This window comes from Streptomyces sp. A0592 (assembly GCF_004795115.1).
Classification (GTDB): Bacteria; Actinomycetota; Actinomycetes; order Streptomycetales; family Streptomycetaceae; genus Streptomyces; species Streptomyces erythrochromogenes.
In genome coordinates this window covers 1-56786 of record NZ_SSBM01000030.1, presented here as the reverse complement: position 1 = coordinate 56786, position 56786 = coordinate 1, and the positions used below count along the sequence as shown (strand labels likewise).

Annotated in this window: 50 protein-coding genes and 2 pseudogenes (1 of these 52 running past the window's edge); 15 read left to right on the top strand and 37 right to left on the bottom strand. The window is 73.4% G+C overall.

The window, feature by feature from the left end; translation table 11 throughout:
- On the top strand, window positions 1-426 hold the final stretch of the coding sequence (fxsT, locus tag E6U81_RS30740; protein WP_136233299.1) for an FxSxx-COOH system tetratricopeptide repeat protein. It extends 3594 nt beyond the left edge of the window; 426 of the gene's 4020 nt are visible here — the last part of the coding sequence; its start codon lies beyond the left edge, outside the window; the stop codon is at window positions 424-426.
- A gap of 63 nt (window positions 427-489) precedes the next feature.
- On the top strand, window positions 490-1398 hold the full coding sequence (locus E6U81_RS30735; protein WP_136233298.1) for a DUF4231 domain-containing protein: 909 nt from the start codon (window positions 490-492) through the stop codon (window positions 1396-1398).
- A gap of 37 nt (window positions 1399-1435) precedes the next feature.
- Here the strand turns inward: E6U81_RS30735 and E6U81_RS30730 are convergent, their stop codons facing one another.
- From E6U81_RS30730 to E6U81_RS30720, 3 genes are all read right to left on the bottom strand, one after another.
- Entirely contained in the window at window positions 1436-1915 is a 480-nt protein-coding gene (locus E6U81_RS30730) for a hypothetical protein (protein WP_136233297.1), read from the bottom strand.
- Window positions 1916-2010: 95 nt separating this feature from the next.
- Entirely contained in the window at window positions 2011-2895 is an 885-nt protein-coding gene (locus tag E6U81_RS30725; RefSeq protein WP_136233296.1) for a S1 family peptidase, read from the bottom strand.
- Between the two features lie 789 nt (window positions 2896-3684).
- Window positions 3685-5055, bottom strand: a complete 1371-nt coding sequence (locus E6U81_RS30720) for a DUF5685 family protein (protein WP_136233295.1) — start codon at window positions 5053-5055, stop codon at window positions 3685-3687.
- 285 nt (window positions 5056-5340) lie between these two features.
- On the opposite strand from E6U81_RS30720, the gene sepF reads away from it, so the two are divergent.
- Window positions 5341-5790, top strand: coding sequence for a cell division protein SepF (gene sepF, locus E6U81_RS30715; RefSeq protein ID WP_030030440.1), 450 nt, complete (start codon window positions 5341-5343; stop codon window positions 5788-5790).
- A 9-nt stretch (window positions 5791-5799) separates the two neighbouring features.
- Here the strand turns inward: sepF and E6U81_RS30710 are convergent, their stop codons facing one another.
- The gene (locus tag E6U81_RS30710; protein ID WP_136233294.1) at window positions 5800-6969 is read right to left on the bottom strand and encodes an acyl-CoA dehydrogenase family protein; all 1170 of its coding nucleotides are present in this window, start codon (window positions 6967-6969) and stop codon (window positions 5800-5802) included.
- Window positions 6970-7094: 125 nt separating this feature from the next.
- On the bottom strand, window positions 7095-8735 hold the full coding sequence (locus E6U81_RS30705; protein ID WP_136233293.1) for an MFS transporter: 1641 nt from the start codon (window positions 8733-8735) through the stop codon (window positions 7095-7097).
- Between the two features lie 289 nt (window positions 8736-9024).
- Here E6U81_RS30705 and E6U81_RS30700 point away from each other — a divergent pair, with 289 nt between their 5' ends.
- Window positions 9025-10134, top strand: coding sequence for a hypothetical protein (locus E6U81_RS30700; protein WP_240804112.1), 1110 nt, complete (start codon window positions 9025-9027; stop codon window positions 10132-10134).
- A 205-nt stretch (window positions 10135-10339) separates the two neighbouring features.
- Window positions 10340-11425, top strand: a complete 1086-nt coding sequence (locus E6U81_RS30695) for a phosphatase PAP2 family protein (RefSeq protein ID WP_136233291.1) — start codon at window positions 10340-10342, stop codon at window positions 11423-11425.
- A gap of 293 nt (window positions 11426-11718) precedes the next feature.
- Here the strand turns inward: E6U81_RS30695 and E6U81_RS30690 are convergent, their stop codons facing one another.
- Both E6U81_RS30690 and E6U81_RS30685 read right to left on the bottom strand, forming a co-directional pair.
- Window positions 11719-12687, bottom strand: a complete 969-nt coding sequence (locus tag E6U81_RS30690; protein ID WP_136233290.1) for a YafY family protein — start codon at window positions 12685-12687, stop codon at window positions 11719-11721.
- Between the two features lie 773 nt (window positions 12688-13460).
- A pseudogene (locus tag E6U81_RS30685) lies at window positions 13461-14051 on the bottom strand (transglycosylase family protein); the annotation flags it as partial.
- 296 nt (window positions 14052-14347) lie between these two features.
- Between E6U81_RS30685 and E6U81_RS30680 the strand changes: the two are divergent.
- Window positions 14348-15166 (top strand): hypothetical protein, encoded by an 819-nt coding sequence (locus tag E6U81_RS30680; protein WP_136233289.1) that lies wholly within the window; start codon window positions 14348-14350, stop codon window positions 15164-15166.
- Window positions 15167-15374: 208 nt separating this feature from the next.
- A complete protein-coding gene (locus tag E6U81_RS30675; RefSeq protein WP_240804111.1) occupies window positions 15375-15782 on the top strand; it encodes a hypothetical protein in 408 nt (135 codons plus the stop codon).
- Between the two features lie 13 nt (window positions 15783-15795).
- Here E6U81_RS30675 and der read toward each other — a convergent pair whose 3' ends face one another.
- From der to E6U81_RS30650, 5 genes are all read right to left on the bottom strand, one after another.
- Entirely contained in the window at window positions 15796-17259 is a 1464-nt protein-coding gene (gene der, locus E6U81_RS30670) for a ribosome biogenesis GTPase Der (RefSeq protein ID WP_031154075.1), read from the bottom strand.
- Between the two features lie 76 nt (window positions 17260-17335).
- A complete protein-coding gene (locus E6U81_RS30665) occupies window positions 17336-17923 on the bottom strand; it encodes a lysophospholipid acyltransferase family protein (RefSeq protein WP_136233321.1) in 588 nt (195 codons plus the stop codon).
- A 56-nt stretch (window positions 17924-17979) separates the two neighbouring features.
- Window positions 17980-18687 (bottom strand): (d)CMP kinase, encoded by a 708-nt coding sequence (gene cmk, locus E6U81_RS30660; protein WP_136233287.1) that lies wholly within the window; start codon window positions 18685-18687, stop codon window positions 17980-17982.
- 115 nt (window positions 18688-18802) lie between these two features.
- Window positions 18803-19891, bottom strand: coding sequence for a prephenate dehydrogenase (locus E6U81_RS30655; protein ID WP_136233286.1), 1089 nt, complete (start codon window positions 19889-19891; stop codon window positions 18803-18805).
- A 118-nt stretch (window positions 19892-20009) separates the two neighbouring features.
- Window positions 20010-20450 carry a YidB family protein gene (locus E6U81_RS30650; protein ID WP_136233285.1) on the bottom strand — a complete coding sequence of 147 codons (441 nt, stop codon included), beginning with the start codon at window positions 20448-20450 and terminating at the stop codon, window positions 20010-20012.
- A 137-nt stretch (window positions 20451-20587) separates the two neighbouring features.
- Here E6U81_RS30650 and E6U81_RS30645 point away from each other — a divergent pair, with 137 nt between their 5' ends.
- From E6U81_RS30645 to E6U81_RS30635, 3 genes are all read left to right on the top strand, one after another.
- Complete coding sequence (locus tag E6U81_RS30645; RefSeq protein WP_136233284.1) at window positions 20588-20929, top strand: DUF952 domain-containing protein; 342 nt, start codon at window positions 20588-20590, stop codon at window positions 20927-20929.
- A gap of 82 nt (window positions 20930-21011) precedes the next feature.
- Entirely contained in the window at window positions 21012-21497 is a 486-nt protein-coding gene (locus E6U81_RS30640) for a Rieske (2Fe-2S) protein (RefSeq protein ID WP_136233283.1), read from the top strand.
- 73 nt (window positions 21498-21570) lie between these two features.
- Window positions 21571-22251, top strand: a complete 681-nt coding sequence (locus E6U81_RS30635; RefSeq protein WP_136233282.1) for a nucleotidyltransferase domain-containing protein — start codon at window positions 21571-21573, stop codon at window positions 22249-22251.
- Here E6U81_RS30635 and E6U81_RS30630 read toward each other — a convergent pair.
- The 14 genes from E6U81_RS30630 to E6U81_RS30565 form a co-directional block, all read right to left on the bottom strand.
- Window positions 22240-23001, bottom strand: a complete 762-nt coding sequence (locus E6U81_RS30630) for a nucleotidyltransferase domain-containing protein (RefSeq protein WP_136233281.1) — start codon at window positions 22999-23001, stop codon at window positions 22240-22242. The two genes, E6U81_RS30635 and E6U81_RS30630, sit on opposite strands and share 12 nt — an antisense overlap.
- A 3-nt stretch (window positions 23002-23004) precedes the next feature.
- Complete coding sequence (locus tag E6U81_RS30625; protein WP_136233280.1) at window positions 23005-24015, bottom strand: ADP-ribosylglycohydrolase family protein; 1011 nt, start codon at window positions 24013-24015, stop codon at window positions 23005-23007.
- Window positions 24012-24752 (bottom strand): NUDIX domain-containing protein, encoded by a 741-nt coding sequence (locus E6U81_RS30620; RefSeq protein WP_136233279.1) that lies wholly within the window; start codon window positions 24750-24752, stop codon window positions 24012-24014. Before E6U81_RS30620 ends, E6U81_RS30625 begins: the two co-directional genes overlap by 4 nt.
- Complete coding sequence (locus E6U81_RS30615) at window positions 24749-25828, bottom strand: AAA family ATPase (protein WP_136233278.1); 1080 nt, start codon at window positions 25826-25828, stop codon at window positions 24749-24751. Before E6U81_RS30615 ends, E6U81_RS30620 begins: the two co-directional genes overlap by 4 nt.
- Window positions 25825-26433: a nicotinamide riboside transporter PnuC gene (pnuC, locus tag E6U81_RS30610; RefSeq protein WP_136233277.1), complete on the bottom strand. Its 609-nt coding sequence runs from the start codon at window positions 26431-26433 to the stop codon at window positions 25825-25827. The genes E6U81_RS30615 and pnuC overlap by 4 nt, the downstream gene beginning before the upstream one ends.
- A 127-nt stretch (window positions 26434-26560) precedes the next feature.
- A complete protein-coding gene (locus E6U81_RS30605; RefSeq protein ID WP_136233276.1) occupies window positions 26561-27847 on the bottom strand; it encodes a pseudouridine synthase in 1287 nt (428 codons plus the stop codon).
- Window positions 27847-28479: an SMC-Scp complex subunit ScpB gene (gene scpB / locus E6U81_RS30600; RefSeq protein WP_136233275.1), complete on the bottom strand. Its 633-nt coding sequence runs from the start codon at window positions 28477-28479 to the stop codon at window positions 27847-27849. Before scpB ends, E6U81_RS30605 begins: the two co-directional genes overlap by 1 nt.
- Window positions 28476-29522, bottom strand: coding sequence for a segregation/condensation protein A (locus E6U81_RS30595; protein WP_136233274.1), 1047 nt, complete (start codon window positions 29520-29522; stop codon window positions 28476-28478). The genes scpB and E6U81_RS30595 overlap by 4 nt, the downstream gene beginning before the upstream one ends.
- A gap of 469 nt (window positions 29523-29991) precedes the next feature.
- Window positions 29992-30531 (bottom strand): hypothetical protein, encoded by a 540-nt coding sequence (locus E6U81_RS30590; RefSeq protein WP_136233273.1) that lies wholly within the window; start codon window positions 30529-30531, stop codon window positions 29992-29994.
- A complete protein-coding gene (locus tag E6U81_RS30585; protein WP_225884681.1) occupies window positions 30516-31553 on the bottom strand; it encodes a ParA family protein in 1038 nt (345 codons plus the stop codon). The genes E6U81_RS30590 and E6U81_RS30585 overlap by 16 nt, the downstream gene beginning before the upstream one ends.
- Before the next feature lie 449 nt (window positions 31554-32002).
- The gene (ald, locus tag E6U81_RS30580) at window positions 32003-33118 is read right to left on the bottom strand and encodes an alanine dehydrogenase (RefSeq protein ID WP_136233272.1); all 1116 of its coding nucleotides are present in this window, start codon (window positions 33116-33118) and stop codon (window positions 32003-32005) included.
- A gap of 153 nt (window positions 33119-33271) precedes the next feature.
- Entirely contained in the window at window positions 33272-35305 is a 2034-nt protein-coding gene (locus E6U81_RS30575; protein WP_136233271.1) for a tetratricopeptide repeat protein, read from the bottom strand.
- A 546-nt stretch (window positions 35306-35851) separates the two neighbouring features.
- The gene (locus E6U81_RS30570) at window positions 35852-36484 is read right to left on the bottom strand and encodes an NUDIX hydrolase (RefSeq protein ID WP_136233270.1); all 633 of its coding nucleotides are present in this window, start codon (window positions 36482-36484) and stop codon (window positions 35852-35854) included.
- Between the two features lie 81 nt (window positions 36485-36565).
- A complete protein-coding gene (locus tag E6U81_RS30565) occupies window positions 36566-38218 on the bottom strand; it encodes a CTP synthase (protein ID WP_136233269.1) in 1653 nt (550 codons plus the stop codon).
- Window positions 38219-38664: 446 nt separating this feature from the next.
- On the opposite strand from E6U81_RS30565, the gene E6U81_RS30560 reads away from it, so the two are divergent.
- The 3 genes from E6U81_RS30560 (at window position 38665) to E6U81_RS30550 (ending at window position 43666) form a co-directional block, all read left to right on the top strand.
- Window positions 38665-40494: a glycoside hydrolase family 15 protein gene (locus E6U81_RS30560; RefSeq protein WP_206310049.1), complete on the top strand. Its 1830-nt coding sequence runs from the start codon at window positions 38665-38667 to the stop codon at window positions 40492-40494.
- Between the two features lie 144 nt (window positions 40495-40638).
- The gene (locus E6U81_RS30555) at window positions 40639-42024 is read left to right on the top strand and encodes an FAD-binding oxidoreductase (protein WP_136233268.1); all 1386 of its coding nucleotides are present in this window, start codon (window positions 40639-40641) and stop codon (window positions 42022-42024) included.
- Between the two features lie 22 nt (window positions 42025-42046).
- Window positions 42047-43666: a PucR family transcriptional regulator gene (locus E6U81_RS30550; RefSeq protein ID WP_136233267.1), complete on the top strand. Its 1620-nt coding sequence runs from the start codon at window positions 42047-42049 to the stop codon at window positions 43664-43666.
- 109 nt (window positions 43667-43775) lie between these two features.
- On the opposite strand, the gene E6U81_RS30545 is transcribed toward E6U81_RS30550, so the two are convergent.
- The 5 genes from E6U81_RS30545 to E6U81_RS41305 all read right to left on the bottom strand — a co-directional run bounded on the left by E6U81_RS30545 (window position 43776) and on the right by E6U81_RS41305 (window position 49118).
- The gene (locus E6U81_RS30545; protein ID WP_240804110.1) at window positions 43776-44885 is read right to left on the bottom strand and encodes a glycosyltransferase family 4 protein; all 1110 of its coding nucleotides are present in this window, start codon (window positions 44883-44885) and stop codon (window positions 43776-43778) included.
- 256 nt (window positions 44886-45141) lie between these two features.
- Window positions 45142-46866: a DNA repair protein RecN gene (recN, locus tag E6U81_RS30540; protein WP_136233318.1), complete on the bottom strand. Its 1725-nt coding sequence runs from the start codon at window positions 46864-46866 to the stop codon at window positions 45142-45144.
- 188 nt (window positions 46867-47054) lie between these two features.
- A complete protein-coding gene (locus tag E6U81_RS30535) occupies window positions 47055-47963 on the bottom strand; it encodes an NAD kinase (protein WP_136233266.1) in 909 nt (302 codons plus the stop codon).
- Complete coding sequence (locus tag E6U81_RS30530; protein WP_136233265.1) at window positions 47960-48775, bottom strand: TlyA family RNA methyltransferase; 816 nt, start codon at window positions 48773-48775, stop codon at window positions 47960-47962. The genes E6U81_RS30535 and E6U81_RS30530 overlap by 4 nt, the downstream gene beginning before the upstream one ends.
- A 7-nt stretch (window positions 48776-48782) precedes the next feature.
- Window positions 48783-49118, bottom strand: coding sequence for a hypothetical protein (locus E6U81_RS41305; RefSeq protein WP_240804109.1), 336 nt, complete (start codon window positions 49116-49118; stop codon window positions 48783-48785).
- 65 nt (window positions 49119-49183) lie between these two features.
- On the opposite strand from E6U81_RS41305, the gene E6U81_RS30520 reads away from it, so the two are divergent.
- Entirely contained in the window at window positions 49184-49531 is a 348-nt protein-coding gene (locus E6U81_RS30520; RefSeq protein ID WP_136233264.1) for an SCP2 sterol-binding domain-containing protein, read from the top strand.
- 24 nt (window positions 49532-49555) lie between these two features.
- Here the strand turns inward: E6U81_RS30520 and E6U81_RS30515 are convergent, their stop codons facing one another.
- From E6U81_RS30515 to E6U81_RS30500, 4 genes are read right to left on the bottom strand one after another with little or no spacing between them, the layout of a single operon-like run.
- Entirely contained in the window at window positions 49556-50365 is an 810-nt protein-coding gene (locus E6U81_RS30515) for an ABC transporter ATP-binding protein (RefSeq protein ID WP_136233263.1), read from the bottom strand.
- A 17-nt stretch (window positions 50366-50382) separates the two neighbouring features.
- Complete coding sequence (locus E6U81_RS30510; protein WP_136233316.1) at window positions 50383-51384, bottom strand: iron chelate uptake ABC transporter family permease subunit; 1002 nt, start codon at window positions 51382-51384, stop codon at window positions 50383-50385.
- Window positions 51385-51425: 41 nt separating this feature from the next.
- Entirely contained in the window at window positions 51426-52484 is a 1059-nt protein-coding gene (locus tag E6U81_RS30505) for an iron chelate uptake ABC transporter family permease subunit (RefSeq protein ID WP_206310048.1), read from the bottom strand.
- 45 nt (window positions 52485-52529) lie between these two features.
- Window positions 52530-53579 (bottom strand): HAD-IIA family hydrolase, encoded by a 1050-nt coding sequence (locus tag E6U81_RS30500; RefSeq protein WP_136233262.1) that lies wholly within the window; start codon window positions 53577-53579, stop codon window positions 52530-52532.
- An 87-nt stretch (window positions 53580-53666) separates the two neighbouring features.
- Here E6U81_RS30500 and E6U81_RS30495 point away from each other — a divergent pair, with 87 nt between their 5' ends.
- Complete coding sequence (locus E6U81_RS30495) at window positions 53667-54938, top strand: DUF1015 domain-containing protein (protein WP_136233261.1); 1272 nt, start codon at window positions 53667-53669, stop codon at window positions 54936-54938.
- Window positions 54939-55020: 82 nt separating this feature from the next.
- On the opposite strand, the gene E6U81_RS30490 is transcribed toward E6U81_RS30495, so the two are convergent.
- Window positions 55021-55872: a tetratricopeptide repeat protein gene (locus E6U81_RS30490; protein WP_206310051.1), complete on the bottom strand. Its 852-nt coding sequence runs from the start codon at window positions 55870-55872 to the stop codon at window positions 55021-55023.
- Window positions 55873-56028: 156 nt separating this feature from the next.
- Window positions 56029-56786 (bottom strand): annotated as a pseudogene (locus E6U81_RS41990) (hypothetical protein); the annotation flags it as partial.

The window sequence follows — 56786 nt, the reverse complement described above, 5'->3', positions numbered from 1 at the left end:
GTTAACAACCTGGCGGTCTTCCACTGGGGCACGGGCTCTGCGGAACCTGCGGAGGCGATGCTGCGGCAGACGATCCGGGGCATGCGGGACGTCCTGGGCGACAACCACCCGCACACGGTCTTCGCCCACCTCAACCTGGCCAACGCCCGGGCGGACCTGGGCGATCCGGAAGGGGCCCTGGAGCTGGAGCGGCTCGCCGTGCTGCGGCTGCGCGAGGCGCTCGGGGCGCACCATCCGGAGACCCTGGCGAGCAGCTCCAACATGGCGATCAGCCTGGACTCGATGGGCCGCAAGGAGGAGGCGGCGAGGCTGCGCGCCGAGGTGGTGTCCGAGCTGACCCGGCTGCTCGGCGAGGACCACAGCCTGACCCGGTACGCGCGGGACGAGCGGCGGATCCACCGGGACCTGGAGCCGCTCGCCGTGTGATCCGACGGAGGGCGGCGGGGGCCGCGGCCCCCGCCGCCCGCCACCCGACATCAGGGGGGCGTTGTGACCGACAGCACGACCTTTCGAAACGAGGACCTGCCGGTCCTCTTCCACCACACGGACCAGGCGGCGATCTCCCGGCAGCGGGAGTCCACCCAGGCCACGAGGGTCCAGCTGCTGCTGCTCGTCGCGGCCGCGGGGGCCGCCGCGCTGCCGCCGGGGCCGAAGCTCGGCTCGCTGCACCTGTTCGGGCTGCTCAGCGTGCTCAGTTACGCGGGGGTGCTGGCCGTCGGCATGCGGGCGACCAGGCGCCGGGCCCGCCCGCAGTGGCAGCTCAACCGCAGTGCGGCGGAGTTCATCAAGTCGCTCGCCTGGCGGTACGCGGTGCACGGGGCACCGTTCGGCAGTGACGTGGCCGACCCCGGGGAGGCGTACCGGACGCGGCTGGAGGCGGGCCTGGCCGAGCTGCGGAAGATGGGCTGGGAGGATCCGCGGACGGCGGGCTCCGTGCCGGAGGGCGCGGAGATCACCGGCGCGATGCACCGGCTGCGCGGCCGGGACTACCACGCGCGGCGGGAGACGTACGTCCGGGACCGGCTGATCGAGCAGCGCAACTGGTACCGGAGGCGGACGGAGGTGTCGCGGCGGGCGACGCACCTGTGGTCGTGGACGATCGTCCTGCTGACCTGTCTGGCGCTGCTGTTCGCCCTGATGAGGGCGTTCGGTTCGGGTCCGGGCGCGGGCCTGACGGGGCTGCTGAGCACGGCGGCGGCGGCCGGCATCGCCTGGAACGAGGTGCGGCGCCACCATCCGCTGATCGAGGCGCACACCCTGATCGAGCAGGACCTGGCGGCGATGATGGTCGTGATGCAGACGACCATCACCGAGTCCCAGTGGCCCTCGTCCGTGTACGAGACCGAGCGGTACGTCTCGCCGCAGCACACGGACTGGCTGGCCCGGCACAGCAGTTGAGGCAGTGCTGGTGGATGGGTGGCTTGGTGGGCGTGGCTCAGTCGCGGGTCACGCCCTCGCACCACAGGACGGTGACCGGCTTGCCCAGGGCCCGGGCGTAGGCCACGATCTCGGCGGTGCCGCCGTGGCCGCGGGCGGGCCGGCCGTCCCAGACGGCGACGAGCCGGTCGCAGGAGTCGGCGATGTAGGTGCCCGCGGCGTAGTAGGCCTCGTCCGTGGAGCGGGCGAAGTCCATCCGGACCTCCTGCGCGGCCCGGAGCCTGAGGCGCCGGTAGCGCTCCAGAGCCTCGGCGCCGTCGAAGGCGTCTTCGTAGTCCTCGCTGGGGATCACCACGGTGAGGTCGGCGCCGCATTCGAGCGCGATGGCCGCGAACAGCTGGTCGGCTCCGTCGGCGAGGCTGGAGAGGGCCTCCAACGGCCCTTCGTGGCCGCCCAGTACGGCCCGCAGGCCGCTCTCCACATGGCCGAGCACCGAGTCCGGGAGGGACCGGTGCCCGGTCACGCCGATGCGTTTCATGCAGGAACCTTCCCCCGTGGACACGGCCGCCCTGGACATCCTCCCAGAAGGCGGGAGGACGTCCAGGGTGCCGACAGGGGCGCACGGGGCATCGGTCAGTAGACGCTGACCCCGTAAGCGTTGAGCGCTTCGACCACGGGCTGGAAGAAGGTCGTGCCGCCGGAGGAGCAGTTGCCGCTGCCGCCGGAGGTGAGGCCGACGGCGCGGGTGCCCGAGTAGAGCGGGCCGCCGCTGTCGCCGGGTTCGGCGCACACGTTGGTGCGGATCATGCCGTAGACGACGTCGCCGCCGCCGTAGTTGACGGTGGCGTTGAGGCCGGTGACCCGGCCGCTGTGGGTGCCGGTGGTGGAGCCGCGCCGGGTCACGGACATGTTGACCGTGGCGTTGACGGCGCTGGTGATGTCCTGGCTGCCGACGGTCCCGGGCGGCACGGGCGAGTTGCTGGCGTACTTGATGAGTCCGTAGTCGTTGTTGGGGAAGCTCGACCCGGTCGTGGAGCCCAGGACGTTCGTGCGGGCGGAGTTGGTCCACCAGGTGCCCGCGCCGTCGGTGCAGTGCCCGGCGGTCAGGGCGTAGTAGTTGCTTCCGCTGCGGACGTTGAAGCCGAGCGAGCAGCGCCAGCTGTTGGCGTAGATGGCGTCGCCGCCCGAGGCCAGCTTGGTCAGCCTGCCCGGGATGCGCTCGATGCGCAGCGCCCCCGCGTCGGTTCCGGCCTCGCGCTTGATTCTCGCGATGGCGGCGGTGGAAACGGTGGAGTCGGCGGAGACCACGAGGGTTCCGGTGGCGGGGTCGGCGTGCCAGGCGGTGCCCGCTACGTCGGCCCGCAGGACGGACGCGCCGGCGGAGGCGAGCCGGTCGGCGCTGAAACCGCCGTCCTGTGGGTCCGCGCTCGCCGCGGTGGGGGCGGCGAGCGCTGCGGCGGCGGCCAGGCCGGTGGCCACCGCGAGCAGCCTGTTACGGGTGGTGCGCTTGATCCTCACTTCTCGTCCTCCTGGAGAGGGTCGGGGGCCCGGCGGTCGTGGGGGTGCCAGAGCCCGTGAGGCGCAGCCGGGGGCATGGCGGGCGCATGAACTTTGGCCGTGCCCCTGACAAGCGCTGTCGGGAGTGTCCTGTCGTCGGATACCGGTCGCAAGAGCGGCTTTCGGCCGCCGCACGCCGCCTTTCACCGTGGGGGGCGGTGTGTTCCGGGGCGGTGTGAAAGGCCGGGTGTGGGGGTCCGCGAGGGCGCGGTCGGGCGGCGCGCCGGAGCCCGGTCGGGCTCCGGGGCGGTGGCGCCCCGCGCGCCGGATATGCCGGCCTGCGGGCGGCGGACGCGGCGCCGGGTGCGACGGGCGCCGACGTCGGCTCGGAGGCCCGCGGGGACGGGCCGGACGCGCTCGGCGAGGACCGCCGGGTTCCGGCCGGTACGGTCGGGCGCGCGGCCCCGCCGGGTGCGGTCCTCGGAGGTGGCGGTCAGGGGCGCCCGGCCGGTGCGGGCGCGCCCGGGAAGGCGGCGCGGTGTGGTGCCTGGCGCTTCGGCGCGGGGAGGACCGTGTGGGCCCGGAACGGCCGGAATTCGACCTTCCGGGTGGCCGGCCGGGCGGGGGCGACCGTCCGGCACGAGGGAACCGTACGGGGCGGACACGGCCGCCTCGGCCCCGTGCCCGCGCCGGGTCCGCCGGGCCGCGTGCGGATCGTCTGCGTCATCGCTCATCCCGCTCAGCCCTTCCACGCGCGTCCGGACGGGAATCCCCGCATACGCCGTCCGGGCGCGTGGAACTGACGCGGGCTCAGTCGCAGCAGCAGCCGCAGTTGCAGTCGCAGCAGCCGCCGTCGCCACCGCCGCCGCCGGAGCCGCCCTCGGAACCTCCGGTCGGCGCGGAGTTCGGTTGGCAGCAGTCGCAGCACTCGCAGGCGTCGCACCACGGGTCCCGCTTCTTGCGCGACCAGGGGCCCTCGTGCTCGGTGCAGCAGATCTGGCAGGTGCAGAAGAGCCCGATGGCCACCGCGCAGCCGGCCAGCAGGCCGCGGCGCGGCCGCTGCGGGTGCCGTCCGCCACCGCCGAAACCGCCGCCTCCGCCTCCGCCTCCGCCGAAGCCGTCGCCGCCGAGCCCGCCGCCACCGCTGCCGTACCCGCCGGGCCTCGCGGGCGGCGGGCCGCCCGGTACCTGGGGGTTGTTCGGGTCGTAGGGGTTGGCGCCGTACGGAGCGCCGCCGTAGGGGTTGCCCCCGTTCCCGCCGTACGGGTTCGGGCCGTACGGGTTCGGACCCTGCCCGGCCGAGGCGTTGGCCGTGTGGCCGCAGCTCATGGTCCCGAAGGCCCGGTCCACCGAGGTGCGCAGCTCGTGCACGAGCAGCCGGTGGGCGAGCCCCGCGTCGGCGAACTCGACCTCGCCCAGCGCCAGCCTGATCCCGTGCAGGGCGTCGTCGCAGAGCCTGCGGGCCTCGGTGAGCGAGGTCCCGGTGGCGGTGAGCGGGTTCCAGGCACCCGCCTCGGCGTCGGCGCCCTGGTCCTCCACCGCGTCCAGCAGGTGTGCGAGCCGCCCGAAGTACCGGCCGGCCTCGGCCAGCGCCGGGGCGTTGCCCGGCCGTCCGGCCAGTTGCGCGGTATGCGCGAAGGCGGCGGCCGTCGCGGTCTCCGTCGGCTCGGTCACCACGAGCACGGGAGTGCCGGGGCCGGCCAGGACCTCGATGCCCGCCTGCCGGTCCACCGCGTCCACGAGCACCGCGGTGTCGAAGCCGAGCGAGGCGCCGGTGCGGGCACCGGCCCGGTCCCAGCCGCGGGCCACCCTGCGCGCGGCGGCGGCGATCGGGGCCCGGGCCAACAGCCCGTCCCGGTCGGCCACGTGGTCGCGCACCTTGGCGGAGGCCAGGACCAGTGAGACGGCGGCCGCGAGCCGGGCCCCCTCGCCCTTGGCGACGGCGGCCGTGCGCATCCCGCGCAGCGGGCAGGGGCCGGCGGTGCGCCGGGAGCCGGGTGCGGGACCCGACTGAGCCTCCGTCAGAACGGAGACGAGCAGCCCGTCATAGTTCGTGACGATCCGGGCGAACTGCCCGTGGTCTCCCCGAAGTGCCAGGCACAGCCCGCACAGATGGGCCATCCATTCCGTCTTGAACCGCTCCCCGAGCCGGTGCGTGCAAGGCCTGACTATGCCGAACAAGCTGCTTCCCCCGTGTGTCGTACGCGTGCCTGCCGGGCATCGTATCGACCCGCGTCTTTCACCCGTACGTCCCCGCCGCCCACCCGTACGGCGGCTGCGGTCGTATTTTCACTCAGTCAGCAGCGGGAGCGACCAGGATCCTTGACCGTGCAACGGATGTTCTGCACCAGTACCGTCACGAAACCCCTGCGCGGCGACTATCCACTTGGCGCGTTGTCAGCATCATGGACGAGCATAGGGGCAGCGGAGAGAAGACAGACTGACCGCGGTGAAAGGAGGCAGTCCATGGGTTCGGTGCGCAAGGCGAGTGCCTGGCTGGGTCTCGTGGAGGACAGCGACGACGAGCGCTACTACGACGACGACTACGCGGAGGCCGCCCACGGTTCCGTCGCGGGCCCCGGTGACCAGTGGGTGACCGACCCCCGCGTCAAGGTGGCCTCCGAGTCGGCCGTGGAGCACGGCCGCCGGATCGCGACGGTCACCCCGGACGGATTCCGTGACGCGCGCGGCATCGGCGAGCTGTTCCGCGACGGGGTCCCGGTGATCGTGAACCTGTCGTCGATGGACCCGACCGACGCGAAGCGCGTCGTCGACTTCGCGGCCGGACTGACCTTCGGTCTGCGCGGTTCGATCGAGCGGGTGGCGACCAGGGTCTTCCTGCTGACCCCGGCCGACACCCAGATCGTGAGCGGCGAGCCCGGCGGCCGCTCGCGCGACTTCTTCAACCAGAGCTGAGCAGGGCTCTCACCGGAAGGCGTCCAGCCCGGTGAGCGCCTTGCCCAGCACCAACTGGTGCATCTCGACGGTGCCCTCGTAGGTGAGCACCGATTCGAGGTTGGTGGCGTGCCGCATGACGGGGTATTCGAGCGAGATCCCGTTGGCGCCGAGGATGGTCCGCGCGGTGCGGCAGATCTCGATGGCCTCGCGGACGTTGTTGAGCTTGCCGAAACTGATCTGCTCCGGCCGCAGGGTGCCCGCGTCCATCCGCCGGCCCAGGTGGTGGGCGAGCAGGATGCCCTTGTGGAGTTCGAGGGCCATGTCCGCCAGCTTGGCCTGGGTGAGCTGGAAGCCGCCGATCGGCTTGCCGAACTGCTCCCGCGTCCTGGCGTAGTCGAGCGCGGCCTCGAAACTGGCCCGCGCCGCGCCCATGGATCCCCAGATGATCCCGTACCGCGCGTGGCTGAGACAGCCGAGCGGCCCCTTGAGCCCGGTGACGAGCGGCAGCACCGCGTCGGCGGGCAGCCGTACGTCGTCCATGACCAGCTCGCTGGTGACGCTGGCCCGCAGCGACCACTTGTGCTTGATCTCCGGCGCGGAGAAGCCGGGCGTGTCGGTGGGCACCGCGAAACCGCGGATCCCGTCGTCGGTCTGCGCCCACACCACGGCCACCGCGGCGACGGAGCCGTTGGTGATCCACATCTTGCGGCCGTTGAGCACCCAGTCGGTGCCGTCTCGCTTGGCGTGGGTCCGCATCGCCGCGGGGTCGGAGCCCACGTCGGGCTCGGTCAGCCCGAAGCAGCCGATCAGCTCGCCGGCGGCCATGCCGGGCAGCCAGCGCTGCTTCTGCTCCTCGGAGCCGTACTTCCAGATCGCGTACATGGCGAGCGAGCCCTGTACGGAGACCAGCGAGCGGATGCCGGAGTCGGCGGCCTCCAGCTCCAGGCAGGCGAGGCCGTACTGCACCGCGCTGGCGCCGGCGCACCCGTAGCCCTCCAGGGACATCCCGAGCGCCCCGATGTCACCGAGCTCCCGGGCCAGCTCACGGATCGCGGGCAGTTCGCCGCTCTCGTACCACTGGGCGATGTTCGGCAGCACCCGGTCGGCGGCCCAGGCGCGGACGGTGTCCCGGACGGCGAGGTCCTCGGGTCCGAGGAGCTCGTCGAGCCCGAGCGGATCGGTGGGTACGAAGGACACGGGGCCTCCCGGCGGCCTGAGCGGAACCAGCGGCGCAGGTTTTTGCGCCCACCCGAAGCTATTGGCCTCCGGCGGGCAAATCCAGCCCTGCTTTCCGGCGCCGCACCGGCGGGGCCGGCGCGCGCTCAGCCCGCGTGCTCGACCGGGGTCGGCCGCGGCTCGCCCTTCGACTGCGCGGGCAACCGCACCGGCTCGGCCCCCTCGGCCGCCCCGCAGTCCATCGCCCGCGGCAGCTTCAGCGCCATCACGGCGCCCGCGAACAGCAGCGCCGCGCTCACCAGCAGCGTCACGTGCAGCCCGTGCACGAAGGAGTGCCGGGCCGCCGCGTACAGGGCGGCTCCTGCCGGTCCGCCCAGGCCCGAGGCGATCTGGTACGCCTCGCCCAGCGAGTTCGCGGCGCCCGCCGACTCCGCCGCCGAGACCCCCGGTACCGAGGCGAGCCCCGGCCGGTAGGCAGCGTTCATCACGCTGCCCAGCAGTGCGATGCCGATGCCCGCGCCCAGCTGGTAGGAGGTCTCGCCGATCGAGGCCGCCCCGCCCGCGGTCTCGGCCGGGGCCTCGCTCAGCATCGACTCGTACGCGGCGAACAGCGTGGTCTGCAGTCCGAAGCCGAGCAGGATGAAGCCGACGGTCAGCAGCACCGGCCGGTCCTGCTGACCCATGAGCGTCAGCAGCAGCACGGCGAAGGCCGTCAGCAGGAAGCCCAGCGACACCATGGTGCGCGGCCCGACCCGGGACAGGGTGTAGGAGCCGGTGGCGCCCGCGGCCATGGCCGCGAAGGTCAGCGGCAGCAGCCGCAGGCCGGTCTCCAGCGGGCTGAGGTGCAACACCAGCTGGAGGTACTGGACGGCGATCAGCTCCAGCCCGACCAGCGCGAGCATGGCGAGCACGATGCAGGCGACCGAGGCGGAGAAGGCGGGCCGCGAGAACATCCGCATGTCGATCAGCGGGTGCTCGCGCCGCTTCTGGCGCCGGACGAACAGCACGAGCAGCGTCGCCCCGAGCAGGAGCGGGACCAGCGCCTCGGCGTCGAGGAGGTGCCGTTCGGCGCCGAGCCGCTTGATCCCGAGCACCGAGCCGAGCACGCCGGCGGCGGCCATCAGCGCGCCGAGCACGTCCCACGGCCCGTCCGCGGAGCCGCGCGACTCCGGCAGCAGCCAGCGGCCGAGCGGGAGGATCAGCGCCATCAGCGGGATGTTGATGAGGAAGACGGAGCCCCACCAGAAGTGCTCGATGAGGAAGCCGCCGAGGACCGGGCCGCTGGCCGCGCCGATCGCGGCGACGGCGGTCCAGATGCCGATGGCCAGGGCCCGCTCGCGCCGGTCGGGGAAGACCTGGCGCAGGATCGACAGGGTGGCCGGCATGATCATCGCGCCGCCGATGCCGAGCAGGGCGCGTGCGGCGATGAGAACCTGGGCGTTGTCGGCGAGGGCCGCTATCGCGGAGGCCACGCCGAAGAGTCCGTAGCCGAGGAGGAGGATGCGGCGGCGGCCCACCCGGTCCCCGAGGGTGCCGAAGAGGATCAGCAGCGAGGCGCAGACCAGCGGGTAGGCGTCGACGACCCAGAGGAGTTCCATCGGGCCGGGCCGCAGGTCCTCCGTGACGGACGGGACCGCGACGTGCAGGATCGTCGCGTCGAGCGCGACGAGGACCAGGCTGACGCAGAGAACGGCCAGGACGACCCAGCGGTTGGCACCGCCGGAGGCCGCTCCCAGCCGCTGCCAGGGCGAAGGGGTCCCGGCCGTGGCCGCGTTCGTCCCCGCCATGCATGTACCTCCCAGGTGATCCCTCGCGCTCGGTGGACCAGCGTCTGGCGGAGCCACGGGGGGTGGTGCGCTGTGCGGCATCCAACGGGGTCCGGCATCGACACGCGAGTGAACGGTCAGCGTACGCGAGTTCGTGTGCCCGACACGTGGCCAAGCTCTCATCCCGGGAGCGCCCCCCGTGTGGCGTGCGCCACTCCCCCGCCCCGAAGTCCTCCCCCGCGTACACGCCCGCTCACGGTCCGTGGTTCTCGGCGCCGGCCCCATTCGGACGCCACCGATAATCATGCCTGTGGAAGATCTTGGATTTCGCCGGGCCGCGCCCGCACTGGCCGCCTTCGCCGCGGTACGGCTGCTCGGGCTGACCGTGCTCGCGGTGTGGGGCGCGGTGGTGGGCAGCAGCCCGCACACGCTGCTGTCGGCCCGATGGGACTCGCTCTGGTACGCCCGCATCGCCGCCGAGGGGTACGGCTACGAGATCGTCCTGCCGGGCGGGGACGTTCACTCCAACCTGGCGTTCTTCCCGCTGCTGCCCTGGCTGGAGCGCGTGGTGTCGGCGGCGACCGGGCTCTCGTACGGCTCGGCGGGCCTGGTGGTGTCGGTGCTCGCCGGGCTCGCCGCGGCGTGGGGGATCTTCGCGGTGGGCGACCTGCTCCACGGCCGCCGCACCGGGGTGTTCGCGGTCGCCGTCTGGGCGGCGCTGCCCGTCGGGATCGTCCAGTCCATGGCGTACAGCGAGTCGCTGTTCACCGCGCTCGCCGCGTGGGCGCTGTACGGAGCCCTGCGCGACCGGTGGCTGACGGCGGGCCTGCTCGCCGCCGGGGCCGGCCTGACCCGCCCGGTCGGCGCGGCGGTCGTCGCCGCGGTGTGGGTCGCCGCCGCACTGGCCCGGCGGCGCGGGGAGCGGTCGTGGCGGATGGCGGCGGGGGTGCTGCTGGCTCCGGCGGGTGCTGCGGCGTACGTGCTGTGGGTGGGCGCGCGCACCGGGGGCGGCCTGCTCGGGTACCTGGACGTGCAGGCCGGCTGGGGCAACGGCTTCGACGGCGGCTGGGCCTTCGCCCGCTTCGTCGGGGCGAAGCTGGCCTCGTCCGCCTGGCCGGCCGGGCTGGGGCTGATCGCGGGGGTGGTCCTGGTGCTGTGGCTGTACGCGGCGTGCGTGCGGCAGCGGCAGCCGGCGCCGCTGCTGGTGTACTGCGGGATCGTCGTGGCGCTGGCGTTGTGCGCGTCGGGGTACTTCGGTTCGAAGCCGCGGCTGTTGCTGCCGGCCTTCCCGCTGATGCTGGTGCCGGCGGTGGCGCTCGCCCGCCGGCGGACCCGGCGGGCCGTCCTGGTGGTGGGCGCGGCCGCCCTGGCCTCGGCGGTGTACGGGGCGTTCTGGCTGAACGGCTCGGGCCCTCCGTAGAGTCCGCGGGCACGGTAATCGACCTGCGGCAATAAAGTCCGAATAAGCGGCCGAAACAATTTCCGGACACCGGATCGAGAAGGATCCAACCCCTGCCGGAATACCGGGAATTAGGGGCAGCGTGAGACCAACTCCACATCACATGGTCATCACAAAGCCCGCGATTCGCCCGGGCCGACCATCGCCGGGCGGTAACGTCGATTGAGTGCGTACCGATCAAATCCTGACCCGTCTGGAGCGGGTCTTCGCCCGGCTGGACCGGGAACCAGAGCGACCGGCTCATCTGCAGACTCCGCAGATGAGCCGGCACCGCGTCGTGCTCCTGGGATCGACCCTCGCGTTCTACCTCGCCATCGTGGTGGCCGTACTGACCACGTCCTGGCTGGTCCGGCTGGACTGGCAGATCATGTTCTTCCGGCCCTACGAGCAGTGGCCGCAGCTGCACGCCTTCCTCGACTACCTGGTCGTGCTCGGCCAGCGCGGGCCCACCGCGGTCATGGTCGCCGCGTGGCTCGGCTGGCGCTCCTGGCGGCAGCACACCCTCCGCCCGCTGATCACCCTCGGCGTCGCGCTGCTGCTGCTCAACGTCACCGTCGGGTCCGTGAAGCTGGGCCTCGGCCGGCTCGGCCCGCACTACGCCACCGAGATCGGCTCGGCCGAACTCTTCGCGGGCGGCGATATATTCCCTTCCGGCCACACCGCCAACGCCGTCGTGACCTGGGGAATCCTGGCCTACCTGGCTTCCACCGTGGTCACCCGGCGGGTGCTGTCCGTGGTGTCCGCGGTCGTCTCGCTGAGCGTCGGCGCCACCACCGTGTACCTCGGCACGCACTGGGTCAGCGACGTCCTGCTGGGCTGGTCCGCGGGTCTGCTGATCCTGCTGGCGCTGCCCTGGTTCGAGCCGCTCATCGCCCGGACCGAGGCCTACGTCTTCGACCTGCGCGAGCTGCTGCGCCGCCGGGCCGAGACCGGACGGATGCCCGTCCCCGTGGTCTCCGCGCTCACCCCGCTGCTCTCGGCGGGCGGCAAGTGGCAGCTGAAGCCCGTCGCCGAGACCGTTGGGGAGCCGGCTGCCGCACCCGTCGCGCCCGCGGCGGCAGCGTCGGCCGGCGCCGCCGCCGGGCACGCCCCGGCGCACCGTTCGGCCGTGCACCCGGCCAACCGGCCGCACCTGATCCGCTCCGAGCGGACCCCGGTCACCCCGGTCGGCAGCCGCCGCCCGGCCCACCCCGCGCACCCCGAGCGGGCCGGAACCCGGGGCACCGCGGCCCGTCCGGTCGCCGGCGGCTGACGGCCACGGCGGGGGCGGTACGCACCCTCCACCCCCGCACCACGAAGGCGGGCCGGGTCATCGACCGGGCCCGCCTTCGGCGTTCGTCAGCGCCACGCCCGGACGTTCGTCCGTCCCGGGTCACGCTTGTGTCACAGAATATCTACAGTCGCCAATTGTTTTCCGGACCGCGACACGCCCGGGTTCCGGACGTATTCGAATTTCCGTCGAGAACCACAGAATTGCCGCAGCCGATTTCCACGGATCCCTTGGACCGGACCAGCTGAATCCCCCTCAGGTCCACTACATTTCCTTCACTTCTCCGGCCCGACGGCCCTCCCCAGGAGATCCCTGAGGTCCCTCATCCGATCCGTGAGACCGGGTGGCTCGACCACTTCGAACTCACAACCGAGCAGCATGATGTGAATCACCAGAACGTCCAGGTTCACGGCGCCGGTGCGCAGCAGACAGGTATCCGCGTCGACCGGTTCCAGGACCCCGTCGCTCGGCGTGATGATCTGGGCCGCCTCCTGTTCCGGCATCTTCAGGCGCACCACCGCGCGGGTGGCGTAGACCCGCTGGGACACCCCTTCGGAGACGTACGCGGCGAGGTCCTCGGCCGGTGGCGGGCGCGGGGTGAACCGCGGCCCGTGGGGCGGTCTGGGCTCGATCCGGTCCGCGCGGAAGGTCCGCCACGCAGCGCGGTCCAGGTCCCAGGCGACCAGGTACCAGCGGCGCTCCGTGCAGACGAGCCGGTGCGGTTCGACGGTGCGGCGGGTGACACTCCCCTCGTGGTCCCGGTAGCCGAAGCGGAGCCGCTCGGTGTCCCGGCAGACCGAGGCCAGTTCGGTCAGCACCGAGGCGTCCACGGTGGAGCGCTGGGCCCCGCGCAGCATCGGCACGGTGAACTCGTTGAGGGCGGAGACCCTCCGGCGCAGGCGCGACGGCAGGACCTGCTCCAGCTTCGCGAGGGCGCGTACGGAGGCCTCCCCGATCCCCTCGACCCCGTGGCCCGCGGCGGTCCGCAGCCCGACGGCGACGGCCACGGCCTCGTCGTCGTCCAGCAGCAGCGGCGGCAGTTCGGCGCCCGCACCGAGCTGGTAGCCGCCTCCGGTCCCGGGAGTGGCGTTCACCGGATACCCGAGCTCCCGCAGCCGGTCCACATCGCGCCGCACCGTCCGCGCGGTCACGCCGAGGCGGTCGGCGAGGTCTGCGCCGGTCCACTCGCGGTGGGCCTGGAGCAGGGAGAGCAGGCGCAGCAGCCGTGCGGAGGTCTCGAGCATCCCCCGAGTCTGCCAGCGCCACGCCCGCACCCGGCCCCGCGGTCCGGCCCCGCCGCAGGCGTCGGCGCGGGGTCCGGCTCCGCCGGGCGCCGGGACCGGCACACCCGTAGGCACGGGCTTCGGCTACGCCGCAGGCGCGGGGCTCGACTCCACCCTGTGGCACGGGGTTCGGCTGCGCCGCAGACGGGGGGAGGGCTTCGCCGCCGGCGCGGGGGCGGGCTCCGCGCCGGAGTCGGGGCGGCCCCCGGCACGGGGTTCGGCTCAGCCGCAGGGACCGGCCCGCCCGCAGCCACCGGGTGCGGCTACGCCTCAGGGACCGGGTTCGGCTTCGTCCCCGGCGCGGGGCTCGGCTTCGCCACCGGCGCGGGCGCTCGGCGTAGGGGTCGGGGCGGCCCCCGGCGCCGGGTTCGACTACGCCGCAGGCACAGGGCCGGCTTCGCCGCGGACACAAGCTCCGGCCCGGCCGCACGCACCGGCCATGCCGCAGGGACCGGCCCGCCCGGAGCCACCGAGCTCGGCTACGCCACCGGCGCAGGGTTCGGCTACGCCGCACGGCTCGGGTTCGCCGCAGGCGCGAGGCTCCGCTACGCCACCGGCGCAGGGGTCGGCTTCGCCGCCGGGGCGGGGGTCGGCTTCGTCCCCGGCTCGGGGGTCGGCTTCGTCCCCGGCTCGGGGGTCGGCTTCGTCCCCGGCTCGGGGGTCGGCTTCGTCCCCGGCTCGGGGGTCGGCTTCGCCGCCGGGGGCGGGTTCGGTGCGGGCGCCGGGGGTGGGTCCGGGAGGAGGAGGAGTGTGCCCACCGCGATCGCCGCCGGTTTCGGGCCGATCGTCTCCCGGTTGGCCTCGTACAGCGCCTGCCAGCCGCCCTTGACCCGCCGCTCGCGGGCGATCGTGGCCAGCGTGTCCCCGCCCCGTACGGTGTGCATCCGCCCGGCGAGTCCGTAGCGCTTCGAGCAGACCGGCCACGCGTTCCATCCCTGCGCGGCGAGGACCTCCTGCGCCACCCCGATCTGCTGCACGCGGTGCGCCAGGTCGGCCCGCGGCGCGAACGCCAGTCCGCCGTACTCCTCCCACGTCGGCTGCCAGAACTGCAGCCCGCCGTAGAAGCCGTTGCCGGTGTTGACGGCCCACCGCCCGCCGCTCTCGCAGTCGGCCACGCAGTCCCAGGGCCACTCCCCGCCGGGACCGCAGTCCCCGGGTCCGCTACCGATCACGCCCGGCGAGCCGGGGTGCGCGGCCCCGGCCGGACCCGGCGCGGGCGGCGGCGGTGCCGCGTCCGCCGCCCCCTGGGGCGGTACGAGCGCCAGCACGACGGCGGTGACCGCGACGGCGGCGCGGGCGGCCCGGGAGATCCGGAGGTTGGGCATCGGGTCACGCTACGCAGCGCCCCGCGGCGCCCCGCGGCCCGCCACGCTGCGGGTCACGCCACCCCACCCGGTCGGCGGAGCGCCGCGGCCCGCCGAAACGGCCACACCCGGCCACCAACTGCGCACAACCAGAAAACAGTTGGCACAAAAGCGAAGCCCTGGTCGCACCGTTCACCCTTCCGGGCGCCCGGTTCGAATCCGTTCCCTCAAATGGCGTGACCCCGGCCGCCGCTCCTGCGTTGTGCCCGGCGAGCCGGGAGCCTCCCGGACCCGCACCTATGCCGAGGAGCCACCCCGTGCCGCGCATGCTCGACGTCAGTGATGAGGTACGTGCCGAGATCGGCGACGAAGAAGCCGACAGGCTGCTCGTCGGCGACGACGCGCCGCGCAGTTACGACTGCACCTCCTGCCGCACCCCGGGCGACCCCGAGAACGACCGCACCAGCACGGTGCTGTTCGTCGGCGAGGAGACCGCCGTCCTCGCCTTCGCCCACGCCACCTGCATCCCCTCGCAGGTCGTCTCCGTCTCCGAGGAGCAGCTCCAGGGCGCGGTGCGCAGCATCACCGGCGACAGCCCGGCCTCCGGTGCGGACACGGGCACGGGCGCGCCCTCGCCGCAGAACGTGCCCGGCGGACAGGCCGTCCTCGGCATCACCAGCGGCCTCGTGCTCATCGGCGGCGAGCTGCACCCGGCGCTGGTCGTCGAGCCGACCGCGCCGATCGCCCGCCCGGGCAGCGACGGCCCCGGCGACGACTTCCTGCCGCTCCTGATCGAGCAGGGCTTCATCCCGGTGACCGACACGTCCGAACTCCCCACCCTCCTCGGCGGATGGTCGGTCCTGCTCGCGGCCGGGCAGCTGCACGCCGTGCTCCAGCCGGGCGCCGAGGGCGGCGGCCAGGTCGCCTGGTGGCAGGCGCACCAGGCGCTGTCGGTCACCGACGGCTGGCGGACCGCCGTCCAGAAGACCCAGCGCGTGCTCATCTACGCCGCCCCGGTCGGCTCCATCGGCCAGCAGCCCCGCGAGGACCTGCTGCGCGACGCGCTGGACAAGGCCGCCGCCGCGGGCAAGCTCGTGGCCGCCGCGATGCCGCTGGCGGGGACGCCCGGCGCCTGATCCAGCCGGTACCGAAAGCGGCCGCCCGGCCCCCGCAGAGGGGGCCGGGCGGCGTGCGCCGGGGGTGTGCGGTCCGTCCCGCACACCCCCGGCGATCTGTGTTTCCCGCCCCTTCACCCCGCATCCGCAGCGCGCCGATTTCGTTGGCTGATACGTGCATCCATACGACTCCTCCCGCGCCCCGTCCTATCCGAGCACCGTCCCCGCCATGCGTCCCGTACGCGACCGGGACAGCTCTCCGGCCGTCTCGCACACCCCGATCTACGACACGCTGTACTCGGAGTACCTGCGCGCCTTCCGGGCCCTGCCGGGCGACCGTACGGGCGAGGAGGACCTCGGGTTCACGGCCTTCTCCTACGGGGGCGGCTACGCCGGCACGTACGGCAGCGGCTGGAGCGGTGCGGCCTGGCAGCGGACCGACTGGCAGCCCTCCTATGGCTCGCCGGCCCCGTCCCAGACACCGTCCCCGATTCCGTCGCCGACGCAGTCGCAGCCCCAGGCCCAGCCCGCCTACTCGTACGCGGGCAGCCCCGGATACGCCGACGGGCGGCAGCACCAGACCGGGATGACGCACATCCCGGCGGCCCTGCCGCCCGCTCCGCGCCGGGGCTACTGACCCCGGACCGCCGCTACTTCTTCTTCTTGTACTGGGCGCCGCGCTTCTCGCGCACCCGCACCGAGATGTGGATCGGGGTGCCCTCGAAGCCGAACTCCTCGCGCAGGCGGCGCTCGATGAAGCGCCGGTAGCCGTGCTCCAGGAAGCCGGAGGCGAAGAGGACGAACCGCGGCGGCTTGCTCCCCGCCTGGGTACCGAACAGGATGCGGGGCTGCTTGCCGCCGCGGATCGGGTGCGGGTGGGCGGCGACGACCTCACCGAGGAAGGCGTTGAGCCGGCCGGTGGGGACGCGCGTCTCCCAGCCCGCGAGGGCGGTCTCGATCGCCGGGACCAGCTTCTCCATGTGGCGGCCGGTGAGCGCCGAGACGTTCACCCGGGGGGCCCAGGAGACCTGCTGCATCTCGGTCTCGATCTCGCGCTCGAGGTAGTAGCGGCGCTCCTCGTCGAGCTCGTCCCACTTGTTGTAGGCGATGACGATCGCGCGGCCGGCCTCGACGGCCATGGTGATGATGCGCTGGTCCTGGACGCTGATGGTCTCGGTGGTGTCGATCAGGATGACCGCCACCTCCGCCTTCTCGACGGCCGCGGCGGTGCGCAGCGAGGCGTAGTAGTCGGCGCCCTGCTGGAGGTGGACCTTCTTGCGGATGCCGGCGGTGTCGACGAACTTCCAGGTGACGCCGCCGAGCTCGATCAGCTCGTCGACCGGGTCGCGGGTGGTGCCGGCGAGCTCGTTGACGACGACCCGGTTCTCCTTCGCGACCTTGTTCAGCAGCGAGGACTTGCCGACGTTCGGGCGGCCGATCAGCGCGATGCGGCGCGGGCCGCCGGGGGCCACGCCGCCGAAGGTCTGCTCGGGGGCCTCGGGCAGGACGTCGAGGACGGCGTCGAGCATGTCGCCGGTGCCGCGGCCGTGCAGCGAGGAGACCGGGTGCGGCATGCCGAGGCCCAGCGACCACAGCGAGGCCGCGTCGGACTCGCCGCTCTGGCCGTCGACCTTGTTGGCGCACAGGACGACGGGCTTCTTGGCCTTGCGGAGCAGCCTGACGACGGCCTCGTCGCTGTCGGTGGCGCCGACCTTGGCGTCCACGACGAAGACGACCGCGTCGGCGGTCTCGATGGCGTACTCGGCCTGGGCGGCGACGGCCGCGTCGATGCCGAGGACGTCCTGCTCCCAGCCGCCGGTGTCGACGACCTTGAAGCGCCGGCCGGCCCACTCGGCCTCGTAGGTGACGCGGTCGCGGGTGACACCGGGCTTGTCCTCGACGACCGCCTCGCGGCGACCGATGATGCGGTTCACCAGGGTCGACTTGCCGACGTTGGGGCGGCCCACGACGGCGAGGACGGGCAGCGGGCCGTGGCCCGCCTCCTCGATGGCTCCTTCGACGTCTTCGAGGTCGAAGCCCTCTTCCGCGGCGAGCTCCATGAACTCCGCGTACTCGGCATCGCCAAGTGCTCCGTGGTCGTGCTGGTCGTTCATGAAGTCCGTTCCTCGTCGTTCGTGGTGATCGGTGGTGCCCGCGCAGCGCGGTTCCACTACTGGGTTCAAGTCTCGCTCAGCGCCCGGTCAGGCGCTTGGCGTCGGCCAGGTGGGCGGTCAGCCGGTCCTGGATGCGTACGGTGGCCAGGTCCAGCGCGGTACGGGTGCGGCGGCCACTGCCGTCCCCGGCGTCGAAGGCCGAGCCGAAGACGACGTCGACCCGGCTCTTGAAGGGCGGCAGCCCCGGGATCAGCCTGCCTCGCCCTTCGGCGCTGCCGAGGACGGCGACGGGCACGATGGGCGCGCCGCTGCGGACGGCGAAGTACGCCAGTCCCGCGCGCAGCGAGGCGAAGTCGCCCTCGCCCCTGCTGCCCTCGGGGAATATCCCGAGGGCCCCGCCCTGGTCGAGCACGGCGAGGGCGCGGCCTATCGCCGCCCGGTCGGCGCCGGAGCGGTCGACCTTGACCTGCCCGATGCCGTCCAGGAAGGGGCCGAGCGGGCCCACGTACGCTTCCTTCTTGATCAGGAAGTGCAGGGGGCGGGGCGCGGTGCCCATCACCATGGGGCCGTCTATGTTGTGCGTGTGGTTCACGGCGAGGATGACGGGGCCCGAGACAGGCACCTTCCAGGCGCCCAGTACGCGCGGCTTCCACAGCCCGTACATGAGGCCGATGCCGATGCGCCTGCCGACCGCCGCACCCTTGAGGGAGGGCGTTTGGCTCACTTGCGGCCCGCCCGCTTCTCTTCCACGAGCGTCACGACGCACTCGATCACCTGGTCGAGCGTGAGCTCGGTGGTGTCCACCTCGACCGCGTCGCCGGCCTTGGCCAGCGGGGAGGTCTTGCGGCCGGAGTCCGCGGCGTCGCGCTTGATCAGCGCCGCCTTGGTGGCGGCCAGGTCGGCGGCCTCCTTGCCGCGGAGCTCTCCGCTGCGCCGGGCGGCGCGCGCCTCGGCGGAGGCCGTCAGGAAGACCTTGAGGTCGGCGTCGGGCAGGACGGTGGTGCCGATGTCCCGGCCCTCTACGACGATCCCGTCCGCTTCCCGGGCCGCCTCGGCGGCGATGGAGCGCTGCAGCTCGGTGATGAGCGTGCGCACCTCGGGGACCGCGCTGACGGCGCTGACCTTGGAGGTGACCTCCTGGGTGCGGATGGGACCGGCGGCGTCGAGGCCGTCCACCGTGATGGTGGGGGCGGCCGGGTCGGTGCCGGAGACGATGGAGGGCTTGCCGGCGGCGACCGCCACGGCCTGCGCGTCGTCGGTGTCGACCCCGTTGGAGATCATCCACCAGGTGATGGCCCGGTACTGGGCACCGGTGTCCAGGTAGCGCAGCCCGAGCTTGGCGGCCACGGCCTTGGAGGTGCTGGACTTGCCCGTGCCGGAGGGACCGTCGATGGCGACGATCACGGCGGACGGAGCTGCGGTTTCCACGGTGCGGGCACCTTCCTGGTTGCGCGTGCGTGTCAGGGCGCGGCAAAGCGCCCCCCTGCAAGGTTACCGGGCCGCCGGCACCCCCCGGCCCCGCCCGCGCTTTCCGGCCCCCGGACTACTGCTTGCGCAGGGCCCAGCCCCGTTCGCGCAGCTCTGCGGTCAGGCCCGGCACGGACCGCGGTTCCACCATGAGCTGGACGAGGCCGGCCTGCTGGCCCGTCGCGTGCTCGATCCGCACGTCCTCGATGTTGACGCCGGCGCGGCCGGCGTCGGCGAAGATCCGGGCCAGCTCGCCCGGCTGGTCGCTGATGAGCACGGCCACCGTCTCGTAGGCCGCGGGGGCCGCTCCGTGCTTGCCCGGGACCCGGACCCGGCCCGCGTTCCCGCGGCGCAGTACGTCCTCGATGCCCGCGGCGCCGCCGCGCCGCTTCTCCACGTCGGCGGACTGCAGGCTGCGCAGGGCGTCCACGGTCTCCTCCAAATCGGCCGCGATCCCGGCGAGGACGTCGGCGACGGGCCCCGGGTTGGCCGACAGGATCTCCACCCACATCCGCGGGTCGGAGGCGGCGATCCGGGTCACGTCCCGGATGCCCTGCCCGCACAGGCGTACGGCCGTCTCGTCGGCCTCCTCCAGGCGGGCCGCGACCATGCTGGAGACGAGCTGCGGGGTGTGCGAGACGAGCGCGACGGCCCGGTCGTGGGCGTCGGCGTCCATCACCACGGGGACCGCCCGGGAGAGGGCGACCAGCTCCAGCGCGAGGTTGAGGACCTCGTGGTCGGTGTCCCGGGTCGGGGTGAGCACCCACGGGCGGCCCTCGAAGAGGTCCGCGGTCGCGGCGAGCGGCCCGGACTGCTCCTTGCCCGCCATCGGGTGCGTGCCGATGTAGGCGGTGGCGTCCACGCCGAGCGCGGCGAGTTCCCGCCGCGGTCCGCCCTTGACGCTGGCCACGTCGACGTAGGCGCGCGCCGCGCCGCGCCCTATGAGGTCGGCCAGGGTCGCGGCCACGTGGGCCGGCGGTACGGCGACGATCGCGAGGTCGACCTGCTCCTGCGGGGGCTCGTCGGTGCCGGCCCCGAGGGCGGCCGCCGTACGGGCCCGGTCCGGGTCGTGGTCGGCGAGGTGCACGGTGATGCCGCGGGCGGTCAGGGCGAGCGCCGCGGAGGTGCCGATCAGTCCGGTTCCGATGACGACGGCGGTTCTCACGGGGCGCTCCACGGGTGCGTGACGACAGCTTCTGACTCAGGGTAGCCAGACGTGACGCCGCGAGGGCCCGGCTGCCCGCCCTGTGGGACGGCGGCCGGGCCCTCGCGGGGCGCAGTCGTCAGAACTTCTGCTGCCGGATGATGTCCTCCAGCGAACCGGAGGGGATCTCTCCGCCCGGTGTCAGCTTGTCGACGGCCTGCGGCAGGGACTGCGCGATCCGGTCCGCGGCCTCCTGGGGAGAGACTCCGGCCTGGGCCGCGACCTTCTGGAGGGTCTCGTCCGGCACGGCCTCGCTGATCTGCGCGCCGCTGACCGGCTTGTTCTCGCCCGTGCCGATCCAGGACTGCGCCTGGTCGGCCAGGCCGGACTTGGTCAGCATGTCCATGAGGCCGCCGAGGGGGTTGTTCGCGCCGCCGGCCGTCTGGCCGCCGGCGCCGGCGCCACCGCCCATGAGCGCGCCGAGCAGGGCGCCGAGGATGTCGCCTCCCCCGCCGCCGCTCCCGCTCTTGCCGCCGCCGAGGAGGCCGCCGAGAAGCGAGCCGAGGTCGTTACCTGCCATCGTCATGCCTTTCGCAGGAGGGCCGGGCCGCGCGGGCAGCGCCGTACCCGGCTTCGAGACACGGACAATGTCACCTAAAGGGGATGGCTCCGCCACCCGGCACCCGGGCCGGCCGCCGCTGCGGTAGAACGATCGGCATGATCTTCCACATCGTCCCGCTCGCCGACTGGACCGCCGCCCCCGAGCTGCCGTACGCCCCGCCCTCGCTGGACTCCGAGGGGTTCGTGCACTGTTCGGCGGACCCCGCGACGGTGCTCGGCATCGCCGAGACGCACTACCGGGCGCAGCCGGGGACCCTGCTGGCGGTCGAGCTGGACGAGGACGTCCTGACGGCGGAGGTCCGCCGGGAGGGTGATTCCGGTGGCCGTTTCCCACATGTTTTCGGCCCACTGAACCGGGACGCCGTGGTCCACGTGTGGGAGGTCGTACGCACACCTGGCACACCTGCCTCACTGGCATCGTGGCAGCCGGGCTCGTGAAACGGCGCGGCAGGCTTCACCTGAGGCCCGCCGCAGGCCAGGATGCTGCACGCCGATCCGGCCACAGAGCGAGGAGAGACTGATGAGCGACCCCACGCAAACCGCCCGGCGCACGGTACTGGTGATCGGAGCGGCCACCCTGGCGGGCGGCGCCCTGACCGCCTGCGGCAGCGGCGGTGACAGCGAGAACACCGGGTCCGGCGAACCGAACGGTGCCGCCAGCCCGCCGCCCGGCGACGCCCCGGCCGCCACCCCCTCGGCCGGCGGCGCGCCCGCGGGGAAGGCCATCGTCAAGGCGGCGGACGTGCCGGTGGGCGGCGGCAAGGTCCTCAAGGAGCAGAAGGTCGTCGTCACCCAGCCCACGAAGGGCTCCTTCCGCTGCTTCACCGCGGTCTGCCCCCACCAGGGCTGCCTGGTGACGAAGGTGGAGGACAACGCGATCAACTGCGCCTGCCACAACAGCGAGTTCAAGGCCACGGACGGTGCGGTGATCAAGGGACCGGCCACCAAGGGGCTGGCCGAGAAGAAGATCACGGTCGCCGCGGACGGCAACATCACGCTCGCGTAGCGGGCGCTCGCAGCCCTGCCGGCCTGCGGAAACAGCCCGGCAGGGCGGGTGCCCCCTGGCGTAGGCTCCCGGGATGGACGATCTGACGCTGGTCCGGGACCACACGGTCTACCGGTGCGTGATGGGCTCCCGGGCGTTCGGGCTGGCCACGGAGACCAGCGACACCGACCGGCGCGGTGTCTACCTCGCCCCGACACCGCTGTTCTGGCGGTTCGAGAAGCCCCCCACGCACGTGGAGGGCCCGCGGGACGAGGAGTTCTCCTGGGAGCTGGAGCGCTTCTGCGAACTCGCTCTGCGGGCCAATCCGAACATCCTGGAGTGCCTGCACTCCCCCCTGGTGGAACACGTCAGTCCGGTCGGTACGGAACTGCTCTCCCTGCGCGGCGCGTTCCTCTCCCGCCGGGCCCACACCAGCTTCGGCCGGTACGCGGCCTCCCAGCACGGCAAACTCGTCGCGGACGTCCGCATCCACGGCGCGCCGCGCTGGAAGCACGCCATGCACCTGCTGCGCCTGCTGCTGTCCTGCCGCGACCTGCTGCGCACCGGCCTGCTGAGCATCGACGCGGGCCCTGACCGCGACCGCCTGCTCGCCGTCCGCCGCGGGGAGCTCACCTGGGACGAGGTCGACGCCTGGATGACCCGCCTGCAGGAGGAGACGGAGAAGGCCCTGGCCGGCACCCCCCTGCCGGAGGAGCCGGACCGTGCCCGGGTGGAGGACTTCCTCGTCCGCACCCGGCGCGCGTCAGCCGCCTAGGCTCCGGCGCCGCCGTACGACGTACGCGTCCAGCGCCTCGTACGCCGAGCCGTGCGCGGGCAGCGCGGTGGCCGCCTGCGCGGCGTCCAGCACCGCGTGCAGCGCCTCGAAGTCCTCCCGTACCGAGGCGACGGGCGGGCCCTCGTAGCCTCCGTGCTCGGCGGCGACCTTGGCCTCGATCAGCCCGGCGAGGTACGGCGGCGCCTCCGGCACCTCGGCCAGCAGGGTCGGCAGGTGCGCCTGGACCTCGGCCGACCGCATCAGGTGGATGCCGGTGAGCAGCGCCCGGAAGGCGTAGAGGAGCGGCTTGAGTCCGGCGGCCTTGCCGAAGAGCCGCCACTGGGTGTTCGCGAACCCCCGGTAGTGGTGGGCGTGGTGGGAGGTCAGGACGCCGGGGGCCAGCGCGACCAGTTCCTCGTGCGCCGCCGTCGTGTGGACCACGAGCGGGGAGAGCAGCTGCTCCAGCACGTAGCCGTTGCGGTTGAGCATGAGCCGGACGAACTTGCGCAGGTCGTGCGTGACGAGGTCCATCTCCACGTCGTCGCGGTCCCACATGCGGGTGCGGGTCTCCTCGGGCTCGCGCAGGCCCAACAGGTCCTCCACCGGGAGCAGGTGCGCCCCGCGCAGGTCGATGTCGGAGTCCCGCGACGGGAAGCCGTACAGGTGTGCGCCCGAGACCGTGGCGAAGAGCAGCGGGTCGGGCTGCTCGGCCACGACGGGGGTCAGGTCGATGCTCAGGGCGTCCAGCATGGATCAGGCGTCCCAGAGGGTGCCGAAGGCCAGGAGTTCGTCCCGGTACTCGATGCGGCCCTCCCACTCGCGCGGCCAGACGTCCGCCCCGAGGTGGGCTCCGGCGAAGGCGCCGGCGAGGCAGGCGAGGGAGTCGGAGTCGCCCTTGGTACAGGCGGCGCGGCGCAGGGCCGTCAGGGGCTCGTCCGGGAAGAGCAGGAAGCACTGCAGGGCGGTGGCCAGGGCCTCCTCGGCGATCCAGCCGTCCCCGGTGGTCAGGCAGGGGTCGGTCTCCGGGGACGGCGACCGCAGGGCGGCCGCGAGCCGGTCCAGCACGGCCAGGCACTCGTCCCAGCCGCGCGCGATGAAGGACTCCGGGGTGGCGTCACTGGCGGTGCGCATCCACAGGTCGCCGAGCCAGCGCTCGTGGTAGCGGGTGCGGTTCTCCAGGGCGTACGAGCGCAGCCGTCCGACCAGGCCGGTGACCTCGGTGCCGGTGGCCAGCAGGTGCACCGCCTGCGCCGTCAGGTCGGAGGCGGCGAGTGCGGTGGGGTGGCCGTGGGTGAGGGCGGACTGGAGCTGGGCCGCGCCCGCCCGTTCCTCGTCGGTCCAGCCGGGCACCAGGCCGACGGGGGCCACCCGCATGTTCGCCCCGCAGCCCTTGGAGCCGGTCTGGCTGGCGTCGCGCCAGTCGCGCTGCGGGTCGTTCAGCAGGTCGCAGGCCCGCAGACAGGTGTTGCCGGGGGCCCGGTTGTTCTCGGGCGAGTGGTACCAGTCGACGAACTCCTCCCGGACCGGGCGGGTCAGGCGCAGCGGGCCTATGGGTCCGTGGTCCGTCGCGGTCCGGATGCCGCGCGCCAGGGCGAGGGTCATCTGGGTGTCGTCCGTGACGATCGCGGGGCGGGGCAGGCGCATCTCGCGCCAAGGGCCCGTCTTGGCGAGGATCGCGGGAACGTCGTTGAACTCGGTCGGGAAGCCCAGGGCGTCACCCAGGGCCAGGCCGACCAGCGCGCCGGTAGCGGCTCGCTTCGTCATCGGGTGGGTCCTTCCGGTCGGAGCAGCGGTGGATGGAGGGCGGTCGCCGGGCCGGCCCGGTAGAGGGCGGCCGGTTTGCCGCGGCCCCCGGTGAGCCGGGCGGCGCCCGGTACGGCCTCGACGAACCCGGGCGTCGTCAGGACCTTGCGGCGGAAGTTGGGGCGGTCGAGCACGGTGTCCCAGACCGTCTCGTACACGGCCAGGAGCTCCCCGAGGGTGAACTCGGGCGGGCAGAAGGCGGTGGCCAGGCAGGTGTACTCCAGCTTCGAGCGGATCCGCATCCGTGCGTCCGCCAGGATCACCGCATGGTCGAAGGCCAGGTCCGGGGCCTGTCCCAGGGGCAGCCAGCGGGCCTGCGCCGCGTCCCCGCCGCCGCCCGCGGCCGGCTCGGGCAGGTCCGGAACGAGGGCGGTGAAGGCCACCGAGACGATCCGCATCCGGGGGTCGCGGTCCGGCTCGCTGTAGGTGCGCAGCTGCTCCAGGTGCAGGGCCCCCACGACCGCCTCGGGCAGGCCGGTCTCCTCGGCCAGTTCGCGGCGGGCCGCGGCCTCGGCGGACTCCCTCGGCAGGACGAACCCGCCGGGCAGCGCCCAGGAGCCCGCGTACGGCTCCTGGCCGCGCCGGATCAGCAGCACGTGCAGGACACCGCCGCGCACGGTGAACACGGCGAGGTCGACGGTCACCGCGAACGGCTCGAAGGCGTACGGGTCATAACCCGGTTCCGGCGCCCCGCTCATCGGTTCTCCGGGAGGGGGGCGGCGAACCGCCAGCCTTCGGCGAGCAGTTCGTCCACGGCCGCCACGGCCGTGGCCAGCCGCTCCCGCCGGTCGCCGCGCACGGACAGGAAACGCCGTCCGGTCGCCTCCAGCTCCTCGCGGAACCGCCGGGTCATCCAGGGTCTGAGCTCGGGCCCGTCGCGCAGCCCGTCGTCCTCGAAGGGGACGTCGGCGTCCTCGGTCAGCAGGTACAGGTCCCGGTGGGTGAGGGCGGCGATCCGCTCGACCTCGGCGTGGCGGCCGCCCATGTACCGCTCGTGCCAGATGCCGGTGGCGAAGGAGTCGGTGTCGCAGACCAGCACCGGGGAGCCGACGCGTGCCGCACGGTCCTCGGCCTCGTCCTGCCGGCGGGCGATCACGGGGAACTCCTCCGAGGTGAAGGCGACGTCCGCCCACGTGGCGCCCGGGTCGGCGGCCCGTGCCGCGGCGAGCTTCTCCTCGCTGTAGCGGCGTCCGTACTCCTCGACCCAGCCGGTCGCCGCCCAGACGCCGCCGCGCGCCCGGAGTTGCGCGGCCAGGTCCCGGGACAGCGTGGTCGTCCCGGTGGACTCGGCCCCGAGCACGACGACACGGCGCGCGAGGCGGGCCCGTACGGCCGGGCCGAGGAAGTCCCAGCAGGCGGCGGGGTCGGCCCGTACGGCGGTCCCGGAGACCGGGAACAGGGTCCGGGCGGGGTCCACGCAGACCTCCTCGGCGCCGAACCTGCGGGCGAGCTCGGTCCCGTACTCCTCGGAGGTGAAGACGGCGTCGACGGGGCGGCCGACGGCGGCCCGGAAGATGGCCATGTGGGCCTCCCAGATCTCCGGGTCGTGCAGGTCGACGGGGATGTCGTCGACGGCTCCGACGACGTCCGCGTCCGGGTGGGCCTCGCGCATCCAGGCGACGCGGTCGGCGAGCGGCACCGATTCCACGGAGGCGGCGCAGACCAGGACGGTCAGCCGCTCGCAGTGGTCCTGGGCGGTGCGCACCAGGTGGTGGTGGCCGGCGTGCGGCGGGTAGAACTTGCCGAGCACCAGCCCGTGGCCGAAGCGCCTCATGCCGTCGCCTCCAGGGCCGTCCGGGCGCCGCGCCCGGTGAGCGTGCGCCGCCAGCCGATCAGGCCGGCGACGCACAGGGCGAGGAAGCCGACGTAGAGCAGGGCGGTGAGGTGCAGCCCCTTGTGGACGTACAGGGGGATGTAGACGAGGTCGGCGGCGATCCACAGCCACCAGGACTCGACGAGCTTGCGGCACTGGCCGTAGGTCGCCGCGAGGGAGAGCGCCGTCGTGACCGCGTCCCAGAAGGGGACGGTCGAGTCGGTGGCCCGGGCCAGGAGCAGGGTCAGGCCGAGGGTCCCCGCCGCCCCCGCCGCGGCCAGCCAGACCCATTCGGTGCGCGTGGTGCGGCGCACCGGTAGGGCTCCGGCGGTTCCTGGTCCACCCCCGTGGGTCCAGGACCACCAGCCGTACGCGGCGAGGGCGATGAAGACGATCTGGAGACCGGCGTCGGCGTAGAGGCCGGCCTGGGCGAAGAGCACGATGAAGAAGACGTTGTTGGCGATGCCGATCGGCCAGTTGGCGATGTGCTGACGGGCCACCAGCCACACGCACAGGGCGCCCGTGGCGAATCCGAGCACCTCGGTCCAGCTCAAGGTCCAGTTCATGCCCGGCCCCCACTTCCTTTAATAGTCACTGTGACTATAAACAGGGGTGCGGGGTCGGGGCAAGGGAAAAGCCCGCGGCGCCGTGGGCGCTGCGGGCTTCTCGTGGAGCTGGTCCTGCCGGGCGGTCCTACAGACCGACCTCGCGCATCAGCATGCCGACCTCGGTGTTGGTCAGGCGGCGCAGCCAGCCGGACTTCTGGTCGCCCAGCTCGATGGGGCCGAAGGAGGTCCGGACGAGCTTGTCGACGGGGAAGCCGGCCTCGGACAGCATGCGGCGGACGATGTGCTTGCGGCCCTCGTGGAGGGTCACCTCGACCATGTAGTTCTTGCCGACCTGGTCCAGCACACGGAAGTTGTCGGCGCGGGCCCAGCCGTCCTCGAGCTCGATGCCGTCCTTGAGCCGCTTGCCGATGTCGCGCGGCAGCGAGCCGGTGATCGCGGCGACGTAGGTCTTCTTCACGCCGTACTTCGGGTGCGTGAGGCGGTGGGCCAGCTCACCGTGGTTGGTGAGCAGGATGATGCCCTCGGTCTCGGTGTCCAGCCGGCCGACGTGGAACAGGCGCGTCTCGCGGTTGTTGACGTAGTCGCCCAGGCACTGGCGGCCGTCCGGGTCCTCCATGGTGGAGACGACACCGGCCGGCTTGTTCAGCGCGAAGAACAGGTACGACTGCGTGGCGACGGTCAGGCCGTCCACCTTGATCTCGTCCTTCGGCTGGACGCGCTTGCCCTGCTCGGTGACGATCTCGCCGTTGACCTCGACGCGGGCCTGCTCGATGAGCTCCTCACAGGCGCGGCGCGAGCCCATGCCGGCGCGGGCGAGGACCTTCTGCAGACGCTCGCCCTCCTGCTCGGCTCCCGGGAACGTCTTCGGCGTCTTGATCACGGGCTTGTCGGCGTACCGGTCGCGCACGCGCTCCTCGATGCGCGCGTCCAGCTCGCGCGGGCGGGACTGGCCGCTGCGGCTGCCAGGACCGCGGCGGGGGCCGCCGGCGCCGCCGATGCCGGGGGTCTTGGGCGTGCGGGGGCCGCCCTTGGCGCCGCCGCGCGCCGCGTCACCGCGGGCACCGCCGCGGCTGCGCTCGCCCTCGGGGCCCACGTCGTAGCGGCGCTCCTCGGGGCGGGGGTTGCGGGGACGCTGGGGAGCCTGGTCGCGGTCACGGTCGCGCGAGCCGCCCTGGCCGCCCTGGCCGCCGCGGTAGCCGCCGCTGCTGCCGGAGCCGCCGGAGCCGGAGCCGCCGCGGTAGCCGCCGCCGGAGCCGGAGCCGCCGCGGGAGCCGCCGCCACCGCTGCCCGAGCCGCCGCCGCGGTAGCCACCGCCGCCGCCGGAGCCGCCGCCACGTGCGCTACCGCGCCCGCCGCCGCCACCGCCGCCGCTGTTCCTGTTGCCACCGTTGCCGTTGCCGCTGCTTCGCATCAAAGTTCCGTCGTCTTGTCGTCTTCATCGGTGTCCGGTGCGTCCGGATCGAACGACGGCACACCTTCTTGCGTCTCGGCTTCGATCGCGTCCGCCTCGGGGAGGAAGGGCGCGAGCTCCGGGAGCTCGTCCAGGCCGCGCAGGCCCATCCGCTCCAGAAAGTAGTTCGTCGTCCTGTATAGGATCGCACCTGTTTCGGGTTCCGTCCCCGCCTCCTCCACCAGACCGCGCTGGAGGAGGGTCCGCATGACCCCGTCGCAGTTGACTCCGCGCACGGCGGAGACCCGCGACCGGCTCACCGGCTGGCGGTACGCGACGACCGCCAGGGTCTCCAGCGCCGCCTGGGTGAGCCGGGCCTGCTGGCCGTCCAGGACGAAGGCCTCGACGGCCGGGGCGTACTGCGCCCGGGTGTAGAACCGCCACCCGCCCGCGACGAGCCGCAGCTCGAAGCCCCTGCGCCCGGCCGTGTACTCGTCGGCGAGCTCCCGCAGCGCGTCCGCCACCTCGCGCGGGGTGCGCTCCAGCACCTTGGCCAGGTGCGCCTCGGTCGCGGGCTCGTCCACGACCATGAGGACGGCCTCCAGGGCCGGCTTCAGTTCCAGCGCTGCCACCGCGCCGGCGTCGCTGTTCAATCCTTCGCCTCCACGATCTGGTCGAACTCGTCGGTCACGGTCGGCATGCCGTCACCGTCCCCGCCGCTCCAGCGCACGGTGAGGGTCCGCAGGGCCTCCTCCTGGTCCAGGACGACCGCCTTCTCCCGGTAGAGCTCCAGGAGGGCCAGGAAGCGCGCCACGACGGTGAGGGTGTCCTCGGCGTCCTCGGTGAGCTCCTGGAAGGTGGCCTCGCCGCGCGCCTTGAGCATCCGCACCACGAGGCCTGCCTGCTCGCGCACGCTGACGAGGGGCGCGTGGATGTGGTCCACGTACACCTGGGGCTCGGCCTTGGGCTGCATGGCCTTGACGGCGAGCCGGGCGAACCCCTCCGCGCCGATGCTGATGACGACGTCGGGCAGCAGGTCGGCGTGGTGCGGCTCCAGCCCCACCGTGCGGGGGTAGCGCCGGCCCTCGCTCTCCGCCCGCCGCTCGAAGATCTCGGCGATCTGCTTGTACGCGCGGTACTGGAGCAGGCGCGCGAAGAGCAGGTCCCGGGCCTCCAGGAGGGCGAGGTCGGCCTCGTCCTCCACCTCGGCCACCGGCAGCAGCCGGGCGGCCTTCAGGTCGAGCAGAGTGGCCGCGACGACGAGGAACTCGGTGGTCTGGTCGAGGTCCCAGTCGGGCCCCATGGCCCGGATGTACGTCATGAACTCGTCGGTGACCTTGGACAGCGCGACCTCGGTGACGTCGAGCTTGTGCCGGGTGATCAGCTGGAGCAGCAGGTCGAAGGGCCCTTCGAAGTTGTCGAGCCGCAGCGTGAACCGCCCGTCGCCCCCGGCGGCGGCCCCGGTACCCCCGGTACCCCGCCCGGGGCCCGGTACCGCCGTGCCTCCCCCCGGCCCGGCCGGATCCCCGTTGTCGCCGGACGCGTCCGCAGGCCGTGCCGGGGCCGTGTCGGGGGCCTCGGCCGCCGCCGGGCCGGCCACCGGGCCCGGTACGGCAACCGGGGTCTCGGCGGCCGCTCCCGGCCCGCGCCCCAGGCTCCTGCGGGCCGGGCGGGCGGCGTCGTGATCGAGGGGCATGGCGGTCCAAGTGGGTACGGAAGAAGAGCAGGTCGGCCACAGGAAGCCTAGGCCCTGCCCGAACGATTGCCCGCCCGGCGCGGCCCCCCGAGCCACGCTGCGGGCCCGAGCGGGCCGGTTCCGTGCCGGCAGGGCGCCCTCGAAGGCGATTCGGCGGCGCCGGCGGCCCGGCGGACGTCAGGGTCGGAATCGCCGCACGGCCTCGGGCAGTGAGCCCGCGGAACGCACCGCAGGTGCCGCGGCGGCCCGGCGGACGTCGGGCCTGCATCGCCGCAATCGGCCGGGCAGGACGCCCCGGGAAACGCGCCGCAGATGACGGGTCGGGCCCGCCGCGAAGCCGAGAGGCCGCCGACGGCAGGTCGGCGGCCTCTCGGCGAACGTCGGGCGCGGCAGGTTCACTGCCGCCGCACTGCGCAGTGCGGCGGCGCAGGCGGTCGGCGCGGGCCCGGGAAGATCCGGAAGGGGCGGTCTAGCGGCCGCGGAGGCGGCGGACCAGGATGCTGGCGTCCCCGCGGGACTCCAGGTCGGCCAGGACGACCGCCACCGCCTCGCGGACGATGCGGCCGCGGTCGACGGCCAGGCCGTGCTCCCCGCGGAGCACCAGCCGCGCGTGTTCGAGGTCCATCAGTTCCTCGGCGGAGACGTAGACGGTGATCTTCTCGTCATGCCGCTCGCGGCCGCTGGGCCGCCGGTTCGCGCCGCGGCCCTGGCCCTTGCCCCGCCGGGTCGCCCCCGCCGGGGCGGAAGCCGCCCCGGCGGTCGGTCCGGCCTGGCTGACAGAACCTTCCTGCGGGCGCCGCGGCTGCCCCACCACGGGACCGCCCGTCTCCGTACCGGCCTCAGCCTCCCGGCTGCGGCCCTCTCCCGCCGTGCTCCCGGCCGGAACGGCCGAGTGTTCCGCGGCGGGTGCCTCCTCGGCCCCGCGGCGCGGCGAGGACGACTGGAGCGCCATCCCCCCGGTCGTACGGAACAGTTCGTCGGCGCCGGGCAGACTCACTCGGCGTGACACCGGGCGAGCACCTCCCTGGCCAGCTGGCGGTAGGCGGCGGCGCCGACGGAATTGGACGCGTACGTCGTGATCGGCTCACCGGCGACCGTGGTCTCCGGGAAGCGCACCGTCCGGCCGATGACCGTGTGGTAGACGTGGTCGTCGAAGGCCTCGACGACGCGCGCCAGCACCTCGCGGCTGTGCACCGTACGGGAGTCGTACATGGTGGCGAGGATGCCGTCGAGCTCCAGCTCGGGGTTGAGCCGCTCCTGCACCTTCTCGATGGTCTCGGTCAGCAGCGCCACGCCGCGCAGTGCGAAGAACTCGCACTCCAGCGGGACGATGACCTTGTGAGCCGCCGTCAGGGCGTTCACGGTCAGCAGACCGAGCGAGGGCTGACAGTCGATCACGATGTAGTCGTAGTCGGCCATCAGGGGCTTCAGGGCCCGCTGCAGGGTGGACTCGCGCGCGACCTCGCTGACCAACTGCACTTCCGCAGCGGACAGGTCGATGTTGCTCGGCAGCAGGTCCATGTTGGGGACAGCCGTCTTGAGCAGCACCTCGTCGGCCGACATGCCCCGCTCCATGAGCAGGTTGTAGACCGTCAGGTCGAGTTCCATCGGGTTCACGCCGAGACCCACGGACAGCGCGCCCTGCGGATCGAAGTCGACGAGCAGCACGCGGCGCCCGTACTCGGCGAGAGCGGCACCCAGGTTGATGGTCGACGTGGTCTTGCCCACGCCGCCCTTCTGGTTGCACATCGCGATGATCTTCGCCGGACCGTGGTCGGTCAGCGGACCCGGGATCGGGAAGTACGGGAGCGGGCGTCCGGTCGGGCCGATCCGCTCACGGCGCTGGCGGGCAGCGTCGGGGGCGAGGGTGGCCGCGTACTCGGGGTCCGGTTCGTACTCCGCGTCGGGGTCGTAGAAGTGCCCCTCGGGCACATTGTCGTAGTCGGCGAATCCCGTGGGCGTATCGCCGCTCAGGTCGCCGGCCCTGGAGTTCACGTCTAGGCCGTCCATGCTCTTTTGGGGCGTCGTCATGTGCTGGTGGTTTGCGAAGGTGCGTACTGCGACGGAGCCGACAGCTTCGAGCCCGGCAGGACTCTGGCCCCGCTCAGGGACGCCTGCTCCACCACCCCCAGGAGTAAATGTCGACTCATTCACAAGTCGTCTTACCTCCTCGGACGTGACCAGGACACTTATCGATAGGTCAGCGTGGCACCATGCCGACGGTTGGCGACTCTATGGCGTGTCACCACTCAGCGGCAACACAATCCGCCGGACCCGGCACGATGTGTCGGCAACCGAACACCACTCTGTCAAGGGCGTCCGAGCTGTCGCTGCGAAGTTTCGCGGGTGCGCGAAAGGGTTAAAGGGTTACGTTCGAGGCGAGTTGAGCGGGATCTCGGGGTGGTCTGCAAACGCCTCCGGCCGGACCTTGCGGGCAAGGTCCGGCCGGATACGTGAGATTGACGTCAGTCGTTGACGGGTCAGCCGAGCAGCGTGCTGAGCTCGAGGGTCTCGAGGCCGTGGGCCTCGGCGACCGGACCGTAAACGACCTGGCCGTCATGGGTGTTGAGGCCCAGTCCGAGCGCGGGGTCACGGCGCAGCGCCTCGACCCAGCCGAGGTTCGCGAGCTGCACGATGTAGGGCAGCGTGGCGTTGGTCAGCGCGTAGGTGGAGGTGTTCGGCACCGCGCCCGGCATGTTGGCGACGCAGTAGAAGACCGAGTTGTGGACCTGGAAGGTCGGCTCGGCGTGGGTGGTCGGACGGGAGTCCTCGAAGCAGCCGCCCTGGTCGATCGCGATGTCGACAAGTACACTTCCGGGCTTCATCTTGGCGACGAGCTCGTTGGTGACCAGCTTCGGCGCCTTCGCACCCGGGATGAGGACGGCGCCGATGACGAGGTCCGCCTCGACGACCGCCTTCTCCAGCTCGTAGGCGTTGGAGACGATCGTCTTGATCTTCGTGCCGAAGATCTTGTCGGCCTCGCGGAGCTTGTTGATGTCGCGGTCGAGCAGGGTCACGTGGAAGCCCATGCCGATGGCGATCTGCGCGGCGTTCCAGCCGGAGACGCCGCCGCCGATGACGACGCACTCGCCGGCGTGGGTGCCGGGGACGCCGCCCGGGAGGACGCCGCGGCCGCCGGCCGAGCGCATCAGGTGGTAGGCGCCGACCTGCGGGGCCAGGCGGCCCGCGACCTCGGACATCGGGGCGAGCAGCGGGAGCGCGCGGTTGGCGAGCTCGACCGTCTCGTACGCGATGGCGGTGGTGCCGGACTCCAGCAGCGCGTCCGTGCACTCGCGGGAGGCCGCCAGGTGCAGGTAGGTGAAGAGCGTCTGGTCCTTGCGGAGGCGGTGGTACTCCTCCGCGATCGGCTCCTTGACCTTCAGCAGCAGGTCGGCGGTGGCCCAGACCTCGTCGGCGGTGCCGAGGATCTCCGCGCCGGCCGCGACGTACTCGGCGTCCGTGATCGAGGAGCCGACGCCGGCGTTCTGCTCGATGAAGACCTGGTGGCCGTTGCGGACCAGCTCATGCACGCCGGCAGGCGTGATGGCGACCCGGAACTCGTTGTTCTTGACCTCGCGGGGGATGCCGACCTTCATCGTCGATCACGGTCCTTGACTCAGGGGGAAATAACGGGGCACTTCCATACATACCCGCCCACAAGAGTGCGCAACGGGATGCACCACGAGATGGCGTGGTGAACCCAGTTTAATGAAGGATGAGTCGCTGTCTAGCCTTGCAAACGAATAATCTCAGTCGGATCCACTGCGGATTTCGCAGGCTGCGGGGTCGTCTCCCAGCAATCTGTCTGCTGCGGAGCGGTGCAGCCTCGCGGCCGCGGGGTCCCCCAGCCGGTCCAGCGTGTCGGCCAGCCGGACCTGGAGCGCGGCCTGAAGCCGCTGGTCGCCGGCCCTGCGCGCCAGCTCCACCGCCTCGCGGCAGGTGTGCAGGGATTCCTCGGGCCGGCCGGCGTACTCCTGGATCCGCGCCATCTCGCTCAACGCCTTGGCCTGGCCCGGGACATCGGCCAGTTTCCGGTAGCCCGCGGCGGCGGCCCGCCAGCTGCGCAGCGCGTCCCCGTACCGGCCCGCGTACGTGTGGACGTTGCCGAGCCGTCCGTACAGCCGGGCCTCGTCCGCGCGCTCCCCGCGGGAGAGGGCCTGGGCGAGCGCCCGGCCGAACCAGTCGGAGGCCCGGTGCCAGTCGGCCAGCTCCTGGTAGGCCCCGCCTACGGATTCCATCGCGCGGCCCGTCGCGTACGGGTCGTTCGCGGCCCGTCCGGCGTCCAGGGCGGCCCGGTAGCGCTCGAGGGCCTCATGGGTGCGGCCGGTCTCCGCGTCCAGGTCGGCCAGGTTCAGCAGGGCAGCGGCCTGCTCCCGGTGCAGGCCGCGGCGCTCGGCCACGTCCAGGACCAGGCGGTGCAGCCCGTACAGCTCGGGGGCGGCCTCCGCGGTGCCCCGGTGGTCCGCGAGGGCCCGTACGAGGGCCGCGACCAGCCGGCGGGCCAGGGTGTCCAGCTCGCCGTCGGCCACCGCCAGGGAGGCGGCCGCGGTGAGCGCCGGGAGCCGGGTGTCCAGCCAGACGGCGGCGGCCCGCCGGTCGGGGAACCGCAGGGCGCGCGGGAGGCCGTCCAGCACCTCCTGGAGCTCGGCGTCGGGTTCGTCGCCCTCGGCGGCCGCCATGGCCCGGCAGGAGTGCAGCAGCCGGACGGTCCGCTCCAGCATGCGGGCACGGGCCAGCTGGACCTCGGCGGGCCGCTCCTTGGCCTCCAGGAGCGCCTGGAGCATCGGCGCGAGGGAGCCGGGCAGCAGGAAGAGGCCGTCGTGGGCGTGCCGGACGAGTCCCAGGTCGGCGAAGTCGTCCAGCGTGGACTGGGCGGCGGCCACGGAGCAGCCGGCCAGGGCGGAGGCGGTGTGCGAGTCGACGAGGCCGGCGGGGGCGAGCGGCAGCAGGCGCAGGGTCCGCTGGGCGGGCTGCGGCAGGGAGTCGTAGACGAGCCGGAAGGCGCGGCCGAGCGGCCCACCGGTGCCGCCGGCGCCGCCGGGCATGTCGTGGAGCTGCTTGGCCACGTCGGCGACGGCGGCCTTGGGGCGGGCGGCCAGCCAGCCGCCGACGAGTTCGAGGGCGGCGGGCTGGCCCCCGCACGCCTCGGTGAGGGACTCGGCGGCCCGCGGGTCGGTGGTGACGCGGGTGTCGCCGATGCGGCGGGCGAGCATCGCGACGGCGGAGACGGTGTCCAGGCCGCCCAGGGTGCAGGGGCGCACGTCGGGGATGCCCGTGAGCGGGCCCTCGGCGGTGACCACGACGAGGCAGTCGGGGGTGTCCGGGAGCAGGGCGTCGACCTGGTGCGGATCGGCGGCGTCGTCGATCAGGATGATCGCCCGCCGCTCCTGGAGCGCGGTGCGCAGCACGGAGCTGAGCTCGTCCTCGCCGGCGCCGGGCGGAGTGCGCTGTCCCAGTTCCGCCAGCAGGCCGCGCAGGGCGCGCTCGGTCGCGACGGTCTCCCCGCCGGGGGCGGTGAGCCTGGTCCGCAGCACGCCGTCGGGGTACTGGTCGGCGACCTCGCGGACGAACGTCTCCGCGAGGGTGGTCCGGCCGGATCCGGGGCGCCCGGCAACGAGCAGCACCCGCGCCCGGGGAGCCTTGGCCTTGCGGCCGGAGAGGGTGTCGAGCCCGGTCCGCGCGATGTCCTCGCGCAGCTCCTTGAGCTCACGCCGCCGCCCGACGAAATCCGTCACGGATCCGCTCCTCTCCCTGCCTTCGGATGGCGAGCGTAGTTCACGCAGAGCGACGGCCCGTGTGGAGCGCGGCGGGTAAATCCCCCAATCGGATCAGCGGATGTTCGGCTTTTCCCTCGCGCAGGCGGCTCTCCTGCCAGGGGCACGGGCGGCTCCTCCCCGCCCACGGCGCGGGCGGGCTCCCCCTGCCTGGTACGCGCGGGCTCCCCCCGCCTGGCGGCCCGGGCGGTCTCGCCTGCCTGCGCCCCGGGTGGCTTCCGCTGCCTGCGACGCGGCGGGCTCACCGGCCTGGGGCGCGGGTGACTTCCCTGCCTCCGGCGGTGGGTTGGCTTCCGCCACCTGCGGTACCAGCGGTTCCCCCTGCCGGCGGCACGGGGCCCCTGCCTGGGGTGCGGGTGGCTTCCCCGGCCTGCGGTGCCGGCGGTTTCCGCTGCCGGCGGCGCGGCGGCTCCCCTGCCGGCGGCATGGGCGGTCCTCTCACCGCCTGGGCGCCCGTGCGGCCGCCGCCCCGCGACGCAGAGCGGGGTCCGGCCCCGGACCCCGCGCCTCGATCGCCGCCGGGGGCTCGACGCGGGCGCAGGCCGGGTTCCCCGGTTACGCCTCGTACGGCCGGGCCGGCCACGGGGCGAGGGCCGGGCGGAGGGCGTCGACGCCGCCCTCGCAGGCCAGTGCGGCGGACAGCGCGAGCGCCCCGGTCACCAGACCGGGGTTGCCGAGCTCGCCCGCCAGGATGCCCCGTACCAGCTCCGCCAGCGGGACCCAGGTCACCTCCATGTCCGCCTCCTCCGAGCCGGACTCGGAGTAGCGCTCGCCGTCCGCCTCGGAGACGCCCCGCGCCAGGAAGACCCGGACCGCCTCGTCCGACCCGCCCGGTGAGGCGTAGAAGTCGACCAGCACCCGCCAGTCCTCCGCCTTGACGTGCGCCTCCTCGTAGAGCTCGCGCTGCGCGCCGAGCAGCGGGTTCTCCCCGGGGACGTCCAGCAGTCCGGCCGGCAGCTCCCACAGCCGGCGCCGCACCGGGTGCCGGTACTGGCTCAGGACGAGCACCCTCCCCTCCTCGTCCAGCGCGAGCACGCACACCGAGCCGGGGTGCACCTGGTAGTCGCGGCGGGCGGTGGAGCCGTCCGGCATCCGGACCTCGTCGGAGTCCACCGCCGTCTTCGCGCCCTGGAACGGCCGCCGGGTCGACAGGGTCTCCCAGGTTTCCGACGTGTCCTTGATGTTCATGCCCCGAAGCCCTCCACAACGCGCGACAGCCGGGGTACGGATCTTCCGTACCCCGGCCGTCTACGTTATGCGGTCAGCCGCTCACTTCGCGGACTGCTGCCGCTCCACGGCCGCCTTGACCAGACCCGCGAACAGCGGGTGCGGGCGCGTCGGGCGCGAGCGCAGCTCCGGGTGGGCCTGGGTGGCCACCAGGTAGGGGTGGACCTCGCGCGGGTACTCGACGTACTCGACGAGCTTGTTGTCCGGGGAGGTGCCGGAGAAGACGAGGCCCGCCTTCTTCTCCAGCTCGCCGCGGTAGGCGTTGTTGACCTCGTAGCGGTGGCGGTGGCGCTCGTCCACGTACGCCTCGTCGCCGTAGGCCTCGCGCACGATGGAGCCCTCGGCGAGCTTCGCCGGGTACATGCCCAGGCGCATGGTGCCGCCCAGGTCGCCCGCGCCCTCGACGAAGGCCAGCTGCTCCTCCATGGTCGAGATGACCGGGTGCGGGGTGGAGGCGTCGAACTCGGTGGAGTTGGCGTCCTCGATGCCCGCGAGGTTGCGCGCGGCCTCGATGACCACGCACTGCAGGCCCAGGCACAGGCCGAGCAGCGGGATCCTGTTCTCGCGGGCGTAGGTGATCGCGCCGACCTTGCCGTTCACGCCGCGGTCGCCGAATCCGCCGGGCACGCAGATCGCGTCCACGTCGGAGAGCTGGGCCGCCGCGCCCGCGGGGGTCTTGCAGTCGTCGGAGGTGACCCACTTGATCTGGACGCGGGCCTTGTTGGCGAAGCCGCCGGCGCGCAGCGCCTCGGTCACCGAAAGGTAGGCGTCGGGCAGGTCGATGTACTTGCCGACGAGCGCGACCTTGACCTCGTGGTCGGGGTTGTGGACCCGGTCGAGGAGGTCTTCCCAGACGGTCCAGTCGACGTCGCGGAAGGGCAGGTCGAGCTTGCGCACGACGTACGCGTCCAGGCCCTCGGTGTGCAGGACCTTGGGGATGTCGTAGATCGACTTGGCGTCGATGGCCGCGACCACGGCCGCCTCGTCCACGTCGCACATCAGCGAGATCTTGCGCTTGATGCTGGTGGGCACGTCGCGGTCGGCGCGCAGCACGATGGCGTCGGGCTGGATGCCGATGTTGCGCAGGGCGGCGACGGAGTGCTGGGTCGGCTTGGTCTTCAGCTCGCCGGAGGGGCCGATGTAGGGCAGCAGCGAGATGTGCACGACGAAGACGTTGTCGCGGCCGACCTCGTGGCGGACCTGGCGGACGGTCTCCAGGAACGGCAGCGACTCGATGTCGCCGACGGTGCCGCCGACCTCGGTGATGACGACGTCGACGTCGTCGGTCGCCATGCGGCGGATGCGGTGCTTGATCTCGTTGGTGATGTGCGGGATGACCTGCACGGTGTCACCGAGGTACTCGCCGCGGCGCTCCTTGGCGATGACGGTGTTGTAGACCTGGCCCGTGGTGACGTTGGCCGAGCCGTCGAGGTCGACGTCGAGGAAGCGCTCGTAGTGGCCGATGTCCAGGTCGGTCTCGGCGCCGTCGTTGGTGACGAACACCTCGCCGTGCTGGAACGGGTTCATCGTGCCGGGGTCGACGTTCAGGTACGGGTCGAGCTTCTGCATCGTGACCCGCAGGCCGCGCGCCTTCAGGAGCGCACCCAGGCTGGAGGCCGTCAGGCCCTTGCCGAGGGAGGAAGCGACACCCCCGGTGACGAAGATGTGCTTGGTCGTCATGGATTTGGGCGGCATCGCCAAGAGGGGGCTCCCGTGGTCGCGAGGTGAGGTGCGTCCGGCGCCGGCCACCGTCGATCCGGAAGGGTCTCAGGGGGCGCCGAAGCTGCGGTTTCGGGGCCCCTGATTCGCACAGGCAGACCACCGGTCCACGGGGTACCAGCCTATCAGCGCCCGGGCCGGTCCGCCTCCGGCCACGCGCCGTCGCCGGGTCGTAGCAGAGCGCCGAAGTGCGCCGGGGCGGAGATCCCGCGGCTCACCCGTTCGGCCGAACGGCATTCCCCGCGGCCTGGAGAAGATCACTAGGGTGCCGTCATATCCTGCTCGGATATTGCACACATCACCGCCGGGCAGTCCGTCGGACGGCCTAACCGAGCCGATATACGGAATCATGGGCTCACGCGGGGATCCCTGCACACAGGAGACCGCGCAAACGCGCATTGCAAGCGCCCTACGGGGCGGACGTGGCCGTTCGACTGGAGATGCACGTGTCCGGGCGCATCGAGGATTACGCACTGATCGGTGACATGCAGACCGCTGCCCTGGTCTGCCGGGACGGGGCCGTGGACTGGCTGTGCCTGCCCCGCTTCGACTCCCATGCCGTGTTCGCGGGCATTCTCGGCACCGAGGATCACGGGTTCTGGCGGATCGGGCCGGCGTTCCCGGCGGGCGCCGAGGCCCCGCGTGCCACCCGCCGCCGCTACCGCGGCGACTCGCTGGTGCTGGAGTCCGAGTGGGACACCCCGCGGGGCAACGTCCGCGTGATCGACTTCATGCCTCCCCGCGAGGACCACGCGCCGCAGCTGATCCGCATCGTCGAGGGCGTCAGCGGGCGCGTTCCGATGCGCTCGACGCTGCGTATGCGTTTCAGCTACGGCCGGGTGGTGCCGTGGGTGCACAAGGTCGACGGCCGCACCGTCGCCGTCGCCGGCCCCGACTCCGTCTGGCTCGACACCGACGCGCAGACGTACGGCAAGGACCTGACGACGTACTCCGACTTCACCGTCGGGCCCGGCGACCGGGTGGCCTTCAGCATCAGCTGGCAGCCCTCCCACCGCGGCGCGCCCGAGGCCCCGGACGCCGAGGCGGCCCTGGACTCGACCGCCGAGTTCTGGCGCGAGTGGGTCGACCAGTGCACCTACCACGGGCCCTACCGCGAGGCCGTGGTCCGTTCCCTGATCACCCTCAAGGCCCTCACGTACGCCCCCACGGGCGGGATCGTCGCCGCGCCGACCACGTCCCTGCCGGAGGAGATCGGCGGGGTGCGCAACTGGGACTACCGCTACACCTGGCTGCGGGACGCGGCCATCACCCTCTCCTCGCTGCTGCGCACCGGCTACCGCGAGGAGGCCCGCGCCTGGCGCGAGTGGCTGCTGCGCGCGGTGGCCGGCGACCCGGAGAACCTGCAGATCATGTACGGGATCGCGGGCGAACGGGAGCTCGGCGAGACCGAGCTGGACTGGCTGCCCGGCTACGAGGGATCCCGGCCGGTCCGCGTCGGCAACGGCGCCGCCGGCCAGCTGCAGCTCGACGTGTACGGCGAGGTCACGGAGGCCCTGCACCTGGGCCACATGACCGGCCTGGCCCGCAGCGACTACGCCTCCCTGCTCCAGCTCAAGCTGATCCGCTACCTGGAGACGCACTGGTCCGAGCCCGACGAGGGCATCTGGGAGGTGCGCGGCCCGCGCCGGCACTTCGTGCACTCCAAGGTGATGGCCTGGGTGGCCGTGGACCGCACGATCAAGCTGATCGAGAGCGGGGACGCGGACGGCCCGCTGGAGCGGTGGCGGGAACTGCGCGACGAGATCCACCAGGACGTGTGCGAGAAGGGCTACGACAAGGAACGCAACACCTTCACCCAGTCGTACGGGTCGAAGGAGCTGGACGCCTCCCTGCTGCTGATCCCGCAGATGGGCTTCCTGCCGCCGGACGACAAGCGGGTCATCGGCACCATCGAGGCGATCCAGCGCGAGCTGTCCACGCCCGACGGTTTCATCCTGCGCTACCCGACGGCGGGCGAGGAAGCCGGTGTGGACGGTCTGGAGGGCGACGAGGGAGCTTTCCTCGCCTGCTCGTTCTGGATGGCCGACGACCTGGCGATGATCGGCCGGGTGGACGAGGCACGGCGGCTGTTCGAGCGGCTGCTGGCCCTGCGCAACGACCTGGGCCTGCTCGCGGAGGAGTGGGATCCGCGGCTCCAGCGGCAGGTGGGGAACTTCCCGCAGGCGTTCAGCCACGTTCCGCTGATCGACACGGCCCTGCGGCTGACCGCGAGCGGCGCGTACGGCGGCTGACGCCCGCGGGCGCCCCGTCCGAAGGGCCGTCCGAAGGGCAGCCCGGGCCGTCCGGGCGGGGCGCGGTGGCCACCGCGCCCCGGTGATCCTCCGGGCCTAGGCTGGAAGGGTCCTATGCCCTCCGTCCGTTGGAAGGGGGCAGCCATGGCTCCCCTCTCGAAGGCGGGCGCGGCCCTGACCGCGCTCCGCGAGGATCTGTCCGGTGAGGTGTTCGCTCCGGACGATCCGGGCTACGACGGGGCCCGGACCGTCTTCAACGCGATGATCGACCGCAGGCCCGCCGTGATCGCCCAGTGCGAGAGCGCGGAGGACGTGGTCACCGCCGTGCGCTTCGCGAGGGACCTGGACCTGAAGATCGCCGTGCGGGGCGGCGGGCACAGCGTCTCCGGCTCCGCCCTCGGTGACGCCGCCCTGGTGATCGACCTGCGCCGGATGCACGAGGTCACCGTCCACCGGGGCGCCCGCGCGGTCCGGGTCGAAGGCGGGGCGACGATGAGCCACCTGGACCGGGCGTGCGCCCCGTACGGGCTCGCCACCACCGGCGGCCGGGCCTCCACCACCGGGGTCGGCGGCTTCGTCCTGGGCGGCGGCAGCGGGTGGCTGGACCGCAAGTGCGGGCTGGCCGTGGACAACCTGCTGGGCGTGGAGCTGGTGACGGCCGACGGATCGGTCGTGGAGACCACCTCCGAGGAGCACCCCGAGCTGTTCTGGGCCCTGCACGGCGGCGGCGGGAACTTCGGTGTGGCCACCGCCATCACCCTGCGGCTGCACGAACTGCCCGCCATGGCGATCGCCTTCGTCCTCTACCTGCCGGAGAACGGTCCCGAGGTGGTGCGGACCTACCGGGACCTCCTGGAGGGCGGGCCGGCGGAGGCGAGCGGGGGCGTGATCTACCTGACGGGCCCCCCGGACGACGACTTCGTACCACCGCACCTGGCCGGGAGGCTGGTGTGCGCGGCGCTGCTCACGTACGCGGGCCCGGAGGAGCGGCTGCGGGGGCTCGCCGAGCCGCTGCTGGCACTACCGCACGAGGCGGCGATGGTCACCGCCATCCCGTACGCCGACCTCCAATGCATGATCGACGACCCGCCGGGGCTGCGGAACTACTGGTCGGCGGAGTACCTGACCGCCGCACCGGACGCGTTCGTCGACGCGTTCTGCTCCCGGGCCTCGTCGATGCCGGTGCCGACCGGGACCCAGCACATCCTGTTCCCGCAGGGCGGCGCGATCGCCTCCGGCCCGGCCGACTACCCGGTGCCGTACCGGGACTCCCCCTGGGCGGTGCACCCGTTCGGGATCTGGGAGGACCCGGCCGACGACGAACGCTGCAGGCAGTGGGTCAAGGACGTCCGCGCGGCCGTGCAGCCGTGGAGCACCGGCGCGGTGTACCTGAACTTCACCGGGGACGAGGGCTCGGACCGGGTGGTCTCGGGGCTCGGCGCGGACAACATGCGGCGGTTGGGACAGGTCAAGCGCGCGTACGACCCGGACAACGTCTTCCGCTTCAACCACAACATCCGGCCGGCCTGACCCCCTGATAGCGTCCCGCGACATGGACAGTCAGGGCGGGATCACGGTTCAGCGGGCACTGGAGCTGCCGGGGCTGCGCAGCGGCCTGCCGGAGGTGGTGGCCTGCGCCGACCGCCTGGGCCGCACCGTCCGCTGGGTGCACGCGGGCGAGGTTCCGAACATCGCCTCCCTGCTCAAGGGCGGTGAGCTGCTGCTGACCACGGGGCTCGGCCTGGGCACCCGACCCGCCGAGCAGCGGGCCTTCGTACGCCGCCTCGCGGACCGGGGCATCGCCGCGCTGGTGGTGGAGCTGGGCCCGCGGTTCACGCGGCTGCCCGCCACGCTCGTGGAGACGGCGCGCGCGGCGGGGCTGCCGCTGGTGCAGCTCCACCGGGAGGTCCCCTTCGTCGCGGTCACCGAGGAGGTCCACACCGAGATCGTCAACGGCCACTACGCCCTGCTCCAGCGGGCCGAGGAGGTCCACCGGCGGTGTACGGAGGCCCTGTTGGGCGGCGGGGGCATCCCGCAGGTGCTGCGCATCCTGGCCGACTTCACGGGGAACCCGGTCTTCCTGGAGACCCCGGACGGGCAGCTGCTGTACGCGGCCGCCAGCTCGGCCGGGGACCCGGGCGCGGACCCGCTCCAGGTCTGGGAGGGGCTGCGCGGCCAGCGCGAGGCCGAACCGTCGGCGAACACCGTGGTCGTCGACGTGCCGGGCGGCGGCCACGGCACGGGCTCGGTGCGGGCCCGGGTGGTCCTGGTCGGGGTCTCGGCCCCGCTGCTGCCGGTGCACCGGATGGCGGCGGAGCGCACCGCCGGCGTGCTGGCCGTGGTCCTCATGCAGGCGCGCCAGGAGGAGGAGCTGGCGGCGCGCGGCCGGGGCGACTTCCTCACGGACCTCGCGGAGGGCCGCATCTCGGCGGAGGACGCGCCGGGGCAGGCCCGTGTGCTGGGCTTCAAGCCGGGCGCCGGGCCGCTGCTGCCGGTGGTCATGCGGCTGTCGGACCTCGGCCCGTCCGGCAACTGGGCCGTCCTGGCCCGGGCGGTGCTGGAGGAGCTGTCGTCCGTCGGGGTCCCGGTCCTGCTGGGGGTCCGGCCGGTCGAGGGCCGGGTGCCGCTGCTGGTGTCCCTGCGGGCGGAGTCTGAGCGCACGGCGGTCGCCGACCGGGTCGCGGCTGCGCTGCGGGCGGGCGTCGAACGCGCGGGCCTGGACCGGGCCACCGCCCCGCCGGCCGTGGTCGTCGGCGTCGCGGGCGGCTGGGCGGCGGCCTCGTCGGGCCTGCGGCACGCCGCGGAGACCGCGACCGCGGCCCACGGCCTGCCGGCGCGGCCCTGGTACGACGCCCGGCGCCTCGACATCGATCTGCTGCTGTGGCGGCTGCGCGAACACCCGGACCTGGCGGCCTTCGTGGACCGCGCGATCGGCCCGCTGCGCGCGCACGACGCCGCCTCGAGGCCGCCGCTGCTGCCCACCCTGGAGACGTACCTGGCCCATGCGGGCCGCAAGGCGGAGACGGCCCGTGAGCTCCACCTGAACCGGCAGACCCTCTACAACCGGCTGGCTCGCATCTCGGAGCTGCTGGGCACGGACCTGGACGACCCGGAGACGGTCCTGTCCCTGAGCCTCGCCCTCCGCGCCCGCCGCCACGCCGGCCCTTCCTGACGCCACCCCTTCCTGACGCGCCCCTCGCACCCCTCGGCCCCTGGGGGCCTCGGGGCAGAGCCCGCATATCCAGCCCCGCCAGGGGGCACCTCCCGGCGGTAGCCGGGGGCTAGCGGTGGCGTTCCATCAGTTCGTCGTAGACGGACAGGACCTGGGCCACGGTGTCGTCCTCCGACGGCCAGCTCGCGGCCTGGATGCGCCCGGCGGCGGCCAGGTCGGCCCGGCGGGCCGGGTCGGCCAGGAGGCCGGTCACGGCCGAGGCGAGGGCCCTCGCCTCCCCCGGCGGGACGAGCACCGCGCCCTCCCCCACCAGCTCCGGCACACCGCCCACCGCCGTGGCCACCAGCGGCACGCCCGCCCGCAGCGCCTCCTGCGCCAGCAGTGCCCGCGCCTCCCACCGGCTCGGCAGGACCGCCAGGTCCGCCGCGGCCAGCAGCTGCGCCGCGTCCCGGCGTCGTCCGAGCAGCCGGACGGGGAGCCCCTCCGCCTCGATCCGTCGGGCCAGTTCGGCCCGTAGGGGTCCCTCGCCCGCGATCACCAGCAGCGGAGCCGGTTCCAGCGCCCGCCACTCGCGGGCCGCGTCGAGCAGGACGGAGTATCCGCGGTGCGCGACCAGGCTGCCGACCGCGATGAGCAACGGCCGCTCCACGACGCCGAGTTCCGCCCGCAGCTTGCCCGGGTCCGATACGCCCTCCGGGGCCGCCGGGAAGGCCACGGGCGCCAGCCGCGCATCCCTGGCGCCGCGCCGGCGTGCCAGGTCCACGAGGTCCGAGGAGGCGCCGAGCACCACCGCGGCGGCCCGTGCCACGCGCCGTTCCAGCATCCGGCTCAGCCGCCCGAGCGCGCCGTGCGCCGTCGGGCCGTCTCCGTGCCAGGTCACCACCAGCGGCACCCGGCGCCCGCGTATGGCCAGCGCGGCCCGCAGGCCAGCCTTCACCCCGTGCGCGTGGACGACGTCCGCGCCGGCGCAGGCTGCCCGCAGCACGCTGACCGCATCGGGCGCGAACTCCGCCCCGGCGCCGGTGAAGTCGTACTCCCCCTCGGCCTGGACGGGAGCGCACACCGTGACCCGCACCCCGCGCGCGGCGAGCCCGGTGGCGAGCGATCGGACGTGCGTGCAGCTGCCCGCGCCCGCACCGTCGCCGAGCACGTGGACGGTGCGCAGCGGGCGCCCGTAGGGCTGTGCCGCGGCGGAGGTGGAGACCGGGGAGCTGCTCACTGGCCGAAGCTCCAGGGTGAGGGAAGAGTCAGAGACGTCGCCAAGGATGCCAGTCCGCACGCGCGTTCCGGGACCATACGGGTGCGGATCCTGTGCGAGATACGGCCGGAGACCTTCCGGCCTCACCCACAAGGCGTAAGTGGAATCCGGAGAGTGACGTGCCGATCGGTCTGTTTCGGGCCCGAACCGGTCTTTCACGGACAAGCGGAAGGCCCGGAACGTCATCCGGTCCGGGCCCTCCAGGTGGTGTGCGGGCTCACACGTCGGCGCGCGCCGCCGCCAGCAGTTCCTCGGCGTGCGCCCGCGCGGAGACGGAGTCCTCGTGGCCTGCGAGCATGCGCGACAGCTCGCGGATCCGGTCCTCGCCCTCCAGGACGGTGACCCCGCTTCGGGTGACCGAGCCGTCGTTGGTCTTCTCCACCAGCAGCTGCCGGTCGGCGAAGGCCGCCACCTGCGGCAGGTGCGTGACGACCACGACCTGCGCCGACCTGGCCAGCTTCGCCAGGCGCCGGCCGACCTCGACCGCCGCCTTGCCGCCGACGCCGGCGTCGACCTCGTCGAAGAGGTACGTGGGCACCGGGTCGGAGCCCGCGAAGACGACCTCGACAGCGAGCATCACGCGGGACAGCTCACCGCCCGAGGCGCCCTTGGCGATCGGCCGCGGCTGGGCGCCCGGGTGCGGGGCCAGCAGCAGTTCGACCTCGTCGGCGCCGGAGGGTCCGTAGGCGACCGGGCGGCCGTCGACTTCCACTCCTTCGGGGTCCTCGGTCTGCCGGATGTCGATCGTCACCCGGGCGTGCGGCATCGCCAGCGATGCCAGCTCCTCCGTCACCGCGGAGGCGAAGCGCGTCGCCGCCTCCACCCGGGCGTCGGTCAGCGTCTGTGCCAGCAGGGACAGTTCGGAGCGCAGTCCGTCCCGTTCCGCGGTCAGCTCGGTGATCCGCTCGTCGTCGCCGTCCAGTTCCAGGAGCCGCGCCGCGCCCTGTTCGGCCCACTCCAGCACCGCGTCCACGGTGCCCCCGGTGCCGTACTTGCGTGTCAGCTGCGTCAGGGCGGCCCGGCGCTCCTCCACCGCGGCCAGCCGCAGCGGATCGGCGTCGAGGTCGTCGGCGTAGCCGGCCAGCTCGCCGGCCACGTCGGCGAGCAGGATGCCGAGCTCGCCGATCCGCTCGGCGAGCGCGCCGAGCGCCGGGTCGTACGACCGTACGGCTTCCAGGGCCCGGTGGGCTCCGGCGACGAGCATGTTGGCGTCGATGGCCTCGGGGTCCTCGGGGTTGCCCGCGAGCGCGGCGTGCGCCGTCTGGGCCGCCGAGGCCAGCGCTTCGGCGTGCCCGAGCCGCTCGGCCTCGGCCGAGAGTTCGGCGTCCTCGCCGGCCACCGGCTCCACGGCCGCGATCTCGTCGAGGCCGAAACGGAGCAGATCGGCCTCCTGGGCCCGTTCCCGCGCCCGGGTGGTGATCTCCTCCAGCTCCACGGCGACCGCGCGGAGCCTGCGGTAGGCCGAGCCGTACTTCTCCAGCGGGACGGCGACGGCGTCTGCGGCGTACCGGTCGAGCGCCTGCCGCTGCCGGGCGGGGCGCAGCAGCCCCTGCTGGTCGGTCTGACCGTGTACGGCGACCAGGTCGTCGGCGAGTTCGCCGAGCAGGCCGACGGGCACGGAGCGGCCGCCGACGTGGGCGCGCGAACGCCCCTCGGCGGACACGGTCCGGCTGATCAGCAGGGCGCCGTCGTCGAGCTCGGCGCCCGCTTCCTCGGCGCGTACCGCGGCGGGGGCGTCCGGGCGCATGACGATGCGGCCCTCGACCACTGCCGCCTTGGCCCCGATCCGCACCAGGGCCGGGTCGGCGCGACCGCCGAGCAGCAGCCCGAGGCTGGTGACGACCATCGTCTTGCCCGCGCCGGTCTCGCCGGTCACGGCGGTGAAACCGGGCGACAGCTCGACCACCGCGTCGTCGATGACCCCGAGCGACCGTATCCGCATCTCCTCAAGCACGGGACGACCATACCGAGGTTTCCCGGGTGCCATGTGACGTCACCCGCCCCAAGTTCTTCGAACGCATGTGCTATTAATGCTTTCGCGTCCGACGCCGAGCGACAACACCCGCCATCCGGGCCGGGCTTGCGGGCGGCGGGGCACTCCGGCGCCCGCCGCCGGTTGGGGCGGGCCCGTCAGTGGGGCGCGCCACGCCAGCCCGACACCGGCAGCGCGAACTTCGCGACGAGCCGGTCCGTGAACGACGCGTGGTGCAGCCGGGCGAGCCGCACGGGCACCGCACCGCGCCGGACCTCCACGCGTGCCCCGGCCGGCAGCTCCAGCGTGCGCCGGCCGTCGCACCACAGGACCCCGTGCGGGGTACCGTTCTGCACCTCCACGGCCAGGACCGAGTTCGGCGAGGTCACCAGCGGCTTCGCGAACAGCGCGTGCGCGCTGATCGGCACCATCAGCAACGCCTCCACCTCCGGCCAGACCACCGGCCCGCCCGCGGAGAAGGCGTAGGCCGTAGAGCCCGTCGGGGTGGCGCAGACGATCCCGTCGCAGCCGAAGCCGGTCACCGGGCGCCCGTCGATCTCCAGGACCACCTCCAGCATCCGCTCCGGGGAGACCTTCTGGACCGCGGCCTCGTTCAGCGCCCAGTCCCGGTGGACGACGTCGCCGTTCGTCCGCACGATCACGTCGAGGGTCATCCGCTCCTCGACCTCGTACGAGCGCGTCACCACCCGGTCCACGACCTTGTCCAGGTCGTCGCGCTCCGCCTCGGCGAGGAAGCCGACCCGGCCCAGGTTGACGCCCAGCATCGGCACGCCCGAGGCCCGTGCGAGCTCGGCGCCGCGCAGCAGGGTCCCGTCCCCGCCGAGCACCACCAGCAGCTCGCACCCGTCGAGCACCCCCGGCGTGGACTCGGTGACGAGCTCCACCTCCGGCGGCAGCGGCAGGTCCACCGCCTCGTGGTCGAAGACGCGTACGCCCAGCCCGCAGCGCAGCAGGCCCTTGACGACCAGCTCGGCGCTGCGGATGGCCGCTGGCCGTCCGGTGTGCGCGAGCAGGAATACGGTGCGTTCCCCCGAAGAATCTGTCACTGCGGCCCCTCCGCCACTGCACGATCAACGTCCGCCGGGTCGAGTGCCGGTGCCCCCGCCCTCAGCCACAGAAAGTACTCGACGTTCCCCGACGGCCCCGGCAGCGGACTGGCGGTGACCCCGAGGACACCCAGTCCCAGCCCCGCGGCGCTGGCCGCCACCTCGCGCACGGCCTCGGCCCGCAGCTCGGTGCTGCGCACCACGCCGCCGCTGCCCAGCCGGTCCTTGCCGACCTCGAACTGCGGCTTGACCATCAGCACCAGGTCCGCGTCCGGCGCCGTGCACCGCACCAGCGCGGGCAGCACCAGGCCGATCGAGATGAAGGACAGATCGCCGACGACGAGGTCCACCGGGATGCCGTCGATCTGCTCGACGGTCAGCTCGCGCACGTTCGTGCGGTCCTTCACGGTGACCCGGTCGTCGCTCTGCAGCGACCAGGCGAGCTGCCCGTAGCCGACGTCGACCGCCATGACGTGGGCCGCGCCCGCGCGCAGCAGCACGTCGGTGAAGCCTCCGGTGGACGCGCCGGCGTCCAGCGCCCGGCGGCCCTCGACCCGCAGCCCCTGCGGCCCGAAGGCCGCGAGGGCGCCCGCGAGTTTGTGCCCGCCGCGCGAGACGTAGTCGGGGTCGGCGTCGTCCTTGAGGACCACGAGGGCCGCGCTGGTCTCGACCTGGGTGGCGGCCTTGGTCGCGGTGGTGCCGCCCACGGTCACCCGGCCCGCGGCGATCAGCTGCGCGGCGTGCTCGCGCGAGCGGGCCATGCTGCGGCGTACCAGTTCGGCGTCCAGGCGGCGGCGTGCCACTCCTGCCACGTTCGGTTCAGCTCCTGTTTTCGTACGGTCCGGGGACGGGCGGTGCGTCCAGCGCGGTCAGCGCCTCGCGCAGCCCCCGGTGCACATCCTCGTACACCTCGACGTGTCCGTCCGCCCCGAGGTGGTCCGCGTCCGCCAGCCGCGCCAGGTGCGCGTCCACCCCGGCGTGCCCGGTGGGGGTGCGTACGACGCCCAGCGCCGCGGGCCCGGCGGGCTCCGCCGGCGCCGCGGACTCGGCGGACTCGGCGGACTCGGCGGGGGCTCCCGCGCCGACCTCGGCTCCGGCATCGGCTCCGGCCGCGCTCGGGGCCTCGGCCCGGGTCTCGGCTGCTTCGTCGGTCATGCCACGACGCTACCCCGAAGCGCACCCACGGCGACGCGCGGCTCTGCGGTACGGTCGTGATCACGATGGCTACGATCCAGGAGTGCCGTGAAGCACTCGACCGACTCTCCGACAACCTCGCGCGGGCCGAGGACGGCGTGCGCGGCGCGGCGGCGTTCGACCGCTCCCTCAGCTGCCACATCACGGACCTGGACCAGACGTTCACGGGCCGCCTCGACGGAGGCCGCATCCGGGTGGACGCGGTCGCACCGGGCCCGCCGGTCCGCAAGGCGGAGATCCGCCTCGCGATGACCGGCGACGACCTGGTCGCTCTGGTCGCGGGCGAGCTGAAGTTCGCGAAGGCCTGGGCCTCCGGCCGGATCCGGCTGGAGGCCGGCTTCCGCGACCTGCTGCGGCTGAAGAGCCTGCTCTAGGCGGCAGCGGCCGTCCCCGAGCCACTACACCTCGGCGGCCGCCTGTTCGCGGGAGCGGCGCGCCGCCGGGATCACCAGCGGCGTCCCCGTCTCCGGGTCGTCGATGACCTGGCAGCGCAGCCCGAACACCTTCTCCACGAGCTCCGCGGTGACCACCTCCTGCGGCGGCCCCTCGGCGATGACCTTCCCGCCCCGCATCGCGATCAGGTGCGTGGCGTAGCGGGCGGCGTGGTTGAGGTCGTGCAGCACGGCGACGAGGGTACGCCCCTGGGTCTCGTGCAGTTCGGCGCACAGGTCCAGCACGTCGATCTGGTGCTGGATGTCCAGGTAGGTCGTCGGCTCGTCGAGCAGCAGCAGCGGCGTCTGCTGGGCCAGCGCCATCGCGATCCACACGCGCTGCCGCTGCCCGCCCGACAGCTCGTCCACGGCCCGGTCCGCGAGCTCGGCGACCCCGGTCGAGGCCATCGACTCGTTCACGATCCGCTCGTCCTCGGGCGACCACTGCCGCAGCAGGCCCTGGTGCGGATACCGGCCGCGCGAGACCAGGTCGGCGACCGTGATGCCGTCGGGCGCGATCGAGGACTGCGGGAGCAGGCCCAGGGTCTTGGCGACCTTCTTCGCGGGCATCGACCCGATGGCCTGCCCGTCCAGCAGGACCCGCCCCTCGGACGGCTTCAGCATCCGCGACAGGGCCCGCAGCAGCGTGGACTTGCCGCAGGCGTTGGGGCCGACGATCACCGTGAAGGAGTTGTCGGGGATCTCCACCGACAGGTTCTCGGCGATGACCCGCTGGTCGTAGCCGAGGGTCACGTTCTCCGCGGTCAACCGCTGCACTTGCGCACTCCTGAGGTTCATATACGTCCTGCCTTGCGCTCGGTGACGAGCAGCCAGAGCAGATAGACACCGCCGACCAGCCCGGTCACCACGCCCACCGGCAGCTGGTCCGCGCCGAAGGCCCGCTGCGAGGCCCAGTCCGAGAGCAGCAGCACCACCGAGCCCATCAGGGCGGCGGTCAGCAGGTTGGCGCCCGGCGAGCGGGTCAGCCGGCGTGCCAGCTGCGGCGCGGCCAGCGCGACGAAGCTGATCGGCCCGGCAGCGGCGCTCGCCGCCGTGGTGAGCAGGATCGCGGCCAGCATCAGCAGCAGCCGGGTGCGCTCCACCCGCACCCCCACCGCGTACGCCGCGTCGTCGCCCATCTCGATCATCCGCAGGGCCCGGCTCTGCCCCAGCACCAGCGGGAACAGCACCGCGCAGGTCACCAGCAGCGGCCACACCTGCGCCCAGTCCCGGCCGGCCAGCGAACCGGTCAGCCAGACCATCGCCCGCGAGGCCTCCACGAGCTGGGCCTTGGTGATCAGGTACTGGATGACGGCCACCAGCATCGCCGAGGCGCCGATGCCCACCAGCACCAGCCGGTAGCCGTGGATGCCCCGCTTGTACGCCAGCAGGTAGACGGCGGCGCCGGCCAGCAGTCCGCCGAGCAGCGCGCCGGCGGCGACCTCCGTCGCCGAGCCCTTCAGCAGGATGATGACGACGAGGGCGCCGACCGCGGACCCGTACGAGAAGCCGAGGAGGTCGGGCGAGCCGAGCGGGTTGCGGGTAACCGACTGGAAGACGGCCCCGGCCATCCCGAGGGCGGCGCCGACCAGCAGCGCGACCAGCACCCGGGGCAGCCGCAGGTCGTTGACGATGAAGTCGTTGGCGGGGGTGCCGTTGCCGAACAGGGTCTGTACGACGTCCCACGGCGCGATGTCGAAGTCGCCGGTGCCGATCAGCAGGACGGCCATGACGAACGCGGCGAGGACCAGCAGGGCGCCGACGGCCAGGGCGCGCCGCTCGATCCGCAGCGACATCCCGCCCGGGAGCCGCACGGGACGGGCTTTGGCGGTCACGGTCACAGCTGGGCCATCCTCTTGCGCCGGACGAGGTAGATGAAGACGGGCCCGCCGATGAGCGCGGTGACGACGCCGACCTGCAGCTCGGCGGGCCGGGTGACCACCCGGCCGACGACGTCCGCGCCGAGCAGCAGCACGGGCGACAGCACGGCCGAATAGGCCAGCACCCAGCGCATGTCCGGTCCGGTGAACACCCGCACCAGGTGCGGGATCATCAGGCCGATGAAGACGATGGGCCCGCAGGCGGCGGTCGCCGCACCGCAGAGCAGGGTGATGGCGAGCATCGCGCCGACCCGGGTCCGCGTCAGGTTCGCACCCAGCGCCCTGGCCGTGTCGTCACCCATGGCCATCGCGTTGAGCGGTCGGCCGAGCGACAGCGCGAGCACCGCGCCGACCAGCAGGAACGGAGCGACCTGCCGGACGGTGTCCATGTTGGCCGAGGCCAGCGACCCCACCGTCCAGAACCGCAGCTTGTCGAGCGCCTTGCTGTCCATCAGCTGCACGGCGTTGATGTAGCCGACGAGGGCCGCGCTGGCCGCCGTACCCGCGAGGGCGAGGCGCACCGGTGTGGCACTGCGGCTGCCGCCCAGCACGTACACGACGACCGAGACCACCGCCGCGCCGAGGAAGGCCCACCACACGAACTCGCTCAGCGAGCTCGCGCCGAAGAAGCTGATCGCGGAGACCACGGCCGCCGCGGCGCCGGCGTTGACGCCGAGGATGCCTGGCTCGGCCAGCGGGTTGCGGGTCAACGCCTGCATCACCGCGCCGGACAGACCGAGGCCGAGGCCGACCATCAACCCGAGGAGGGTGCGCGGGACCCGGAGGTCCCGCACCACCACGTCCGAAGTGGTCCCCGAGTAGTGGAAGAGGCCGTGCCAGACCTCGTCCAGGGGCATCTGCTTGGCGCCGACCGCGATGCTCAGCACCGCGATCAGGGCGAGCACCGCGAAGGCGCCGGCCAGACCCGCGGCACGCGCGGCATGGCGTGGGCGGGCGACGGCGTCCGGCGGGGGCGCCGCACTCGGCCCGGATTCAGGGGGACTCTCAACCAACACGCAGGTTAGGTTAGCCTAGCCTCCGCCTCGAACGGCCTCCGGAGGTCACTGAAGACCCAGCCTGGCCAGCGCCTTCGCCGCGTCCAGCGTGCACACGTCCTCGGCGGCCGCCGTCCAGGCCGCGGCGCACAGCGCCCGCAGACCGTCCAGCGGGTCCGAGCCCCCTCCGCCGTCCTCGCTCAGTTCGAGCACGCCGTTGTTCAGCGCGACCGCGGTCCAGCCACCGCAGCGGAACCCCTCCGCGGCCGGCACCACCTCCGGCTGTCCGGCCAGCAGCCCGCGCAGGTCCCGGTCGACGTAGGTCGGCCGGTGCCGGGGCTCGGCCCGCAGCAGCTGCTCCGCGTCGGTCACTCCGGTCAGCACCAGCAGCGAGTCCACCTCGCCGTTGAAGGCGCCCTCGATGTCGGTGTCGAGGCGGTCCCCGACGACCAGCGGCCGCTTCGCCCCGGTCCGCAGCACCGTCTCCCGGTGCATCGGGGGCAGCGGCTTGCCCGCCACCTGCGGTTCCGCGCCCGTGGCGATCCGTACGACCTCCACCGCGGCGCCGTTGCCCGGCGCGATGCCCCGCGCACCGGGGATCGTCAGGTCGGTGTTCGACGCGTACCACGGCACACCCCGGTTGATCGCGTACGAGGCCTCAGCGAACCGGCCCCACGCCAGGTCAGGGCCCCCGTAGCCCTGCACGACCGCCGCCAGCCCCTCCTCGTCGGCGGACTCGACCGGCACCAGCCCGCGTTCGCGAAGCGCCACCCGCAGCCCTTCCCCGCCGATCACCAGCACCTTGGAGCCCGGCTCCACCTGCTCCGCGATCAGCCGGGCCACGGCCTGCGCCGAGGTGATCACCTCGGCCGCGTCCGTCGGGATGCCCAGTTCTCCCAGGTGCTCCGCCACCGCCTCGGGGGTCCGCAGGGCGTTGTTCGTCACGTACGCGAGGTGCATGCCGTCGGCGCGGGCCGCCGCGAGGGACTCCACGGCGTGGCCGATGGCCCGCCCACCCGCGTACACCACGCCGTCCAGGTCCAGGAGAGCGGTGTCGTACGCCTGGTGCAGACTCTGGTCACACGCCGCAGGACTGGTCCTGATCTGCCGGGTCATTCTGGCCGCTCCCTGTGAGATCGATCTTGTCCGATTCCGTACTGCCCCGATCATCCCGCATGGCGAGACGCGATTTACCATGCACCAATGACCACTTCTGGCACCGCGGACCACGGGCTGCGCCTCATCCCGTTCCATGGCCTGCGCTACGTCCCGGAGCGTGTCGGCAGCCTCGCCGCCGTCACCTCGCCGCCGTACGACGTGGTCGTGCGCCCCGACGGAGTCGACCATCTCGAGTCCGCCGACCCGCACAACATCGTCCGCCTCATCCTCCCGCAGGCCGGCACCCCGGCCGCGCGCAACGAGCAGGCCGCGCGCACCCTGCGGGACTGGCTCGCCGGGGGCATCCTGTCCGCCGACCCCGAGCCGGCCCTGTACGTGTACGAGCAGCGCCGGACCGGGCTGCTGCAGCGCGGCATCATCGGCGCCCTCGCCCTGTCCACCGCCGATGCCGGCATCGTCCTCCCCCATGAGGACGTCATGCCGGACGTGGTGACCGACCGGGCGGGCCTGATGCGGGCCACCTCCGCGAACCTCGAACCGCTCCTGCTCACCTACCGCGGCGACGACCCCGGCGCGGGGGCGGCGGCGGTCGTCGAGCGGACCGCCCAGCGCGCGCCGCTGCTGTCGACCACCACCGAGGACGGCTTCCAGCACCGGCTCTGGGCCATCACGGACCCGGCCGAACTCGCCGCCGTCACCACGGATCTCAGCCACCGCCAGGCGCTCATCGCGGACGGCCACCACCGCTGGGCGACGTACCTGCGCCTCCAGGAGGAGCACGCCTCCCCCACCGCGTGGGACTTCGGCCTGGTGCTCCTCGTGGACACCGCCCGCTATCCGCTCCAGGTCCGCGCCATCCACCGGATGCTGCGCCGCCTCCCGGTCGCCGACGCGCTGGCCGCCGTCGCCGGTCACTTCCGGGTCCGACCGGTCGACGGGCCGCTGCCGCTGGCCCTGGACGCCCTCTCTGACGCGGCGGAACGCGGCAACGCCTTCCTCCTCGCCGGCGACGGCACCTTCCACCTGGTCACCGATCCCGACCTGGCCCTCCTCGACCGCACGGTCCGCCACGACCGCCCCGAGGCCTGGCGCCGGCTGGACGCCACCGTGCTGCACGCGACGCTGCTCGACGCCCTCTGGCACGTCCCGGACGCCCCCGACCAGATCACGTACATCCACGACGCCGCGTCCACGGTGGCCATGGCCGAACGGCACGGGGGCACCGCCGTCCTGCTGCATCCCGTACGCGAGGAGGTCGTGCGGGACCTCGCCCGCCAGGGGGTCACCATGCCCCGCAAGTCGACGTCTTTCGGACCGAAGCCGGCCACCGGCCTGGTCCTGCGTGGACTGGGCTGAACCCCGCCCGGACACGGGCCGGACATGAAGAAGGGCGGTACCCCGTTCGGGGTACCGCCCTTCTTCGCTACGTCAACGTGGCTCAGGCCTTGTCGCCGCGGACGTCGGCGTCGGCCGCGGACTGCTCCGGCGCCTCGTACTCCTCGTCGTCCTCGTCGTAGTACTCGGTGGCGTCGGTGGCGCGCTCGGCCGCGGCGACCTCTGCCGGGTCCTCGTCGTCCTCGTCGTCCTCGTCGTCCTCGTCGTCCTCGATGTCCTCGTCCCGGTCGTCCTCGGCGAGGTCGTCGTTCTCGACCTCGTCGTCGTCGGACAGGTCGATCGCGGCGTCGACGAACTCGACGCCGTCGAGCTCGGCGAGACGGTCGGAGGCGTCGGTGGCCCCGTCCTTGTCGGCTTCGAGGGCCTTGCCGAACCACTCGCGGGCCTCGTCCTCACGACCGGCCGCCAGCAGGGCGTCGGCGTAGGCGTATCGCAGGCGCGCGGTCCACGGCTGGACGGCGCTGGACGCCAGCTCGGGGCTCTGCAGGGTCACGATGGCCGCTTCGAGCTGCCCCTGGTCCCGCCGGGCACCGGCCGCGACCAGACGCATCTCGACCTGGCCGGCCTTGTCGAGCTTCTGCACCTCGGGCTCGCCGGCCATGGCCAGTGCCCGCTCGGGACGGCCGAGGCCGCGCTCGCAGTCGGCCATGACCGGCCACAGCTCGACGGAGCCGGTCATGCGCTTGGCGGCGCGGAACTCCGCGAGGGCCTCGCTGTACTTCTGCGTGGCGTACGCGGCGAAGCCGGCCGCCTCGCGGACTGCGGCCACGCGGGAGGCCAGGCGCAGGGCGATGCGCGAGTACGCGTACGCCTGCTCGGCGTCCTCGTCGATCAGTCGGGCGACCATGACGAGGTTCTTGGAGACCTCTTCGGCGAGGCCCTTGGGCAGGCTCAGCAGCTCCTGACGCACGTCGGCGTCGATCTCCAGGCCGGTGACGTCCTCGTCGATCGGAAGCCGCTTGACCGGGTCGCGGTCGCGGTCCGAACGGTAGCCACGGTCGCCGCCGCGGTCGTCGCGACCCCGGTAGCCACCACGGTCGTCACGGCCCCCGCGGAAACCGCCGCGGTCGCCGCCCCGGTCGTCGCGGCGGGGGTACGAGGGACGGTCGCCACCGCGGTCGTCACGACGCGGGTAGGACGGACGGTCGCCACCGCGGTCGTCACGGCCGCCACGGAATCCACCGCGGTCGTCATCGCGACGCGGGTAGGACGGACGGTCCCCACCGCGGTCGTCACGACGCGGGTAGGACGGACGGTCGCCACCGCGGTCGTCGCGGCCGCCACGGAATCCACCGCGGTCGTCGTCACGGCGCGGGTACGAGGGGCGGTCGCCCCGGTCGTCGCGGCGCGGGTACGAGGGGCGGTCGCCACCACGGTCGTCACGACGCGGGTACGACGGACGCTCGCCCCGGTCGTCACGACGGAAGGCGGGACGGTCGCCACCGCGGTCGTCACGGCGCGGGTAGGACGGGCGGTCGCCGCCGCGGTCGTCGCGGCCGCCACGGAATCCACCGCGGTCGTCATCGCGACGCGGGTACGAGGGGCGGTCGCCACCGCGGTCATCGCGACGGGGGTAGGACGGACGGTCGCCGCCGCGGTCGTCGCGACGCGGGTAGGACGGGCGGTCGCCGCCGCGGTCGTCGCGGCCGCCACGGAATCCACCGCGGTCGTCGTCACGACGGGGGTACGAGGGGCGGTCGCCCCGGTCGTCGCGGCGCGGGTACGAGGGGCGGTCGCCACCACGGTCGTCACGACGCGGGTACGACGGACGCTCGCCCCGGTCGTCACGACGGAAGGCGGGACGGTCGC

Bases quoted from the DNA above. Each gene is read 5' to 3' on its own strand.
- der (WP_031154075.1), bottom strand. From the start codon at position 17,259: ATGAACGACCAGCACGACCACGGAGCACTTGGCGATGCCGAGTACGCG.
- E6U81_RS30635 (WP_136233282.1), top strand. From the start codon at position 21,571: ATGGACGATCTGACGCTGGTCCGGGACCACACGGTCTACCGGTGCGTG.
- E6U81_RS30625 (WP_136233280.1), bottom strand. From the start codon at position 24,015: ATGACGAAGCGAGCCGCTACCGGCGCGCTGGTCGGCCTGGCCCTGGGT.
- E6U81_RS30495 (WP_136233261.1), top strand. From the start codon at position 53,667: ATGACCACTTCTGGCACCGCGGACCACGGGCTGCGCCTCATCCCGTTC.
- E6U81_RS30705 (WP_136233293.1), bottom strand. From the start codon at position 8,735: ATGGCGGGGACGAACGCGGCCACGGCCGGGACCCCTTCGCCCTGGCAG.
- E6U81_RS30520 (WP_136233264.1), top strand. From the start codon at position 49,184: ATGGCTACGATCCAGGAGTGCCGTGAAGCACTCGACCGACTCTCCGAC.
- E6U81_RS30640 (WP_136233283.1), top strand. From the start codon at position 21,012: ATGAGCGACCCCACGCAAACCGCCCGGCGCACGGTACTGGTGATCGGA.
- E6U81_RS30690 (WP_136233290.1), bottom strand. From the start codon at position 12,687: ATGCTCGAGACCTCCGCACGGCTGCTGCGCCTGCTCTCCCTGCTCCAG.
- E6U81_RS30585 (WP_225884681.1), bottom strand. From the start codon at position 31,553: ATGACGACGCCCCAAAAGAGCATGGACGGCCTAGACGTGAACTCCAGG.
- E6U81_RS30605 (WP_136233276.1), bottom strand. From the start codon at position 27,847: ATGCGAAGCAGCGGCAACGGCAACGGTGGCAACAGGAACAGCGGCGGC.
- E6U81_RS30665 (WP_136233321.1), bottom strand. From the start codon at position 17,923: ATGTACGGGCTGTGGAAGCCGCGCGTACTGGGCGCCTGGAAGGTGCCT.
- E6U81_RS30730 (WP_136233297.1), bottom strand. From the start codon at position 1,915: ATGAAACGCATCGGCGTGACCGGGCACCGGTCCCTCCCGGACTCGGTG.
- E6U81_RS30645 (WP_136233284.1), top strand. From the start codon at position 20,588: ATGATCTTCCACATCGTCCCGCTCGCCGACTGGACCGCCGCCCCCGAG.
- sepF (WP_030030440.1), top strand. From the start codon at position 5,341: ATGGGTTCGGTGCGCAAGGCGAGTGCCTGGCTGGGTCTCGTGGAGGAC.
- pnuC (WP_136233277.1), bottom strand. From the start codon at position 26,433: ATGAACTGGACCTTGAGCTGGACCGAGGTGCTCGGATTCGCCACGGGC.
- E6U81_RS30510 (WP_136233316.1), bottom strand. From the start codon at position 51,384: ATGTCGCTGCGGATCGAGCGGCGCGCCCTGGCCGTCGGCGCCCTGCTG.
- E6U81_RS30675 (WP_240804111.1), top strand. From the start codon at position 15,375: ATGCGTCCCGTACGCGACCGGGACAGCTCTCCGGCCGTCTCGCACACC.
- E6U81_RS30620 (WP_136233279.1), bottom strand. From the start codon at position 24,752: ATGAGCGGGGCGCCGGAACCGGGTTATGACCCGTACGCCTTCGAGCCG.
- recN (WP_136233318.1), bottom strand. From the start codon at position 46,866: ATGCGGATACGGTCGCTCGGGGTCATCGACGACGCGGTGGTCGAGCTG.
- E6U81_RS30550 (WP_136233267.1), top strand. From the start codon at position 42,047: ATGGACAGTCAGGGCGGGATCACGGTTCAGCGGGCACTGGAGCTGCCG.
- E6U81_RS30570 (WP_136233270.1), bottom strand. From the start codon at position 36,484: ATGAACATCAAGGACACGTCGGAAACCTGGGAGACCCTGTCGACCCGG.
- E6U81_RS30565 (WP_136233269.1), bottom strand. From the start codon at position 38,218: ATGCCGCCCAAATCCATGACGACCAAGCACATCTTCGTCACCGGGGGT.
- E6U81_RS30555 (WP_136233268.1), top strand. From the start codon at position 40,639: ATGGCTCCCCTCTCGAAGGCGGGCGCGGCCCTGACCGCGCTCCGCGAG.
- E6U81_RS30615 (WP_136233278.1), bottom strand. From the start codon at position 25,828: ATGAGGCGCTTCGGCCACGGGCTGGTGCTCGGCAAGTTCTACCCGCCG.
- E6U81_RS41305 (WP_240804109.1), bottom strand. From the start codon at position 49,118: ATGACCGACGAAGCAGCCGAGACCCGGGCCGAGGCCCCGAGCGCGGCC.
- ald (WP_136233272.1), bottom strand. From the start codon at position 33,118: ATGAAGGTCGGCATCCCCCGCGAGGTCAAGAACAACGAGTTCCGGGTC.
- E6U81_RS30630 (WP_136233281.1), bottom strand. From the start codon at position 23,001: ATGCTGGACGCCCTGAGCATCGACCTGACCCCCGTCGTGGCCGAGCAG.
- E6U81_RS30500 (WP_136233262.1), bottom strand. From the start codon at position 53,579: ATGACCCGGCAGATCAGGACCAGTCCTGCGGCGTGTGACCAGAGTCTG.
- E6U81_RS30650 (WP_136233285.1), bottom strand. From the start codon at position 20,450: ATGGCAGGTAACGACCTCGGCTCGCTTCTCGGCGGCCTCCTCGGCGGC.
- E6U81_RS30595 (WP_136233274.1), bottom strand. From the start codon at position 29,522: ATGCCCCTCGATCACGACGCCGCCCGCCCGGCCCGCAGGAGCCTGGGG.